Below are 56,344 nucleotides of genomic sequence, written 5' to 3'. Positions count from 1 at the left end.
GCCGCTGTATCTCGGCTTCTTCCAGTTCGTGCACAACGTCCGTCGCCGCGGCAAAGCTCTGCTCGGCGCCCTGATCGGTGGCTTGGTCGGGTGAGGCAGATCACCACCCTGGAGCCCAATAAGAGCCAGACGGGTCAGTTCCAGCGCGACAGGAGTTGGGCATAGACCTGGACAACCTGGCCGTCCTTGGTGGCAACGCCGTTCCAGCCGGCATGCACCGGGGTCAGATCGAGATGCCTGGTCCACGAGCGGTTGCTCTGGGGATAGGGGTTGACGGGCGTCGGATAGACCGAGCTCATGACGACATTCGTGTAGCCCTCAGCCCGCAGCCGATCGGCCAGCTGCGCCTGGCTTTCCACGCCGGGGACGAAGATGCGCACAATGGCGACGCGCGAGATCAGGCCGTCGGCCCGGGCCGCCGGGGTGCCCGGAAGTGGCAAGAAAAGGGTCGCCAGGCCGGCTGCGAGCAATGGCATGCGGTGAAACGACATCGTGAAACTCCTTGCTGTGTGGTGCCAAAAAGACGTGGGATCAGGAGGCCGACGCGACGGCTTGAGCGCCGCCCCGCCGCTGCGATTGACGGTCATGGCCGGCAGACCACCGGAAGGCCGGCATTCATCCTTTCTTGCAGCACCGGATTGATCTTGTAGCCGGTCTGGATTACATTTCCCATGATAGCGGCATCGACATCCGAACCTTTAAGGCTGGAGCGCCGCATGACCGCACGTACAGCTATGGTGCCGAGTGCGGGTACGGATACCGTCCTGAGACTGACATCGCACTTGCCAATCGCAGTTCGCAAGCCATTACAGAGGACGACCTCACGGTGGCTCATGCTCGTCGCTCCTCACATTCATCAAAGAATCCGAAAGCCGAGGCAAGCGAAGGTAATATTCCGCCTCCGTGACGGCACTGGCGAACAACGCCCAATGGCGCTGGGGCGGGCGATCCCGTATGGCGTGCATGATCTGGCGGCGAATACCGGCCGGGTCAGCGTCGGCGTTGACCACGGCACCTCTGCCTTCGCGGCGCAGTCGATCCGCCACCGGTGGCAGGACATCGGCCGTCAGCGCTATCCGAACGCGAAACGTGTGGTGATCAGCGCCGATGGCGGCAGCAACGACGTGCCCGTGCGGCCCTGGAAAGAGGGTCCGTAGCGATTTAATAACGGATCGGGCATCGCCATCGAGATCCGCCACCTGCCGCCTGGCACCAGCACATGGAACAAGATCGAGCATCGCCTGTTCACCTGCATCAGCATGAACTGGCGCGCCAACCCGCTGGTCAGTTACCGCGCCATCATCGACCTCATCAGCCCCGCCACCGGGACCGGGATGAGCGTCCGATGAAAACTCGATCCGGCTGAATACCCGGAGGGCATCGCGGTTTCCGATACTGGGATTCAGGGCCTCAATTTCGTCCGTGACAGCTTCCATGGCGAATGGAACTACACCATACGGCCGCAGACCGTGTCGGATCGTGCAGCTGTTCCCCGACAACTCTCTTGGAAGCCAAGTACCACCGGTTGGCCGCCGGTCGGTACGATAGCCGTCTGAAATCCGACTTCCTCGGGTTGCGCGCACAGCCGTTCTGCCGCGTGCCGCCTATTTTTCTTGTGTTCTTGCTGCAAGCCGATGCCTGGAATCCGCAACAGCTCAAACGACCGACGGCAGGCCAGGGTCAAATCCTCGTCGACGCGGGAAATGGGGCTGTCCTGAACACCTGGCATGACAGAGTCCTCCGATGCGACAGTGATCGACGCGCCGCGGGCTGTATGGCTCAGCGAACTATGAGGGTAATATATATAGTACGCCTGCTTCTTCTTGTGACTGTGAAAATTTTGGAATTGATTGCATGTAATTGGGACATTGCGCCTGCCCCGGCCTGAGTCACGCAATCATTTGTGCAGTGCACTAGAACGCACCGTGAGACTCGCTCGGTCCCGCCAGGACCTGGATGGTCGGTCCCACGGGGGTTTCCACACACCCTGCGACGGCAAATACGCCTATCAGCACGATAACCGCGATAGGGCGACAGGACATGGCAGGCAGCTCCGAACTGGAGGAATATCATGTTCTCGGACCTGCGGTGTGGAAGCGCGCTGTCCCGGCGCGGAACCCAGCGTCCCAGGTCCCGAACCGTATCCAATCGATGTAGCGATTGTTGTGGAAGCCTGGAGCGACAGTACAGTCCATTAAACATCGGCAACCATCGGCTCCATGAAAGGTCACCGCATATTTGCCAGGCCACTAATGAGGTTCGCTTTCGATCGAGATTGGGACACGCAGCACACGACCGGGACGCCGTGCACTTCCCCTCCCTTCCGGTATCGGTTGATAGAATGATTGCCTAGGATGCCCCTCACAGGCCGTGACGGATGTCATGTCAGCCGGTTGACCGAGGCGCAACAGCCAATGACAGGTTTTGTTCACGTATGCGGCCCTGCACGCAAAGGCGCCACGTGATTGTGTGCAATGGCAAGAGCGTGGTTCGTAATGAAATATCGTCACCTATCCTTTGCATCAATTTCGTTCATCCTACGGAATTTCGGGCTGCGTTACCGGGCTCCGCGTATACTGCACGCTCTATTGTCGGGCCTCCCCGCCGGACGCGGCCAAACCGTTCGGCTTTTTGGTATCATTGCAATTCTTGGGCTTTTCACGACAGCTTGCACGGCCGGTCACGGGTCCGGCAGTCCATCGGCAAGCAATGATGATTGGCCGTTTGAGCAATCATCGCGCACCCAGTCTCCTCCGGCGGGAGATGCACTTGCGGCCAATCCTGATGGCAATCGGCCGGCGCCGGCGCAAAGCGGCCAGGATGGCGTTTACAGCGGATCCGCTTTCCCGTCGAACACGGGCGGCGGCGCCTGCGTCAGAAAAGAAAGAATAAGCGACTTCCGGGTCGACGGCACTTCTGTACGCTGGCGCGCCTTCCGCGGCACGATCAGGAACAACAGACTTCGAATGGTGCATGGCAATACCTGGATCACCGGCCAGTTCACCGGCGACCGCTTCAACGGACAGATCGTCATGTTGGGGCAATTCGGCGAGCCGAGGTGCACTTTTGCGGTAACGCTCGACAGAACCGGACCCTGATCGCTTGGCCTGCCATAACAGGCCGCAGAAACCAGAGAACTCTCTTGGTGCCCGTCCGAGAACCAGGCGCCCGAAACCAAACGCCTTCTTGTGGCCGGCGCGGCGGTGAATTCCGCACAGTATCGAAAAACGCCAGGGAACGATCGAGAAGGCAGAGCCGCATCAATCCGGCGGCATCATCAACCAGGAATATGCCGAAGTGCCGCTGTTCCTGATCTTCCAGTCCCGGCACCCGGGGCAAAGCGGCAGCAAGCTATCGTCTGATGGCGTCCGTCAGCATGCCTCATCGGCTCCACGGGGGAACGTATCTACTTTGGAACGCTCGGGATAGGCTTGGGATGGTTGGCCGCACCGTGCCTGAATATCCCGCTTAAGCTGTCGTCCCAATGGAGAAATCGTAATACGTGTCTTGTATAGCCACATAAGCCGGCGCGGCGAACGTAGCGGGCGATAATGAGGGGAACGTGCGGCGTTCATACAAAGTCCTCAGTCTCTTGGCCTGCGCGTTTCTCACTGAGCCGGCACTCGCGCAGCAGCCGACGGTGGAAGAGCTTTTGCGCAAGATCGATGCGCTGGAGCGCCGAGTGGATCAACTCGAAAACAGAAAGACTGTGGCCAAACCACCAGCAACCCATCCGCGGACGGCAGCCAAGGTTCCGCCGGCCAGGCCACAGCCGACACCGCAACCCGCTCCACCTGCGTCACCGGCGGCCGTCACAGCCGCGCCTATCGGCACCGCACCATCTGCTGGCGCCGCGCCGGCCGCAGGCATGCCGGTCCAGGTAGCCCCGCCGATTGCCAATGCCATTGCCGCCGAACTCAATCCCAACATTCCCGGCCTGCTGCCGCCAGAGCCGATGGGCAACCAGTTCGAGAACGAGGACGCCCTGCGCTCCGACCTGCATGGCCTTGCCATCCGCATCCCGGGCACCGAAAGCGAGGTGCGTCTCTACGGCTTCGCCAAGGTGTCCTCCTACTACGACCTGAGCGGCCGGAACCAGACCGACGCGCCGCCGCCACAGTTCATCCCGCTGAACAACAGCGCCGCCGATCAGCAGGGCGGCGAACTCGCCGTCACCGCGCGCTTCAGCCGCATCGGCGTCGATACACGTTCATTGACCAACTGGGGCACGCTGGAAACACGTATCGAGGGCGACTTCGCCGGCGGTGCCCCAACGAGCACGAATGCCGTGTTCCGCCTGCGCCAGGCCTGGGCCGAACTGGGCACCGAAAGCTTCCGGGTATTGGCCGGCCAGGCGAACAGCGTGTGGAACGAAGGCATCTACGAAACGATCGTCGATGCGACCAACCTGAACCAGTCCTTTACCCGCCAGGCCCAGGTCAGGGCAACGGGGCGGCTGGCGCCGGGGCTGACGGGGATGGTTTCGCTTGAAGCGCCGGAGACACAGTTTACCTCGGTCGCCGGCGTCTTCAACCCCGGCACGAACTTCACCGGCGGCGCAAGCCCCGCCTTCAACACGGCACCCGACATGGTGGGCCGGCTGACCTATGGCAACGATGGGCTGGTCGCCGACGTGCGCGGCCTGGTCCGGCGGCTGAGCGTGCGCACCGCCGGCACGGCCGCGTCGCCGCCGAACGTCAGCATGAACGCCACGGGCTGGGGCGTCGCGGGCCATGTCCGCATGCCGATGCGATGGATCTGGGAAGGCTTCGGCGCCGATGAGGTGATCGGCATGGCCTATTATGGCGAGGGCATTGGTCGTTATTTCGCAGGCAACACGACAGGCCAGGACGCGTTGTCCAATATCGGGCTGCCGGGCGTCGTCGGCGGCAGCCTTGACCCGCTGCCGACCTATGGCGTGGCTGTCTCCTATCGCCGGTTCTGGGCGCCGCAGCTGCGCAGCAATGTCGCCTACGCCTATTCACGGCAGGATTATCCGTCTTACGCGCTGAACTTTGTCCCCGGCTCCCCCTCGGCGCTCGGCTTGAACCGCGACATGCAGCAGTTTTTCGCCAACCTGATCTGGAGCCCCTTCGGCCAGATACGCAACGGCGTGTTCGGCAGCGGCTTCATGGATGTTGGCCTGGAATACATCCTCACGCGGCGGGACCTGTTCGGCGGGTCGGCCGCCGCTGGGCCGGTGGGCGCCGGTCTTGGCATCACCAATCGCATCGTCGGCGTGGTGGTTGGACGCTTCTGACAACGCAAGGAAAATGGGGGAAACGCGCATGAGTGCGACGGTCGCCTCGCGGAAGACCTTCCTGCAAAAGCTGCTGGACGGGGTGGAAGTCGTCGGCAACAAGGTGCCGCACCCGGCCATCATCTTCCTGCTGATGTCGGCGATCGTCATCGTCCTGTCGCAGCTTTTTCACATGCTGGGCACCAGCGTCACCTATCAGGTCGTCGATCCCGTGACGCACAAGGTCCTGGAAGCAACGGCGACGGTGAACAGCCTGCTTACCGCGGAGGGACTGCGGTTCATCATCATATCGGTGGTGCGCAACTTCCTCGGTTTCGGCCCGGTTGGGGTCATCCTGGTCGCCATGGTTGGCGTGGGCCTCGCCGAGGAAGCGGGACTGATCGGCGCATTGATCCGCAAGATCGTGGCCGTCGCGCCGCGGCGTTTGATCACCTTCATCATCGTTGCGATGGGCGTGTTGTCGTCCGTCGCTTCCGATGCCGGCTACCTGGTGCTGATCCCGCTGGGGGCCGCGGCGTTCCTCAGCCTGGGCCGGCATCCCATCGCCGGCCTGGCCGCTGCGTTCTCGGGCGTTGCGGCGGTGTTCAACGTCAACCTGATCATCACGCCGATCGATGGCGTGCTGACGGAAATCACCAATGATGCTATCCACCTGCTCAACCCGCACTACTCGCTGTACCTGACGGCGAATATCTGGTTCTCCATCGTATCGAGCATCCTGCTCTGCGTCGTCTGCACGATCGTGACCGAGCGCGTGGTCGAACCGCGGCTTGGCCCGTACCACGGCGACGCCACGGTCGAGAGCGCCACGACGGACCCGGTCAGGGAAGCGCTTGGCCTGCGCTATGCGCTGTACGCACTGATCGGCTCGCTGGTGGTCATCGCCCTGCTGGCGCTGCCGCCCGGCGCGCCGCTGCGCAACCCGGAGACGGGCGCGTTGATCGGGGACTCGCCGCTGATGAACAGCCTGATCGTATTGATCGCGGCGGTGTTCTTCGCCACCGGCTACGCCTACGGCCGCGGCGCCGGAACCATCGGCACGCTGACGCAAGCGATCAGCGCGATCACCAAGACGTTTTCCGGTCTCGGCGGACTGCTGTTCCTGTTCCTGGTCATCAGCCAGTTCCTGGCGCACTTCAACTACAGCAACCTGGCAACAATCGCCGCGGTCAATCTGTCCGACCTCATCGAGCGGGCGAATATGGGGGCCTTGCCACTGCTGATCGTGTTCGTGATCGTAACAGCGGTGGTGAACCTGATCATTCCCGCGGCGATTGCGAAGTGGGCGATCCTGGCGCCGATCTTCGTTCCCTTGTTCATGAAGCTGAGCACGTCACCGGCTTTGGTGCTCGCGGCCTACCGTGTCGGCGACTCGCCAGGCAATGTCATCACGCCGCTGATGGCCTATTTCGGCATCATTGTGATCTTCGCGCAGAAGTACCAAAAGGACGCGGGCGTCGGGACCGTCGTGGCCATGATGCTGCCTTACACTGCCGTCCTGTATGCTGTATGGACAGTCTTGCTTGTTGTCTGGTACTTCCTCGATATTCCTCTCGGCATTTAGCGAAGGAAACGGCTGAGATGCGGCAGTTCACCGACTCGCCCTGTGGGCGTTTGGCATGAGCCACGTAACGATTACCTTCGCGATCGTCGTCGCGATCGTCGTGCTGTTTATCTGGGACCGCTTTCCGGTGGTCCTGGTGTCCCTCGGCACGGCACTTGCGCTGTATTTCACCGGGATCACCACGCTGCACGAGTCGCTCGCCGGACTCGGCGACCCGGCCGTGATCTTCATTGCCTCGCTGTTCGTCGTGAGCGCGGGACTGGACGCGACCGGGGTGACGGCCTGGGCCGGCCAGTACCTGATCGCCCAGGCCGGCGAATCCCGAACGCGCCTGCTGGTCCTGATGATGTCGCTGGTCGCAGGCCTCACCGCGCTGATCAGTGTCAACGGCGCCGTCGCTGCGCTGCTGCCGGTCGTTGTCGTCATGGCGGTGCGCCTGAAGCGCGCGCCGTCGCAACTGTTGATGCCCCTGGTTTTCGCCGCCCACGCGGGCTCGCTGCTGGCGCTGACCGGCACGCCGGTGAACCTGCTGGTGTCCGAGGCTGCAACGGATCACGGCATGCCGCCATTCAGCCTGTTCTCCTTTGCCATTGCCGGCGTGCCGCTGCTCGCCGGCACGATTGCCATCGTCGTGGCGTTCGGCCAGCGCCTTCTGCCAACCCGCAGCGGCAAGTCCTTGCCCGTCGATCTCAGCCGGCACGCGCACACGCTGGTCGAGCAGTACCGGCTCGACGACGGCGTATTCTACCTGCGCATCAGGGTGTCGTCGCCTTATGTCGGCGTGCCCACCGGCACCATCGACATGACACAGTATGAGGGCCTGACACTCGTGTCGGTCCTGTCAGGCGACGGCACCGGGCCGGTGCGCCGGCCAACGTTGGCTGAAGGCGACCTGCTCATGGTCCGCGGTGACGCAGACATCGCCGGCGCGTTGGCGACCGACATGCATCTCGCCTTTCGCGCGGCCGACGCACCGGTGAATGTGACCGGGACTTTGTTCAACCGCAACTCCGGCCTTGCCGAGGTGGTCGTGCCGCCGCGGTCCGACATGATTGGCCAGGCTGTGTTTCCCGGCATGGTGACGCCAGGCGGAGACCTGCTGGTTCTCGCCGTCCAGCGGAAAGGCCAGGATCTGGGGCCGGATGAAACGATTCTCGCGCCGGGCGACACGCTGCTGTTGCAGGGCACGTGGGAGGCACTGGACCAGAAGCTGAGCGATCCCGACGTGCTGGTGGTGGACTCGCCCGAACTGGTGCGCCGGCAGGCGGTGCCAATGGGACGCGGCGCCAAGACGGCTATCGCCATCCTGCTCGGCATGGTGGTGCTGCTGGCGGCAAACCTGCTGCCGTCGGTCATCGCCGGCCTGCTGGCCGCGCTGGCCATGGTGTTGTTCCGTGTCCTCTCCGTGGAACAGGCCTACCGCTCGATCAACTGGACCACCGTGATTCTCGTCGGCGCGATGATGCCGCTGTCCACCGCCATGACGAACAGCGGCGCGGCCAACATGCTGGCCGAGGGGCTGGTGAACATCGTCGGCGACCGCAGCCCGTATGCGCTGCTGGCCGGGCTGTTCATTCTGACCGCAGTCCTTGGCCAGTTGATCAGCAATACCGCAACGGCGCTGATCATCATTCCGATCGGACTGGCTGCCGCCAAAACGATGGGGGTTTCTGCGCAGCCGGTGCTGATGAGCATCGCGGTGGCCTCGGCCGGTGCATTCCTGACGCCTGTGGCGACGCCGGTCAACCTGATGGTGATGAGCCCGGGCGGCTACGTGTTCAGCGACTACTGGAAGCTGGGCCTGCCGCTGCTGATCCTGTTCTTCTTCGTTGCCACCTTCTGGGTGCCGCTGTTCTGGAGGTTCTGACCGGAGAAGCGTCGCGCCCGGGCTTGTTGCTTCCGTGCCGGACGGTCCTTAACCAGGGGACCGCCGCCCGGACGGAGGCAACGATACGGTCGTCAGGAAAAACCGCATCCAACCGACATGCTTATGTCAACCCGCCAGCTTGCCAAGCAGCAGCGCGTGGGAGCGCGTGCCCTTGTGGAAGCACTTGAGCTCGAATTTCTCATTCGGGCTGTGGATCTGGTCGTCGTCGAGGCCGAAGCCCATCATCAGTGAGTCAATCCCCAGCACGCGCTTGATCTGCTCCACGACCGGAATCGTGCCGCCGCTGCCAATCATCACCGCCGGGCGCCCATATTCCTGCTGCAAGGCTTCCTTCGCCGCGCGGGCCCATACCGTATCGGTATCGATCAGTATTCCCGCCGCCATGCCGAAGGCCTGGAACGAGACCTGCATGCCGGTCGGCAACCGGTCGCGCACGAACCTCTGGAAACCTTCGAAAATCGCCTGCGGTTCCTGGTCCGGCACAAGGCGGAATGAAACCTTTGCCCCGGCTTCGGATGGAATGATCGTCTTGCTGCCGGGCCCGGCGTAGCCGCCCCAAATGCCGTTGATGTCCGCCGTTGGCCGCGCCCATATGCGTTGCAGGGCCTGCACGCCTTTCTCGCCGCCCGGCGTGGTCAGCCCAATGCCTTTCAGGAACGCCGCCTCGTCAAAGCCGAGCGATTGCCACTCCGCGGCCTGCCCCGAGGAAACCGGGCGTACTTTGTCGTAGAAACCCGGCACCTGGATCCGGCCGTCCTTGTCATGCAGGTCGCCGAGTATCCGCGCCAGCACGTTCACCGGGTTCAGCGCCGATCCGCCAAACAGCCCGGAGTGCAGGTCCATGCCTGGTCCCTTCAGCGTCACCTCGCAGTTGCACATCCCGCGCAGCCGCGTCGTCAGGGCGGGCGTGTCGATGTCCCACATGTTGGTGTCGCTGATCAGGGCAAAGTCCGCGCGGAGATCCGCCTGGTTTGCCTTCAGGAATGGCTCGAGGTTGGGACTGCCGATTTCCTCTTCGCCTTCCATCAGCACGATAACCGGCAGTGGGATGCCGCCGCCGGCCGTCTTCCAGGCCCGCAAGGCCTCGATGAACATCATCGACTGGCCCTTCGCATCGACGGCGCCGCGGGCGACGATGCGTGGCCCCCGAGGCCCCTCCACCAGTTGCGGCTCGAACGGCGGGCTGTGCCACAGGTCCAGAGGATCGGCCGGCTGCACGTCATAATGGCCATAAAACAGCACGCGCGGCGCCTTGCTGCCCGGCGGCCCCGGATGGAAGCCGACCACCTTCGGATGGCCGGCGGTCGGCATGATCGCAGTCTGCAGCCCAAGTTCTTCCAACTGCCCACGCAGCCATTCCGCCGCGCGCTGCATGTCCTGCCTGTGATCGGGCTGCGTGCTGATGCTTGGAATCCGCAGCAGCTCAAACAACCGGCTGCGCGCATGGTCCAGATCCTCATCGACGCAGGCAAGCACACGGCCGACGGCGCTGTCCTGAACAGCTGGCATGACAGAATCCTCCAGTGCGGCAGTCATTTATGCGCCACGCGTTGCATGGCTCAACGCACGATCAGTACAATACAGAAGATGCGCCTGTTCTTCCCACGCCTGTGAAAAGTTTGGAACTGTCGGTATCGAGTTGAGACACCGAACCTGCCTGGACCCTAACTGCGCAGGCATTTGTGCAGTGCACGGGCGCGGGCGCACCGGCTATAAGCGCAGCAGGATTTTCAGGTGACAACAATGCCTGCACCCCAGATGCGGAATGAGACCGAATCCAATCGCATGCGCAAGCCAGTCCTGATCGATCTTGCCTTGCAAGGGGGCGGCTCGCACGGCGCCTTCACCTGGGGCGTACTGGATCGGCTGCTGGAGGAGCCGTGGCTGCGGATTGACGGTATCTCGGGCACGTCCGCCGGCGCGATGAATGCCGCCGTTCTCGTGGACGGCCATGCCGAAGGCGGGGCCGAAGGTGCCCGCAGGGCCTTGCACCGCTTCTGGAACCAGGTCGGGATGGCCGCCACCTTCAGTCCGTTCCGGCGCTCGATGCTCGACATGCTGCTTGGCCGCTGGTCGCTCGATCACTCGCCGGCCTACCTCACCATTGATCTGATGGGACGGATCTTTTCGCCCTACGATCTCAACCCGATGGGCCAAAATCCGTTGAGCGGGATCCTGACGGAGATCGTCGATTTCAGGCGCCTGAAAAGCGCGCCAATCAAGCTGTTCGTTACGGCAACGAATGTGCACACCGGCCGCGGGCGGGTGTTCCGCAACGCCGAGGTCACGCCCGACGTGCTTTTGGCCTCGGCCTGCCTGCCGACCATGTTCCAGGCCGTGCAGATCGACGGCGAGAGCTACTGGGATGGCGGTTTTGCCGGCAATCCGACCATGACGCCGCTCGTGCGTGAATGCGAATCGCAGGACACGATCCTCGTGCAGATCAATCCGATCGAGCGTCCCGAAACACCACGTTCCGCACGCGGCATTCTCAACCGCATCAACGAGGTTGCGTTCAACGCCGTCCTGTTGAAGGAATTGCGCCTGATGGCATTGATGCGGCGGGTGCCGCCATCGGACTCTCCGGAACTGGCAATGCTGGCGGCCATGCGCATCCACCGTATCGCCAGCGGCGCGCTCGCCGAGCTTGGGTCCTCGTCAAAACTCAACGCCGAGTGGGACTTCCTGACGATGCTGCGCGACGAGGGGCGGAACGCAGCCGATACATTCCTCAAGGTCCATGGCGCCGATCTGGGCGTACGGGCCACGTTCGACCTGGAGCCGCTGCTGCAAGGATTGTAGGCGACTGCAAGTCTCCGCTACGGCGCGCGCAGCAGGTCGTTCAAGGTCGTTGGCCGCACGCCGTTGTGGCCATTGAGCCTGGCCAATGGCCTGCATCCGCTGCGTGCCGCGGCGCGAAGGTCGGTCGGGCTGATGTCGAATTCCTGGCGGAACGCGCGGCTGAACCCGGAGCCATCGGCGAAGCAAAGTTCCTCGGCAATTTGGGCGATCGGCTGGTCAACTGCCGGATCGGCCAGCATGGCGTAGGCCACGAGCAGGCGTTGCCGCCGAATGTAGCGCGCCACGCCCCCTTCGGGTTCAAGCAACCGATAAAGTTGCGATCGGGACGTCCCGACATACCGGCAAAGGAGCCGGGGCCCGAGGAGGTGAGACCGCAAATGCTTCCGTACCGCGCGGCGTACACGATCGAGGCGGCCGAGGTCGATCTGCTCTGTCGCCTCCGCCACGCGATCCGGCGTTGGCGCCACGCAGGCGGCGATCATCGCCGAAATGGCCAGTCTCAGGCGCGGCAGGTCATCCTCGGACATCCCTGCCATGCTGCGTTCCAGCAACAGTATGTAATCCGCGAGCATAGTACCCATCGCACCGTTCACGATGGCGCCGCATGAGGCATCGAGGACTGGTGCAATACTCGAGAACGTGTCACGCGACAGGTAGAGCTGCCGCTGCAGGTCCTCGTCCCGCTCGATGGCCATTTCGCTGCCGAGCGAAACGATGAACGGTACGTGTGGGGATGTCTGGAACACATGCCGGCCGGCACTGACCGTGGTGATCGTGTCACTCCCGATAGCGACAGCCCAGTGATCGATCGGGTTGCGGCTGATCAGGGTCTTGTTGCGTATAACCCGAGCGCCCGGCGCGAAGACACGGCTGAGGACACAACCGCCAAGTGACCATACCTCGCTCGTTGCGCGGAAGCCAGCTTCGGGCGACTGTGCCGGATCGATATGAAAAATACCATCGAACCAGCTCAGCCAAGCCTCATACTGCTCCGCGCCTGCGAAACTACTCGTGTCGAAACGCTGCGGTTCCATGGCGATTTTGGCGAGTTCAACGAAAAACGAATGAGAACACCTCCTTGAATACTAATGGATAAGGCAGACCGCTTATGATAGATCAATTACGGGGCAAAGATCAAAAAAAATTGAATGAATATCATTACGATCTCTCCCCGGCGGCGCTTGCTCCCACCCGCCTTCGCCAAAGGAACCGGATCAGGCAGGCGCAGATGCCTGTGATGTCGCCTGCTGCAATCCCTGAAACGCCGCTTGCAGGGAATTTTCTTTTGTTTCGTCGAACGAACTGCGCATGATTCTGCCGCCGCTTCCGGCCAGTGCGGCCGCTACCTTGTCAGTGGTCATCTTGCGGATCAGCAGGAAAAGCGCGGCATTGCCGGATTGCAGGGCGGTCCCTGCCTCCTTCATGAAATTGTTGTTGATCCCAACATCCGTCATCCTGCCACTGATGGCACCTGAAGCGGCGCCAACGGCGGCACCAGCCAGCGGCATCATGAACAGCAAGCCGACCAGGGTGCCCCAGAACATGCCTGAAGCCGCGCCTGCCTTCACCGGATTGTAAAGCTGGTTCAGCCTGACATGGCCCTCGGGGCACTTCGTTACTATAACTGCGTCACCAAGCTCGATGAGGTATTCATTCTGCATGTTTAGTAGCTTCTGGCGGATCTCTTCGGCCTTCTCCTCGGTCGGATACTCGATTACCAGCAAATCCGACATGGCATCCTCCCATAACGTCTTGAATATCTTTGCACCGCGAGGCGCGCCGGCAGCCCGTCCCGCGGTACAACGGCCTTGATCAGCTCTTGATGACCAGCGTATGGGGATCGAAGTTCACGGCGGTCATTTTGCCATCGGCAAGCTGCACCACGGCGATGCCACGTCCGAAGTCCATCGCAACGATCCGGCTGGCCGGGTGCTTGAGCTTGATGCCGTTCAGCAGCATCGTCGTCAGTACCTCGGTTACGGTGTTGCCCTTGACCGCGCGTGCCTGAACCTCGGCACGCTTCTCAGCGGACAGTCCGGCAAGCTCCGCCTGTTCGATTGTACTCGCCACCTGCGCATAGGCGGCCGGAGTAGCGATCGCCATGAGAGCGACGGCAAAAACAGTCTTGCTGCGGAATTGTTTGATCATTTTCGTCTCCATTGAGCACGACACATGTTTGTCAAAGCCGCCGAATGACCGGTCGGTGGAGACTAAAAAGATAGCAATGTTCGGTTGTGCCCGGATGTGCGCGGAATCTCAGCGTAATGCCTTGCGTTCCAATTTGGCCACCTACCGCAATGTTTAACTGTCGTGAATTATGAACTGGACACGCGCTTTTACGGCAATTCTGTCAGTCGCATGGCGTCAGATCGGCGCCAGCATCAGCACAGCCAAAGCCACGGCCATGGCAATCAGCGACAGCATGGCCACCGGCCATTCCCGCAGCACAATGTCGAAGCGCTCGACCGCAATGCCCAGGCCGATCATGATGCGATCGACGCGCGCCGAAACCGGCACGATGACGTTACTGTCGCGTACCAGAATGACGCTCCCACCCCAGCGCTGCATCGCAAATCCGAGGCCACCCCCCACCAGCACCGGCCAGAGCGAACGCCACAGCGAGGAAGCCGACAGCGCATAGGTCACCGATCCACCCAGGACCGCCGGATAGAGTCCCCAGGGCACCAGCACCGACGCAACGGCGACCGCCAGCCATGGCCAGCGCAGGTCACGGCCTGGCGGCGGCGCCGGCGCGGCCTTGGGCAGTGCCGCGACACGAAACAGGAAGTGCGTCATCAGCAAGGCCGTGGCCGCCGAGGACACTGTGCCCAGCAGCCCCGCCAGTCCGTCGCCCAGGACCGGCTTGATCGCCAGCTTCGCCAGGAAGCCGCCGGTCAGCGGCAGGCCGGCCATCCCAAGCGCCATGATCGCCGCCGGGACCAGCACCAGCCGGTTTCGCCACGCGCCAGCCAGCGGCGCCAGGCCGACACCCAGGAACAGGCCACCCTTCACCAGCGTGTGATGCACGCCGTAGAACGCCGCGGCCAGGGCGACGCCGGTGTCGCCGGCAATCAGTCCCATGCCGAACACGGCGATGACGACGCCCATCTGGCTGACGCTGGAGAAGGCCAGCACCGTCCGCGGGTCGCTCTGCCTGACACCGGCCAGCACGCCATAGAAGGCAGAGATGAACCCAAGCACGACAAGAACCTGTCCCCACCCCGGCAGCGCAACCCCAGACGGCAGGAACCGTATCAGCCCGATCACGCCGGCTTTGACCGCGGCGCCACTCAGCACCGCCGCCGCCGGGACCGGCGCGGTGCGGTACGTGATCGGCATCCAGACATGGAACGGCACCATCCCGAGCTTCACGCCAAATCCCAGGATGATCAGCGTCAGGATGGCATTGCTCCGCGGCGAAGCCGGCAGCGCCGCGACCACGTCCCGGATCAGGGAGGCGCCATCCGGCGCGGACACCGCCAGCATGACAAAGCCCATCAGCAGAAGCGCCTCGCCGAATATCGCCAACGCCACGTAGATCAGCCCGACCCGCAGCGCATCCGGCGTCGCGCCCTCGATCACCAGCCCATAGGCGGCAAGGCTGACCATGGAGAACAGCAGGTAGAAGCTCACCAGGTCCGCCGCAATAAACACCCCCAGGCTGCCGGCCAGGGTCAGCAGCCACCACACGGCGATCCGGCCACGCCGCGCATCACCGCGCAGCCAGGCAGCGGCATAGACGCCGCCGGCGATCCACAGCAGCGCGGCCGCCCCGAGCAGAAGCGCGCCCGGCCCATCCAGGCTGAGCCGCAGGCGCAGCAGCAGCGGCGGAAGATCCAGCGAGGCACCGGATGCGAACAGGGCGGCGCCTAGGCCCGGCACGGCGGCAAGCGCCAGCCAGTTCGTCATCCGATACCTGACACCGGGCAAGACGCAGGCCAGCAGCATCGCCAGCGGCACCCCGACGGTCGCGCCGAGCCAGATCATCGGCTCACCGCCATGGCGACCGGCCGGCCGACCTCCAGCAACTGCGACGGGCGCAGCGGCACCAGGCCCAGCAGCAGCGCGCAGACGGCAAGCCCCAGCACGATCGCCTGCCGCGACCGCGGAATGGGGGCGACCAGCGGGACCGGCCCGCCCGCCAGCGCCGGCGCCAGCACGCGGAACGTGTATCCGGCGGCAAGCAGGCCGCCGATGAGGATGACCACCGCCCACCACCACTGCCCCTCGCCCACCGACGCGGTCAGCAGCATGGCCTTCGCCACGAAGCCGCCGCTCGGCGGCAACCCCATCAGCGACATGCCCGCCAGCCCGAAGGCCAGCATCACCACGGGCAACGCCCGGCCCAGCCCGGCAAAGCCGGCAATCCGGTCGTGGCCGAGCGCCTCGCCAATCAGGCCCGCGGCCAGGAACATCGCGGCCTTGGCGACGGCGTGCGCGACCAGTTGCATCATCCCGCCAGTCCAGGCGATGCGGCTCCAGTGCCCGGCCGCGCCGGCCAGGGGGAACAGGAAGAACAGGTAGCCGATCTGCGCGACCGTCGAATAGGCGATCATCAGCTTCAGCCGGGCCTGCCGCAGCGCGACGATGCTGCCGCAGATGATCGCCGCGGCGCCCATCGCGGCCAGCAAGGTCGCCGCGCCGGCGCCGGCGACGCCGGGCAAGGCGTCGAACCACAGCCGCACGATCAGGATGAACGATCCCTTGACCACCAGCGCCGACAGCAGCGCGCTCGCCGCGGCCGGCGCGCCGGCATGGGCGGGCGGCAGCCACAGGTGCAGCGGGAACAGCGCCGTCTTGGCCGCGAGTCCCGCCGTCATCAGCGCCGCCGCAAGGACGGTGACCGGCTCCGCCCGCACCGCATGCGCCAGCAGTTCCAGATCCAACGTGCCATAGCCGCCGTAGAGCAGCGCGCAGCCCAGCAGGTACAGCACCGAGCCGACGAGCGCGAACAGCATGTAGCGCAGGGCCGCCACCAGCGTCTCGGGCTTGCCCTCCAGCGAAACCAGCGGCACCGCGCTGAACGTCAGCAGTTCCAGGGCGACGTAGAGGGTGAACAGGTCGCCGGCGAGCCAGACGGCGTTCAGGCCGGCCCAGACGCCCATCAGCATCGTCCAGAATATCAGCGGCGTCCGCGTCTCGGGCGCGCCGGGACGCTGCGCGAAGGTCTCGCGGGCGAACAGGACGACCGCGCCCATCACCACGGCGCTGGTCAGCAGCATGATCGCCGACAGCCCGTCGGCCCGGAGCGCGATGCCCAGCGGCGGCGCCCAGTCGCCGATGACATAGCGCAGCGGCAGGCCGGTGCTCCACAGGGTAGCGGCAATGCCCGCGGCAATGGCGGCCCCGGCCACGGTCGTGGCAATGGCGATCCACTCCGCCGCCCTGCCGCCGAACGCGAACGCCAGCACAACGCCCGTCGCCGGAGCCATGATCGCCAGCACCAGCAGGGCCGGTGCGGCGATCATCCGCCGTCCTTCGGCGCCGGCTGGTCCAGCGTCGGGCGGCCGGTCTCCTGGAACACGCGCAGCAGCAGCGCGACGGCGAGCGCGGTGGCCGAGAAGGCGACGACGATGCCGGTGATCACCATCGCCTGCGGGACCGGATCCCCCCCCAGGCCGGCGGCCGCGCCGCGCCGGGCGATCACGCCGAACAGCAGGAACGTGCCGCTGCCCAGCAGGTTCAGCGACAGGATCTTCCGCAGCGGCTGTGGGTTGACCAGCATGCCGTACAGCCCGGCGCCGACGAGCACGGCACTGCACAGGCCGTAGAGCGTCGCCGGGGTCATCTCAGCCGCTCCGCGGGGTCGGGCGGCCGCTCCGCGGGGCCGGCAACCAGCAGGCCGAGGATCAGCGCGATCGACAGCGTCAATACCGCCTCGACGGCGATGATGAGTGGTTTCGCGATGCTCTCGGGGTAGGACAGGAAGCCGGTTGGCAGGACAAAGCCCGCAAGCCCCACGGCCAGGAACGCAGCCGGCCCGGCGGCAACGGCCAGCCTGAGCCGGCGACTGCCGATCGGCGGGGCGTCACGCAGGCCGGCGAGCATGACCAGGATCCACATGGCCGTCAGGATCGCGCCACCCTGGAACGCGCCGCCCGGATCGGTGGCGCCAACCCAAAGGACATAGACCGCGACGACAATGCCGATCGGCGGCAACAGCCGGGCCAGCAGGATCAGCGCGCCGTTGCCGGCTGGAATTGCGCGCGGGAACGGGCGGCCGCCCCAGACCCTGTCGCGAGTCAGCGACCAGACGCCGCCCAAAGCCAGCAGCAGCACCACTTTCTCCAGCAGCGTATCCAGCGCCCGGTAAGCGATCAGCACACCGGTCACGGCGTTGCCCATGCCCAGCCCGGGCAGATGCCGCGTGGCTGCCTCGGCCAGGCTGGGCGCGGGGCCGGCGGTCCAGAGCACCAACCCCGCCAGGCCGGCTGTCACCAGGCCCGACAGGACCAGGGCGGCCAGGCGCAGGGACAGGCCGGGCTTGCCCCCTTCGTCATGGCCGGGCACGTCCCGGTGGCTATCAGAATAAGGGGCGGGCGGAGCAAGGTCGTCTCCCCCGCCGTCATGGCCGGGCGTGTCCCGGCCATCCGCGCTTCGACGGTTGGGGGTGGATGGCCGGGACACGCCCGGCCATGACGGTGGGGGATCGGCCGCCGCGCGCAGCCGCATGGCCGCCGCGACGAGCACCGCGCCGGTGGCGCCACTGCCGACGGCGGCCTCGGTCAACGCCACGTCGCCGGCGGCAAGGCGCATCCAGGCCAGCGCCAGCAGCAAACCGAACGCGACGTAGCCGACGACCGCGGCAAACCCGCTAGCCGCCGCGTTGACCCAGAACGCCAGGCCGAGGACCAGCAGGACCAGGGCGCCGTCCGCGAGCAGCGCCAGGCTCATGACCGTCCGCCCCCGCGCCAGATCGCCCGCGCCACAAGCTGCGTCACCGTCGCCCCCGCAAGCTGCGTCAGCAGCCAGACCGCAACCAGCTTCAGCGCCTCCAGCACGCTGGCCGCCTGCGGCAACAGGCCCAGCACGACCAGCCCGAGGCCCAGGCTGTCGGCCTTCGTCAGCGCGTGCAGGCGCGTCATCGAATCCGGAAACCGCAGCAGCCCGACAGTCCCGGCCAGGAAGAACACGACGCCCGCCGACACCAGCAGACCGGTGGCGATGTCCCCGAGCAGCATCATGGCGAATCCAGGCTGGTCACGAAGATCACGGCCGCGAACGCCGCCAGCAGCGCCAGGACCAGCGCGACATCCACCGCGCCCGGCAATGACGTCGCAATGCCCAGCAGCAGCAGGGCGGCGATGCCGCCGGTGCCCAGCAGTTGCACCGCCATCAACCGGTCCACGTCCGCCGGTCCGCGCAGGATGCGGACCAGGCCGACGGCCACCATCAGCAGGATGACGGTGGCGGCGAGCAGCAGGAACTCAGGCATCGGCGCCGCCCAGCATGCGGATGAAGCGGGCTTCGTCGTTCGCCATCTGCTGCACGACCGCCTGTCGCGTATCGAGGCAGTGGATCATGATCGTTACGCCGCCATTCACGCTGACCGGAACCGTGCCCGGCATCAGGCTGGCATAAGCCAGGAAGGCGTCGCGCGCCGGCCCCGCTGGCAGGCGCGGCGTGTAGCCAACGGTGCCGACGTTCAACGGCAAGTCCGGCGCGAAGGCGCGGCGCGCCACATCGATCCCCGCCTCCAGCGACTGGCGCGGAAAGCGCACGGCGAGGGCCCCGAGGCCCGGCAGTGAGATGATGCGGTCGCCCGGCGGCAACAGGCGCAGGCTGACCCAGGTCGCGGCGACAACGGCGACGATCGCGGCGGGAAGGTCGCCCGGGTTCAGCCCCGCCAGCACCAGCCACAGCGCCAGGAAGCCCGCCCCCCGCCGCAGGATCGCCGGCACGGTCATCGCTCGGCGCCCAGTGCGGGTGCCGCGGCGACGACGTCCGCCGGCGGCTCCTTGATCCGGAACCACGCGGCATAGAGCGCTGGCAGAAAGATCAGCGTCACCGCCGTGCCGACCAGGAAACCACCCATGATGGCGAACGCCATCGGTCCCCAGAAGATCGTCGCCGCGATCGGGATCAGGCCCAGCACGGTGGAGATCGCGGTGAGCATGATCGGGCGGAAACGGGACACCGAGGCGTCGATCACCGCATCCCAGGGCGCCTTGCCCTCGGCGCGTTCGGTTTCGATCTGGTCAACCAGGATGACCCCGTTGCGGGCGATCATCCCGATCAGCGCCAGGATGCCCAGGATCGCGACGAACCCAAGCGGCTGCTGGAACAGCAGCAGCGCCGCGACCACGCCGGTCATGGCCATCGGCACGATGATCAGCACCAGCGCCAGCAGACTGAAGCGCTGCAACTGCATCATCAGGAAGGTGATCATCACCAGCAGCATCAGCGGTACGACAGCCTTCACCGAGGCCTGGGAATTCGCGCTCTCCTCCACCGTGCCGCCGACCTCGATGCGATAGGGCACCGGCAGGCCGGCGCTCAGTGCCTGCACGGCGGGCGCGAGGTTGCCGACGACCGTCTCGGGCAGCGTGCCGGGCGCAACGTCGGCCTGTACCGTCAGCGTCGGCACCCGGTCGCGGCGCCAGATGAGGGGGTATTCCTGGTCGAAGTCGAAGCTGGCCAACTGGCTCAGCGGCACGGTGCGGCCGTTCGGCAGCGGCAATTGTACGTTGCGCAGCGTCTCCAGCGAGACCCGCTGCTCATCCGTTGCGCGCGCCACGACGTCCACGAGATAGATGCCGTCGCGCAACTGCGTCACCGTCGTGCCGGTCACGACCGACTGCAGCACCGCCGCCAGCGCCTGCGAACTGAGGCCGAGCAGCCGCGCCTGGTCCTGGTCGATCTTGATGCGCACCCGCCGCGCCGGCTCCATCCAGTCGAAGTTGACATGCGTGGCGTCGGGATCGCCGGAGACGACGCCGGCCAGCCGCAACGCGATGTCTCGCACCTGGGTAATATCCGGCCCGCTGACGCGGTACTGGATCGGCCAGCCGACCGGCGGCCCGAGGCCAAGCGGCGAGACCCGCGAAATGGCGGACGGGAACTGATTGGCCAGCACCTCCTCCAGCCTGGCCTGCAGGCGCTTGCGGGCGGCGACGTCCTTGGCGATCACGACAGTTTGCGTGAAGAAGTCGTTCGGCAGTTCGACCGCCAGCGGGAGGTAGAACCGGATCGCGCCGCGGCCGACATAGGTGCTCCAACTCGCGACGTCGGGGTCCTTTGCCAGCACCTTCGACAGCCGCGTGGCCGCGTCGTCGGTGGCGAAGATCGAGGCGTTCTGCGGCAGCCGCAGGTCAACCAGCAGCTCCGGCCGGTCGGACGGCGGGAAGAACTGCCGCGGGATCAAGGGCGACAGCGCCAGCGCGACGGCCAGGCAGCCGGCGGTGACGCCGATGGTCAGCCAGCGCCGGCGCAGCGCGCCGACGACCGTGCCGCGGAAGCCGGTCAGGATCCGGCTGGGCTTGTCGGTCGGCTTCGGCCGCTTCAGCAGCCAGACGCCCAGCAGCGGCGCGAACAGCACCGCGACGATCCAGGAGACGATCAGCGACACGCCGACGACGACGAAGATCGAGAACGTGTATTCGCCCGCCGAACTCCTGGCGAAGCCGATGGGGATGAACCCCGCCGCGGTGACGAACGACCCGGTCAGCATCGGGATCGCCACCGTGGTGTAGGCATAGGCCGCCGACTGCTCCTTGCTGTCGCCGGCGGCCAGGCGCGTGGTCATGACGTCGATCGTCGTCATCGCGTCATCCACCAGCAGGCCCAGCGCGATGATCAGCGCGCCCAGGGAAATGCGCTGCAGGTCGATGCCGGCGAGCTGCATGATCGGGAAGACGATCGCCAGCGTCAGCGGGATCGAGATCGCCACCACCAGGCCCGCCCGCGCGCCGAGGCTGACGAAGCTGACCGCCATGATGATGGCGATGGCCTGCCAGAGCGAGGTGGTGAAGTCGCTGATCGCGTGCTCCACGACATGCGGCTGATCCGCCACCAGGATCGGGTTGATGCCCAGCGGCAGGTCGGCGGTGATGTCGTGGATCGCCTTCTCGACGTTGCGGCCGAGGGCGAGGACGTCGCCGCCCTCCCGCATCGAAATGGCGAGGCCGATCGCCGGCTTGCCGTTGACGCGGAACAGCGGCTTCGGCGGGTCGGCAAAGCCGCGGCGCACGTCGGCGATGTCGCGCAGGCGGATCATGCGGCCGTTGGCGACGAAGTTGATGTTGCGGAGGTCTTCCTCGGATTCGAACGCGCCGGTGACGCGCAGCAGAAGCTGTTCGTTGCCGGTCTGGATGACGCCGGCGGGGCTGACGATGTTCTGCGCCTGCAGCGCGGCGATCAGCGCGGAACGGTCGATGCCGAGGCCGGCGAGGCGCTGCATCGAGAACTCGACGAAGACCCGCTCGTCCTGCGCGCCGAGCATTTCGACCTTGGACACGTCGGGGACCAGCAGGAGCTTGGAGCGGACGCTGTCCACGTAGTCACGCAGTTCGCGGTGGGTGAAACCATCGGCGGTGAAGCCGTAGATGATGCCGAAGGTGTCGCCGAACTCGTCATTGAAGCCGGGACCGACGACGCCGGCCGGCAAGGTGTGGCGCATGTCGGCGATGTTCTTGCGGACATGGTACCAGGCGTCCGGCACCTCGCTGGCCGGCGTCGCGCCCTTCAGGTTGACGAAGATCGTCGTGCGTCCGGGCTGCGTGTAGCTGCGCAGGAAATCCAGGTGCGGCGTTTCCTGCAGCGCGCGCTCGAGCCGTTCCGTCACCTGTTGCAGCGTGTCGTTGATGGTCGCGCCCGGCCAGGCGGCCTGCACCACCATCGTCTTGATGACGAAGGCCGGGTCCTCATCCCGGCCCAGGCTCCTGAAGGAGACCAGCCCGGCCAGCATCGAGGCGATCATCAGGTAAACGACGAACGAGCGGTGCTCGAGCGCCCATTTGGAGATGTTGAAGCCCACTAGAGCACAGCCCCCAGCAGGCGGACCGTCTGGCCCGGATGCAGCGCCTGGACGCCGGCGGTGACCACGATATCGCCCGCCTCCAGCCCATGCGCCACCGAGACGGACGCCTGGCTGAAGTTCAGCGTCTCGATATTCCGCAGGGATACGGTCAGTTTCTTCGGATCGACGACCCAGACCGCGGGCTGGCGGTTGTACTCGGTCAGCGCCGATGCGGGGATGGCGATGACCTGATCCGCCTCTAGCCTCAGGGTGCCGTTCACCGTGGCGCCAAGGCGCATCGCGGCCGGCGGATCGGTCAGGGCGATCCGCACCGCGAAGGTTCGCGTCACAGGGTCGGCCTGCGGCGCGATCTCGCGCACGCGGCCCTGCGCCACGACCGAGGGATCGTCGGTCAGTCTTATCTCGACCCGCGGGTCGCTCGGCGCGGAACGAAGCACCTGGGCCGGGACGTCAAACACCGCGTCGCGGCCGTTCTGGCGGGCGATGGTGACGATCATCTGGCCGGCCTGGACCACCTCGCCCGGTTCGGCGCCGCGGGCCGTGACGGTGCCCGCCGCGTCGGCCTGCAGCACGGTGTAGCTGACGCGATCGGCGGCGACGCGGACCTGCACTTCGGCCGCGTCCGCGTTCGCCTGCGCGGTGTGCAGCGCCTTCTCGGCGATCTCGAACTGTGCCCGCGGCGTGTGGCCCTGATTCAGCAGAGTGCGCTGCCGCTCGAACGCGGCACGCGCCTGGGTCAGTTGCGCCTGCGCCGCGTTCAGCTGTGACTGCGCCGCGCGCAGGGCGTTGAGTTCGTTCTGCGGGTCAAGGCGGGCGAGTTCCTGGCCGGGCTTGACGATGTCGCCGACATTGACGAACCGGTCGGTCATGCGTCCGCTGATGCGGAACGCCATCGCCGAGGAGTCCTGCGCATCGATGTGACCCGTCAGAGTGACAGTCTCGCCGGCCTTGGACGGTTCGACCGTGACGGTGCGCACCGGACGCGGCACCGGTGCCTCGGCCTGTTCCTGCTTCTTGCAGGCGGCCATCAGTAGGGGGACAGCAAGGGCTGTCGCGCATACGCAACGGGATATCGTTCCGGACAGGCGTCTTCCCACCGCACCAATCATGCGCCGCCCTCGCGTTCCGGACCGCAGAAATGCACGACATCGGTCATTCGTTGCTGCGCCTCCGCTGACTGGCCGGCGTAACATCCGTCATGACCCATGACGGCTTTCGGTTTGGAGGGGTATCCTATCAGCCGATCCGGAGGGACGGACCTGCACGGTGTTCCTGCAGTATGCTGTGCGTCCCAATTTCGATTCGGGGCTGTCTGGATCAGAAATTTGTCGGGTGGGCGTGGTTGTCCGTTGCGCGGCAGGCGCGTATTGTGAATCGAATCGAAATCGTTAGCTATCGGCACCACCGGCGTTGAGCCGACCGTTGCTTCTCCGTCATGGCCGGGCGTGTCCCGGCCATCCGCCCCCTACCGTTGAAGCGCAGATGGCCGGGACACGCCCGGCCATGACGGTGAGAACGGTCGCGGCGCCAAATCCCTCCTTAACTGCCCCTTAATCCCGATATGCAATGAGGCAGAACAGGGGCGGCGCTGCCGCGGCCCGCCGGAACGGGACGGACAGCACGGCCTTGGTATCGGCTGCAATGGCAAGCCCTGCCAGGCCGGCCTAATCTTGCTCCGGTAACGGATGGAAAAGCGATCCGGTACCCGCCCGTGACGCCTGCACCGATTGCGGGCCGGGATGTCGACAAGCCGCTTTACTGGCCGTTCTCCAACCGCTTTGGGGCATGCGCCGCCCTGGCGGGCATTGTTGGGCGCGTAACGCAGCAGGAGGAACACTGGCATGCGACTCGTTCTGGGTATGGCCGTCGGTGTGGCGGCAGTCGCAACGGGTTGGCCCATTGTTCAGGCGTCAGCCAGCGGATTGACGACAGCGTCGCTCGCCGAGGCCTGCGCAAGCGAGGGACGCGACGCGGCGGGCGCCACGGAAGTTGGCTACTGCCGTGGCTTCATGACGGGCGCCGGCCAGTACAACCGGGAGATCTCCCAGAACCGTCCGGAGTTTCTCTGCCTGCCCGACCCGTCCCCGACGTTTGAGGCGGCGCAGGCTTCCTTCGTCGCCTGGGCGCGCGCCAACCCGCAATACGCCAACGAGCTGGCGGTGGACGGCCTGATGCGCTGGGCCGCCGCGACCTATCCCTGCCCGGGGCAGTCCGCCCATCGCGCCACCAACCGCTGAGCCAGGAGACACCGTCGTGACGCAGCGCCTTCTTTCCGCCGGCCTCCTGGCCATGGTGCTGGCTGTTTCGGCCTGTGCCGATCTCGATCCCACCGCCCAGCGCACGATGACCGGCGCGGCCGGCGGCGCGGCCGGCGGCGCCCTGATCGGCGCCATGGCCGGCAATGCGGGGCTCGGCGCCGCCATCGGCGCCGCGGCGGGCGGCACCGGTGGTTTCATCTGGGACCGCCACGTACAGAGCCGGGACCGTGCTTTCCAGCAGGGTGTGGCAACCGGGCGAGCCTCCGCCGGGCAATGACCGGCCCGGCCGCAGCGCACGGCGGTCTTGCCGCCCGCTTCTGAGGACGCGCGCGCCGGGACCGGCCGCCAAGGAGGGATGCCGTTGGGCAGGCCGGAGCTGCTGTCGTCCCCGCGGGCCGTACCACGCCGGCGGCTGCTGGCACTGACCCTGCTGCCGGCCGTCACAGGTTGCGCAACAATCCTGCGGCTTGACGCGCCGCCCCCCGGCGTGGCGATCGACCTGCCGGTCCTTGGCATTCCCAACGCGCGGTTCTGGCCGGACGGCCCGCCGGAGGCCCTGCGGCGGGAGGCGGCGTTGATGCTCGCCCGCCAGCGCGCGCGCAGCGCCGGTCCGCTGCCGCCAGCGAATTTCCTCGCCCTGTCGGGCGGCGGCGACAACGGCGCCTATGGTGCCGGGCTGATCACCGGCTGGACCGCCACCGGCACCCGGCCGGAATTCGATATCGTCACCGGCATCTCGGCCGGCGCGCTGATTGCCCCTTTTGCGTTCCTCGGGCCGGAGTACGACCCGGCGCTACGAACGGTCTTCACCGAAGTGGCGCGTCCCGACATCCTGCTGCTGCGGCACATCCCGCTGGCGCTGCTCTTCAACGTTGCGCTCGCCGACACCTCGCCACTCTACCGGCTGATCGCGCAGCAGGCGGACGAGCGGATGCTGGCCGCCATTGCGCGGGAATACGCCCGTGGCCGGCTGCTGCTGATCGGCACCACCAACCTCGACCTGCAGCGCCCGGTGGTCTGGAACATCGGCGCGATCGCGGCGAGCGGCCACCCGCAGGCGCTCGGGCTGTTCCGCCGTATCCTGCTGGCCTCCGCCTCCATCCCCGGCGCTTTCCCGCCGGTGCTGATCGACGTGCAGTATCACGGACACCCGTACCAGGAGATGCACGTGGACGGTGGCGCGGCGACCCAGGTCTTCCTCTATCCCCCGGCACTCTATGCCCGCAACCTGGCGGACCCGCACGCCGAGCCACGGCAGCGCACCGTGTGGGTCGTCCGCAACGGCCGGCTGGACGTGGAGGGAATGAGCGTCAACCGTGGCCTGTTCACCATCGCCAGCCGCTCGATCGCCACGCTGCTGCACTTCAGCGGCGTCGGCGACATCAGCCGCATTTTCCTGATCGCGCAACGGGACGGGCTGGCGTTCCGCCTGAGCTACATCGGCTCCAACTTCACGGCGGAACGCCGGGAGCCGTTCGACCAGGCCTACATGCGTGCGCTGTTCGAGTACGGCGCGCACAAAATGCTGTCGGGCGAAGCCTGGGTAGAGGCGCCACCCGCGACCGGCACGTTGCGCGCGACCGCGGACCGCGCAGTGATCCGCTGATATCGTGACCCTGACGCAAGCGCCGATGCGGCTTGTCCTGGCCACTGCCATCAGCACGGGCCGCGGCAGATGGCACGGAAGACCTCCCGCACAAGTCGGGGAGGGCCTTGCCGCGACCAGCACTGCAAGGCGTGAATGGTCCACCTTCGCGGACCATGACGGGGAGAGGACGATTCCCCACGCCCAATGACGCGGCAACTCCCTTACGGACCCAAAAAAGAGGACCGGACCGGCCGCGACGCCGGCCCGAATGGGACGGACAGCACAGCCCTGGTACCGGCTGCAATGGCAACCCCCGCCAAGTCGATCTAGCCTTCGTGCCAGTAAAGGACACGAAAGACGATCCGACACTCGCGCCGACGCCTGCGGGTCAGGCTGCCGCCAACTCGCTTTATTGGCCGTTCCGCAATCGTTTGGATCAAGCGCTGTCTTTTCGGGAACTGACACGTAACGCGAGCTGGATGCCACGGCAGTGCCCGGCGCTGCTTCCCTCCCGCAATGAACAAGGGCCGCCCACTGACGATGCTGCTTGTTCTGAAATGGATGTGTGATGAGTAACTCGGCAATCACGCACGACGAAGTCGCCCCACTCCCGACTCGCTCCGGCGCAACCGGCATGCTGCGGCGAAAATTGCCATACCTTGTACTGCTGGTGCTGGCGATCGTTGGCATAGCCTACACGAACTTTTCCCATCAGCCACTGAACGGCTTCTGGGAGTTCCTGACCATCGCGACCGGGCTTGTCTGCATTGCCACCGCATGGCCGCGCGCGCCGGACAGAAGCGCCCGTTTCCGGCTGGTATGGACGCAAGCGCTCCATTGGATCACGCTGCTGGTCGCGATGAACCTCGTGCTGTTGCCGGGCTTTCAGACGTTGCTGCCGACGCAAGCGAGCAGCCTGGTGGTTCTGATGCTTCTGGCGCTCGGCACGGTGCTCGCTGGGATCAATCTTTCGTCCTGGGAGATCAGCTTCCTCGGCGTCGCCCTGGCGGCCTCGGTGCCGGCTATCGTCTGGGTCAAGCAGTCCGCGCTGTTCCTGCTGATCGCGGTCATGCTGATTATCGGGCTTGGCGTCGCCTTCTGGCCACGTGGCCGAGCAACAACTTAGGGCCGACGGGACAAGCCGGCTTTGCCCTTGCCAGAACGTTGTCGCGTCAAACAGCGAAGTCGGCCCGGCAGCCTCGCCGCGGAAAGTCACGGCGCGGCGGCATCCGGGCCGTTGCGGAGCGATGACATGACGCAACGGCCCCGTTTTCGGCCTGACCGCCATCACCGTTGCATTGCCCGGCGGGACGGACCTGCATGGCGTCCCTGCACTGTGCCGTGCGTCCCATTCTCGGTCGGCGACTCTCCTGATGCCGGACTTATCGGGTAAGCAGCGTTGCCCGCCCGCCGCGTGATTGTCGGGACGCAGGCGGTTCGATACGAAGAACGCGAGGATTCAGGACATGCAGAGCCCGGTCCATGCCCTGCGCCGATCGGCCGATCGGCGCCTTGCCGCGATGGTGGGTATCGGCACCACGATCCTGACGGTCGCCGCGCTGGGCATCGGAAAGCCGGTTTTCGCGCCACTGGCGTTCGCGCTGTTCATCATCGCCATCGTCTGGCCGTTGCAGGCGGCCTTGCAGGTCCGGCTGCCGCGGCTGGTGGCGCTGCTGATCAGCATGATCGCCGCGAGCATCCTGATTGGCGCCTTCGCCCATCTGACGACCTGGGCATTCAGCCATGTCGTGAGCCACGCGGTGGCCGAAGCCGGGCAGTTCCAGGTCCTCTACGCGCAGATCGCCGAGTGGCTGGAGGGCCACGGCGTTGATGTGTCGAGCCTGTGGAGCGATCATTTCAATGTCGGCTGGCTGCTGGCCGCGGTGCAGCGGGTCACCACCACCGTGAACGGCATGCTGAGCTTTTCGCTGGTGGTGCTGGTGTACGTCATCCTCGGGCTGCTCGAGGTCGAGCCGGCGATCGAACGGCTGGAACGCATGACCAACCAGACGGTCGCGCAAGTCCTGCTGGTCGGCGGCGCGCGGGTGGCGATGAAGTACCGGCGTTACCTGGCGGTCCGCACCCTGATGAGCGCAGTGACCGGCTTGCTGGTGTGGGGATTCATTTCGCTGTGCGGCGTTCCGCTGGCACGGGAATGGGGCATCATCACCTTCGCGTTCAACTACATCCCGGTGATCGGGCCGCTGCTGGCCACGGTGTTGCCGACGCTGTTCGCCGTGGCGCAGTTCGACACCTGGCAGAGCGCGGTGCTGGTGTTCGGGGTCCTGAACCTGTTTCAGTTCCTGGTCGGAAGCTACCTGGAGCCTCGGGTCGCAGGCAACGTGCTGGCGATCTCGCCGTTCTTCGTACTGTTCGCCGTGTTCTTCTGGACCTGGCTGTGGGGCCTGAGCGGCGCCTTCATCGGCGTGCCGATCGTTATTGCGATCCTGACGTTGTGCGAGGAGCACCCGTCCAGCCGCTGGGTGACTGAACTGTTCGGCGCAGCCCCGGTCGCGCGGACAGAGCAATGAAACCGATCCTCGACCCGCGCGACGGCGACCTCGAAGACGATGCGTCGAGCACGCATCAGCGATCCCTGTTGTCGCTGGCCGGCAGCCTGTTCAGCGAAATCAGTTTGCCAAAGCTGATCGTCGTCTGGTTCGTGCTGCTGGTGGTGCCGGCGCTGCTGCTGGGGGCGGTGCCGTTGCTGGTGACTGCCTGGGCCATCCTGGTATGGTCCAAGACCGCGAACGTGCTGACCGAAATCTGGCCGGCGCTGTTGCTGCCGCCCCTTTTGGCGATCGGCTGGTTCGGCGGCCGCAGGCTTCTGCGCCTGGCTGAAACCAATTTCTGGTCGCTGAACGCGCTGGCGGTCCAGCCAATCTACATCCTGTGCCGCGAGGGGCTCCGGCACCTGGTCGAGGGTCCTTTGCCGTCCGGTCTGCATCCTTCGTGGCGTGCCGCCATCCGGGCAGCCTGCGCGGCCGTCGCAGGCATTGGGGTCTTTCTGCTGGGAGCCGGTGTCGTCGCGTTGCTATGGCCGGCAACGCGCTGGGTGAGCCGTTTTCCCGACCTGGGGTCGGTGCATGGCATGCTACCAGTCCTGCTGGCGAACAGCGTAACCCTGATCACCGCCTATTGCGCAGGCGCGGCCCTGGTCTGGGGTGTCGGGGATGCGCTGATGGCACAACCGCGAGACCTGCAAGATTTCGCGGCGGCTGAAAACGATGAGCGGACATGGCGGGTGGCGCACCTGTCGGATATCCACACGGTCGGCGAGCGCTACGGCGGCCGCATTGAAAGCGGCCGCGCCGGCCCGCGCGGCAACGACCGTCTGCGGCAGACGCTCGCGCGGCTCGACGAAATCCATCGGCAGCAGCCGCTGGATTTTATTCTGATCACCGGCGACCTGACCGATGCCGGACGCTCCGCCGAGTGGGCCGAATTTCTCATTGCTGTTTCGGCATATCCGCATCTGGCGGAGCGGATTATTGCCGTGCCCGGCAACCACGACGTGAACGTCGTCGACCGATCCAGCCCGGCCCGGATGGACACGCCCATGAGCCCCACCAAGCGGTTGCGGCAGCTGCGTACGCTTTCTGTCCTGGACTATCTTCAGGGACGGCGGCTGCGTGTGATCAGGGGGGCAACGCCGGGGAGCCTGCTGACCGATATGTTGCGCCCGCACGCCTCTGACATGACATGCTTTGCCGACAGAGGCGCTCCGCGACGGCTGTCGCGCACGCTGGAGGCGGTCTGGGATACAGTATTCCCGATGATACTGCCACCGGACGGTCCGGATGGTCTTGGGATCGTCGCACTCAATTCGAATGCGGACACGCATTTTTCGTTCACCAATGCGCTGGGGCTCATCCCGGCGGAACAGGTACAGCGGCTGCGCGTTGCGACCAGCCTCTACCCCCAGGCATGCTGGATCGTCGCGCTGCATCACCATGTCATCGAGTATCCGCAAAAGGCGCAGAATCTTTCGCTGCGGATCGGCACGGCGCTGATCAACGGCAGTTGGGTGATCCGGCAGTTGCGGTGCCTGGCGGGGCGGGCGGTGATCATGCATGGGCACCGGCACATTGACTGGATCGGACAATGCGGCGGGCTGGCTGTCGTTTCTGCGCCGTCGCCTGTGATGGCGTCGGGTGCGCAGTATTTCTATGTTCACACACTGGCCGCAGGTGCCAATGGGAAACTGAAGCTGCGGCAGCCCCAGCGGATCAGGACTGACGAGCCGTAACGAGACGGTATCCGCAGGGCACCGAGGTTCATCAGCTCGCTGCCCCTGCCGGTGCGGTTGATGACCAGGCAGGACAGGCCGATGCCCGTCATCCCCCCGAGGCGCAGACGTGGGGCCACGCCTCTGTCTTTGCTTGTTTCGGCTGTTCAATTGGTTGCACAGTAAACTGCCTGGGTCCTCCTCGATCAAGTCCCGTTACCGCTCCTCGGCCGCTCGGACCAAATGCGGCCCGAGGCGCCCGGTCAGCCACAGCAGGAGCATTCGGTAGTCGCTGACAAGCGACCAGACCGGATGCCCGAACGTTGCGGGCCGGTTACCTTCCACCGCGAAATGTCCGATCCAGGCCAGCCCGTAGCCGACCACCACCGCGGCCGGCAACAGCCACCAGTCGCCGGAGATTGCTGCGGCCGCCACCAATGCCAGGGCCAGAACGCTGCCAGTGTAATGCAGCGCCCGCGTGCCGGTCCGCTGATGGGCGCGGAGATAGTGGACCCAGAATTCCCCATACGTCATGCGTCATGGCCTTCGGTGTGGAAGAAGGGCGCATCGAAGCGGCCGGACTTCTCCGCCATTTGCCCGGGATTGACTTGTCCCGCCGTCTCACGTCGCGTGTTCCGGCAAATCTGCCGGAGCTAACTGGATCACCACGCCTGTTTCGTCAACCGCCCCAGGCCCGATTGCGCGTCGTGTCTTACCGGCTACCGGGCCATCGGCTCCGCCGAAAGACGATGGCCGAGATATGGCCAGCCGTTCGCGATGATGGATGCCGACTGCAGGAGGGCGGTCGCCGCGGCGGCACTGACCGGACGGTTGAACAGATAGCCCTGGACTTCGGTGCAACCGGCATTTTCAAGCATGTCGAGTTGTTGGCGTGTCTCCACGCCCTCGGCCGTGATCGCCATGCCCAGGTCGCGCCCGAGGGCGATCACGGCCCGCACGATCGAAATGCAGTCGTCCTGCTTGCCCAGGTCCCTGATGAAGGATTGGTCGATCTTGATCCTGTCGAACGGGAAGCGCCTGAGGTAGCTCAGCGAGGAGTATCCCGTTCCGAAATCATCCATCGAGACCTGGACGCCAAGTTCACGCAGTTGATGCAGCGTCGCCAGGGCCATGGCGGCATCCTGCAGCATGACCGTCTCGGTGATCTCCAGTTCGAGCCGGCCGGCCTCCAGGCCGGAATCGCGCAGCGCGCCGCTGACGACATCGATGATATCATGGCACCGGAACTGGACCGCGGAGAGATTGACCGCAACCCGTACGTTTTCCGGCCAATCCGCCGCCGCGGTGGCGCATGCCTGCCGCAGCACCCATTCGCCGATCGGCACGATCATGCCCATGTCTTCCGCAAGCGGAATAAACTGATCGGGCGGCACCAATCCCTTCTCCGGATGCCGCCAGCGCAGCAACGCTTCGCACCCGGCGATCCATCTCGCTCGCACCTCGACCTGCGGCTGATAGAACAATTCGAACTGCCCGGCGCTCAACGCTTGGCGGAGGTCCATCTCCAGCGCATTGCGGGCCTGCATCGCCGCGTCCATTTCGGCATTGTACAGGTGAGCGACGCCGGACTCATCGGATTTCGCGCGATACAGAGCCAGATCGGCGCATTTCGTCAATTGATCGATCGACAGGCCGTCATTCGGGGCAAAGGCTATGCCGATGCAGGTGCCAACGACGACCTGATGGCCTCGCACTTCGAATGGAGCCTTGATCACTTCAATCAGCCTGTTTGCCAACAGCGTGGCATCGGCCGGCGAGCTGATCGAGTTCTGAATGATGGCGAACTCATCGCCCCCGAGGCGGGCCACCGTATCGTAATCCCGCACGCTTTCGCACAAGCGCTGCGCTACGGCCTGCAGCAGAGCATCGCCAATGCTGTGCCCCAACGTGTCGTTCACGATCTTGAACTTGTCGAGATCGAGACAGTGCAACGCCATCAGGTGACCGCGGCGCGCGAATGTCAGGGCGCTCTCGAGCGATTCGTGGAACAGCACCCGGTTGGGCAGGTCGGCCAACCCATCATGGCGGGCGAGATGCGCAATCCTGGCTTCAGCCATGCGCTGCTCGGTGATATCTTCATAGGTGGTCAGCCAGCCTTCCTCCGTAGGTTGATGATTCACCCTGAAAGCGCAGCCATTGACCAGTTCCCAGACAAAGGTCGAGGTCGAATTCCTGTCGTCCACTTCCTCTCGCTGGCGGCGGATCTCGGCTATGTCGATGGATTCAATATGGCGCCCTGATAGGGCAAGCGACTCCAGTTCGGCGCAGCTCATGCCTGGGGTGACGACATCCGCCGGAAGACCCCATACGTCACAGAAACGGCGGTTTACGGCGAGAATATTTTCGCGGCAGTCGGTCACGACCAAGCCCTGGATCATGTTTTTCATGGCCAGGTTGAAGCGGCGCTCCTGCAGATGCAACGCGCTTTCATTGCGTTCCCGGTCCTGGCCGACGGCGAGATGAATCTCGGCCTTATAGAGCGCGGTTTCCGCTGCCTGAAGCCTTTCCCTGGTACGCCGGCCGCGACGATCCTGCAGCGCCATCAGGCAGAGTGGAGGCGCTGGCCACCACGACGAGCGGAAAATGGGTCAGCGGCCTGGAAACGATCAATCGACCCTTTTGATTGACGTCGCCGCCCGGCGAACCCGGGAGACGGTTGGAGCCGGGCATGGCCGCCGGTGTTTCGTTACCGTTTCGATCAACCGGCGGATAGCGCGTGATCAATGTCCCGTCCCGCCGGTACAGGGCGAACGAGGCATCGCCGGCAGGCAGAAGCCGGGCAAACGATTTTCCGAAATTATCGATCCGGATCGGGCTGACTACGAAGCCCATCAGGCGCCCGTCGGGTGCTTCGAATCTGCGGCTGAGACAGATGGGCCATACCGCGGCCAGGCCGATGCCGCGGCCCAAGATTTCATCGGCACTCTCGCGCGACGTCAGCCCCGGGCGAAACAGAACTTCTTCCAGCGGCAGGCGCTCAACCTGCGTCCGCGCCTCTCCGGAGGCAACCAGCTTGGCTTCCAGTACCGACCGGTCCACGCCACGACCGTCGTCTTCGATCACCATTTCAACCCAGCCGCCGCGATCATGAACATCGCACCGGATCAATCCTGCAGCCGCCTTCCCTGCCAGCACCCGCTCGTCCGGCGGTTCGATGCCGTGCGCAACCGCATTGCGGAACACGTGTACCAGCGAGCGGAAAAATGCACTGAAGAGATCCGGAGGCAAGCTCACGTCGTCGCCCTGGACGATGATCGGCTGCAGTTCCTTCTCCAGCCGATCGGCCAGCGCAGCGACCCCACGGCCGTGCTGGGACAGCGCCCTCTTCACATCAAGCTTGGACAGGCTGATCAGATCCTGCAGCAGCTCGCGCAGCGTGGGGGAAGCGCTGAGCCCTTCGTCGCCCGCCAGAATTTCCCCTGCGACTTTCTCCATCATCCGCAGTTGAGGCTGCGACAGCACGACGCGGTGGCCGGAGGTTGCAAAATCAGATCCCAGAACATCCGTCAGCCTGGCCAGATCATGCCGGAGTTCTTCCCTCAGCGCTTCCACGCCAACGGACCCGTTGGCTTCGTTGCTGGTCCAGGCCGGCTGCGAGCACAGCTTCGTCTCGATCTCATGCAAATGGCGTGGGCTGTCATGAAAGCTGTATTGAGCCAGCAAGCCCTTGTAGGTGTGCAGGCGCCGATACAGGGCATCGAGATTTCCGGGACTTTAAATCTGCTCGATCAGGTGCGGCAGCCCATCAGCGGGGAATTGCTGGTAGTCGTTGACGAGAGCGGCGAACGAATCGCCTTCGGTGAAGGCAAGCACGATCATTTCAAGATAGTGACGCTCGCGCTCGACCGCCTCCGTGAGCCGCACGGCCTGCGTGATATCGGTCAGCACAAGCATCAGGCGGCCGCGGTCAGCGAGGAACTTATAGCCTACCTTGATCGACTTGTCGCCAAGCCTGAATTCGGTGGGCAGCAGCTCCAGCTTGAGCTCCCGGACGAAATCGTTGGAGCTGCGGAAGACGCTCTCGAAGGTTTCGGGTAGCGTCGGATCGCCCGGGTGGAGAAGATCAATGATCGGTTTTCCCGCCGGACACGTTTCAAGTATGGCCTCACAGGCCGCGCTTGATTGATCGCCGACCAGAAGGTCAGGCCCGACGGTCAGGAATCCCTGATCGGCATTGTCCAGAAGATCGCGGATAGCGCGCTGCGATTCGCCCAGTGCCCGGGCCTGTTCCTCCTTCGTGCGCCGCGCCAGCTCGACGGCGAGTGCCTTCTGCAGTTCGGACGCCAACTCCAGATCGACCTCATGCCAGGGCGCCGAGTATCCACGGACGATCTGCTTCCACGCGGCGAACGATTTGCGGGGAGACAGCCGGTCCGTGACCGGATCCAGCGTCAGTTGCTTGTTGGGGTCGCCGCCCCAGACAATCTGCTGTGGCAACTCCGGCCGGAATCACAGGATCGCGTCGTCACCTGCTTCCGACAGCGGCAGCAACAATGCGCCGCTTCCCGCTGCTGTGCAGTCGTCTAAATCCGGATGGCGCAGGGCGAGATCATCCACTGCCAGCGGCTTGCCCGCGGCCAACGCATGCAAGGTCAACAGCGCGCTCTGCGCAGCGCCAGGCGGTGGCACGCGGCCGAGGCGAAGATCTGTTCCCGCGATGCGGACAAGCGCACCGTCTGCCTCAACCAACTTCAGCAATTCGGTTTCGGCCGCTACGAAAGCATCCTGGAGGGGAACGGGCGCCGCCAACGCATCGATCAACGCGCGCAGTGTATGGCTCCTGTCGAGCCTTTCGGAATACAGCGCCGTCTCGCCCAGGCTGGTCAACAGAAGCGACACGATCTGTCCAACCATGTCGGCCGCGGCGCGCAGTTCGGAGCCGGCGATCCGTGGCGTGACGTGGTGACAGACCAACATGCCCCAGAGTTGCCTGTGGCTCGTCAGTGCAATGGTCATGCTGGCGGCAGTGCCCATGTTACGCATATATTCGTAATGGCTCGGCGAAATACTTCGTAACGAACAATGCGTCATGTCGAGCGGTGCGACATCGTGCGCTGTCGCGTGCACCAACATCGGGACCGGCTGGTAGTTCGAATCGGCAACCGCGCCAACGCGCTGCAGAAGGTATTGCCGCCGGGCCTGGGAGGGAACATCCGAGGCGGGATAACGCAGCCCGAGATATGGCTGCAAGCCCGCCTCGAGCGATTCGGCGATCACCTCGCCATGCCCATCCTTGCCAAAACAGTAGGCCATCACTCGGTCGTAGCCGGTCAGGGTCTTGAGGCCCCGCACCGCCATTTCACACAATGCCAGTTCCGTCGTCGCCTGTTTGAACGTCTCCAGGACAGACTGGACCATGACCACCGGCAGATCCTGCCGCTCTTGAGGTGTCCGCTCGATATCAACACAAAGCAGGCCGCACGTACGATGAGCATGCAGATGGAAGACCGAACCATTGACCTACGCGAGGGAATCGACATGCCCGGGGTGGCTTTGCGTGGATTTGTCGCGAAGCACGCCACACGCCGCCTCTCCGGGCGTCGCGCTCAGCGGGTGGCCAAGCGCGGCGTCAGGCGGAACCCCAAGAATGTCTGCAAGATTCGCACTGACGTGAGTTACGAGCAGGTCCTCGAGCCTGGCCGCGAGCACCGCGCCGTGCGGCTGGATCGCGCCGGGGATATGGATAGGTTCCTGATCGCAACCTGCGAGGCTGGTGGCGGATGCCACTGTGGGACGACCTTCCGGGACACTCATGGCCGTTGCGCAGCAGCATATGAAATCAAAAAGAACAAGGTCTGACCGGCGTAAGCCGCGCGTCTTGCCCTGCTCGGCGCATCGGCCCGAAGCCGCATCGGCGCCGGCTTGAAATCATCCGGCGTTGTTCGGGATGCCGACCACACAAAACCCGTTTGCCTGCCACGCGTAATCAGGAAGCGCGAGCTTCCCGTGATGTCGTGTTCGGCCTGAGTTTTCCGGACGCTCTGGGCGATCCGGCCTGCTCTGGAGCTTGCTACCAAATGCAACATCCCTGCCTTGTGCCGAAGCTTCGTCAGTTTCGGCGCTTCCGTTCGGGACGCCCGCGGAACTCGGGAAGAATCGGTTGCCAGGGCCAGCGGACGGTCGGACAAGGTTGAAGGACGCCCATGGCAAGATGATCGTGATAACGGCCTTCCCGTCCCTGGGGCACAAGCGAATCCTGTTCCGGCGGCGGATGTAGGCCTGGAAAAAAATCAGACAAACGGCGGTTTTGGTGGTCTGAAATAATTGTCGATGGTCCGGTAATCCGGATACGAGGGCGCGGAGGAGCTGTATTCGGGCCAAGAGTGCCTGGCATTGGAACGAATAGAGTGCAATTCACCATCTCTGTCATGAACAATCGATCATCCTGCGACACAAATGGTAACAGCCGGTATATCTTTGCCATGCCGATCCAACGGAATCTACATGAGCCTTTCTTAGGAAACAACAACAAACCTGTTGCATCTTGTTCTCGCAGGACCCAATCGCGGACCGTAGGCGGGCTCTGGTATCCGATTCGGATGACGGAGCGGGTCGCCGGCTGCAGAACAGGCTGCTGGAACCGTTGAGAAACCGGGAGCATCAGGCGGGACCTGCTGCTTGCAGGAGAGGATCGTTGGCCGGCGGCAGTCTCTGTTCGTAGGTGGAACAGAAGACCCGGAGCGGGATCTCGGCTCTTCATCACGACCAGCGTATTTGCCGCGATCCTCCATTCGCCCGCCGGTCCACAAGTCAGTTAGTGCTGGCTTCCCGGCCGCGGTCGGCGGTCGGCGACGTTGACGATTCATGCGCCCGGCTTCGCCCCTTGCCAACGCAGCGAGCACCATCGGAAAATCTTCTCGCCCGCCGCGCTGATGAACTCACGAGAACGCTAAGGTTTCCGCGGCAACCAACCATAGGCCTTGGCGCAAGCGCCGCCCATCAGCATGGCCCGCTCGGTATCGCTCAGGCGGTCCATGTTGAGGAACGGCTCGACGGCCTGCTCGTAGTTGACGACAGCGAACGCGCGGGTCCAGTCCGTGCCCCACAGGCAGCGATCGAAACCCCAGGCATCGAACACGCGGGCCAGTGGGTCCCAGATGTCCGCGAAGGGATACGGCTCCTGTGACAGCGTGCAGGCACCGCTGACCTTGATGACCGTGTTCGGGCGCCTGGCAAGCTCCAGCACCTTCGGGAGATCGGCCCAGGGCTGCGGCGGCGCGGGCGGGACGCGCGGCTGCACGATGCCCAGATGGTCAATGACGAAACGCGTGCCGGGATGGCCGTCGATGAGCGCCGTGCCCACGTCGAGGTTGCCCCAGCAGAGGATGTTGACCGGAAAGTCGTGGCGAGCGGCCGCGCGCAGGATCCGGTTGATCCCCGGATCATTGGGGTCGCGCTGGGCTTCTTTCGGCAGCATGATGCGGATGCCGACTGCGCCCGGCGTCGTCTTCCAGTCGGCAATGACATCGGCCACAGCTGGATCGTCCGGATCGACTGGCTTGACGATGGCGAACCGGTCCGGATGCGCCTGCTGCACTTCCACAGCATAGCTGGCATCGTAGCGGTACATCGAAAAGGCGGAGATGAAGATCGCGCCGTCAACGCCCACTTTGTCCATCGCTGCCACCATCTCGTCACCAGTGACGTGCGAGGGCCAGTTCGGCACGCTGTGCCAGGGTCGCTTCGCCGTGTTCGCCTCATAGGCATGGACTTGCGAATCAATGATCGTCATCAGGGACGCTCCTCTATGCTACAACATTTTTGAGTTCGCGGCAGGTTCGTGTCCAGAGGAGCAGGCTTCATGCGCCGTCGATGTCGGCGGCTACTGACGGTAACACGAAGACGGCGACAGCGGGCTTGGCGCGAGGCGGGAGATGGATCCAGTTCATTTGGCTCCTGTCCAAGCGCAGGCCTTCTTCTCCTGTGACGGGCGGCCTTGCTGTACCACGTAACCTCATCCGGCTCTGGCGTGGGAGGCGCCTGGAAGCACCGTCAAACCGAGGTCGAGCGACCTCTCGTCATCAGACTCTAGAATTGCACGCCTCTGGTAAGGGCACCATCCACCACAAGGTTTGTTCCGGTAATAAAACTGGCTGCTGGGCTGGCCAGGAAGACAACGGCGCGCGCCATCTCCTCCGGCCGCCCCATCCGGCCTGTCGGGTTCAGCGCCATTGCTTGCCTGAACAACTCCGGATTGCCCTGCTCGATCTTCTCCCACACCCCACCTGCGAAGTAGGTGTTGCCCGGCGACAGCGCATTCACGCGAATCCCTTTAGCTGCCAGCTGGAAGGACAGCCCTTTCGCGTAATGAATGAGCGCCGCCTTGAACACGCCATAGGGACCGGCTGCAAAATCAACCTCGCGCCCGGAAACCGAGGAGATGACAACCACCGCGGCGGCATTTGATTTCTCCAGGAATGGCATGGCCGCATTGACGGCACGCACGGTGCCCATCAGGTCGGTATCGAATTCCGCCTTCCAGGATGCTTCATCCTGCCCGATCGCGAGGGCGGAGACGTTCGCAACGACAATATCCAGTCCGCCAAGCTCGGCCGCGGCATCTGCCACCCACGCCGCCAAGGCTGGCCCATCGGCGACGTCGAGCGCTCTGCCGGTTGCCTTGATGCCCTTGGCACGCAGGGCTTCGACCGCTTCGGAGATTTCACCCGCGTTGCGGGCGCAGATCGCCACATCGGCCCCCTCGGCCGCGAAATGCTCGGCCACGGCGCGGCCGATGCCCTTCGTTCCACCTGTGACAAGAGCCTTTTTTCCAGCCAATCCGAGATCCATTGTCTGTTGCCTTTCCTGGGTGCGGGTCAGGAAGCCGGTGCGAGGTACTTCTTAGGGATAGCCGCGCCGACAGTATATTTGGGATCAACAAAATTTCCCAACCGGACCTTTCCGCACTGGCTTAGCATCATATAGGCGTCCCAGCGGTTGAAGCCGTATTCGGCTTCCATCCACAGCACCAGTTCGCGATAGGCGATGCGTGTCGCGTCTTCCAACGGACGTGCACTGCCGATGGCCATGATGAAGTCTTCCCGCTCGAGCCGCGGCCAGTCGAGCGTCCAGCCCTTGATCAGGTCAACGCGGATCGTTGTGGTGGAAGGATATTCAACGGCAGTGCCACATAGTTCGCCATCACCCTGGCAGGCATGGGCGTCGCCGATGAACAGCCGCGCCCCGGGTACCCGTACGGGAAGATAGGTTATGCTGCCCGGCCCCATGTCCGGCAGGTCCATATTGCCGCCATGATTATCGGGTGTCAGTGAGTTGATGGAATCGATTTCGGGGGACGTACTCAGCGTGCCAATATGCGGGCTGTAGGGCAGCGTGACGCGCTCACTCCAGCGCACCTTGTGCTCGTCCACATGAATCTTGCGCGTCAGTTCCGGTAGCGGATCATGCAGCGTGGCGGTCAGGCTGGTTCCGGTAAGCGCCCCGAAATAAGGAATCATGCAGCAGGTTCCGCAAGGATTCTGGCCCCGCGGCACCATGCTTTCGATATGAACCGCGATCGCATCGCCCGGTTCGGCGCCTTCGATCATGATCGGCCCATTCTGCGGATTGACGAACGGCATCCTCAGTCGCTCGGTCGGCTTGTCGCTCTCGTTGCGGATCGCGCCTTCGAAGGCATCCCGTGTCTCCACCCGGATTCGATCACCCGGCGTCACGCTGAGGACCGGGTCCGAATAGGGACCGATGGTGTAAAGGTACTTGCCCTGCGTAGCCTCGGTCAGTTCGTGCAGACGCGCCTTGTCGCCCCAGCCGGTGCCGCGTTTGGCGGCAATGGACTTGTCCAGCCATGCCGTGTCAGCTGTTCTTGCCATTACTTTCCACCCCGTTACGCCGTTGCGTCCAGATTAGCATATCTCTTCGTTTTGCGAAGCTGCCAGGATATTTTTCGTTGGCCTTAGGGAGCGAGGTAGCGTAGCAGGCGCGGGTCATCGCCAACCTGACTCGCCGGTCCCTCCAATGCTACCGACCCGCGATCCATGACATAGGCGTAGCGCGCGACACGCAGTGCCAGGTCCACATGCTGCTCCACCAGAACGACACTCATCCGTTGCGCCAGAACAGCCAGCCGTTCGGCAATCTCTTCGATGACGCCGATCCAGACGCCCTCGGTCGGTTCGTCCAGCATCAGCATCCTTGGACGGGCCACCAGGGCCCTGCTGATGGCCAGCATCTTGCGCTCTCCCCCCGACAACGTTGCCGCAGTCTGGCCCAGTCGCTGTGCCAGCTTGGGAAAGAAGTCGAGTACCTCGTCGATTCCGTAACGGTCACGCTGGTAGGTCGCGCCCAGCAACAGGTTCTCTCGCACGGTCAATTTCCCAAATATCGCGTCTTCCTGCGGCACGAAGCCAATTCCGCGCCGCGCGCGCTGTTCGGTTGACTCGCCACCGGCCTCACTGCCATCGAAAATGATCGAGCCAGCCATCGGCCGCAGTTCCCCCGCCAGGGTTTTCAGCAGGGTTGACTTTCCGGCACCGTTACGACCCAGCACGGCCACCGCCCCCTGCCGGGGCACAGTGATCCGCATATCGAACAGAACCTGGCTTTTGCCATAGCCGGCATCGAGTCCGGCCACGATGAGAATGGGCGATGCATCAGACACGGCTGGTATAGACCCTTTGGATCTCCGGCGACTCCTCGATTTCACGCACGGTGCCGTCACACAGCACGCGCCCCTGATCCAGGACCGTCAGGTGATCGCATATGTTCTTTATGAAATCGAGGTCGTGCTCAACGATGACCAGGGAACACTCCGCCTTGACCGGCAGCAGAAGTTCACCCGTCATGCGCCGTTCCTCGGGACTCATGCCGCCGGTCGGCTCATCGAGCAACAACAGCTTCGGGCCAGGCGCCAGCGCCATTGCAATTTCCAGCCATTGCTGCTCGCCATGGCTGAGCTTCCCGGCCAGTTCGTCCGCACGGTCTGCGAGACGGAAGCGGTCGAGCGCCTGCATGATCTGCGAATCCAACCGACGGCGGGTCCGGGACAATACCAACGACCACGGGGATTCATGTGATTGCAGTGCCAAAAGAACATTGTCGTAAACCGACAATTCCCGCAGCACCGCGGTGATCTGGAACTTGAGGCTGAGCCCGGCACGAGCCCGTTGATATGGCGCCCAATTGGTGATGTCCTTCCGGTGGAAGCGTATCGTGCCGGTGGTCGGGAAGTGCGCGCCGGCAATCGCTTTCAGCAGCGTACTCTTGCCGGAGCCATTGGGCCCGATCAGGCCATGGAACGTTCCTCGATTGACTGCAATGCTGACGTCGTCCAGCGCGCGCAATGCGCCGAACATCTTTCCCAGGGCCGAGACTTCGAGTAGTGGAACGGAATCAACCATGCGTTGAACGGCGCCCGGATGCGCCGAAAGAGCCGATTCGCTCTCGGTCCGAAACCACGAGCCCGAGCAGTCCCGAAGGCTGGAACATGACGATCACGAGCAGCACAAGGCCGAGAACGACGGGCCAGAAATGGCGGATGGCGTCGATATCAGACAGGCCGTAGCTCAGCAATTCTATGACAGCTGTCCCGATGACCGGTCCGATCAACGTGCCGGCGCCCCCGAGCAGACAATAGATGACCGCGGCGGTTGAAAGGCCGGGCCCCATGTTGCCGGGCCCAATAAAGCCTTGATGATAACTGTAAAGCGCCCCGGCCAAACCGGCGGCCATGCCGGCAAAAGAAAAGATCAGCGCCTTGAAAACCTGAACACGATACCCAAGGAAGGCCAGACGCTCTTCGTTTTGCCGCATCCCCGCGAGTACCAGCCCGAACTGGGACCGGACGATGAAGCGGCATACCAGATAGATAACCAGCAAGTTCAAAAGGGCCAGCGTATAGAATTCGAAGCCTTCTACAAACTCAAAAGAGCCAAGCTGCAACAGCTTGATCGACGAGAGCCCGTTGCCGGCCCCGACATACTGCCATCCGGAGACCAGGCGCTCGGCCGCATATGAGCCGGTCAGTGTGCCGAGCGCGACAAAAATCGCGCTCGGTATCCTGCGCCCGAGCAGGAGGAACATGGCAAGCACAAAGGCCAACGCCAGACCTGTCAGCATCGCAATGGGCAGCACGCCCCAGATCGCGCTGAAATCGAGGTCGCGGCCGATCAACGCGATCACATAGCCCGCGACGCCGAAGAACAACGCCTGTCCAAACGACATGATGCCCGAGAAGCCCCAGCACATATCGAAACTGATTGCGAAAATGGACAGGATCATCACATTGGTCATCAGCGTGACCAGGTCGAGGCGATCCCTGAGCAGGAACGGAGTTACGATCAGTCCCATGAATACGCACAGCTCAACCGCCAGCAGCGCTGGAAATGACCGCCTGCCTGTAGCCGCGGCTCTCGCTCTTCCTAGCACTCCCGTGGATCCACCATGTTGGCCTTGTCGACTATCTGGTAATATGGCCTGTCGCCATTTATCTTGCTCATGGCCGTGTACATATTCATTTTGCAGTGCCTATGACCCGGCACCATTGCGGCTCCGCCTCCGGGACCATGCTCTATGACAGCATGGTCCATCGCAGCCGCCACGGCATCGCGATGCAGATCGCCTTTGGTTTCCTTGACCGCCGCTTCGTAGAATTTAATTCCGCGATACATTCCTGTCGCGGCAGAGCCCGCCGTGAACAGGTACTTCGTATTCGGGAACCGTTTTGAATAGGCTTCCTGCAGTTGCTTGCTGAACGGATCGTCTACCGTGTGGAAATATTCCAGGCAGCTGTACAGCCCATCCATCTCGGCCGCAGGTAGGTAGTTCAGGGTGTTCTCGTCAAAATACACGCAGGTCACCACGCCGCCGTCCTTTTGGAAGCCCGATTCGTACAGCTGCTTCATGAAGGGTTGCAGCCCTGGCGGAATCACCGTGTTGAATACGCAATCAACCTTGCCGTCCTTGATCTTGCTGATGGTGGCGGAATATTCCGGCTGGTCGAGTGGATAATACTCCTCGAACACAACTTCGCCCCCGTTGGCTTCGATCATCTTGCGCGCATACTTGTTGAGAAGCTGCGGCCAGACATAGTTGGCAGAGGGCATGGCAAAACGCTTCTTGCCAACCGTCTTGATCAGATAGGGAATCAGCTTGTCGCATTGCTGCGCCGGCGTCGGGCCGGTGCAGAACAGGCCCTTGGTACACTCCTGGCCTTCATAGAGCTGCGGGTAAATGTACAGCGTGCGGCCCCGGTTGACAATCGGATCCTTGATTGCCTGCCGCATGGCGCTGGTGATGCCGCCCAGCACGACGTCGACCCTGCGTTCTTGTATCAGGCGTCGTACGTTGCCCACGGCGACCTTCGGGTCCGATGCGGTGTCTTCAAGGAACAGTTCGACTGGCCGGCCCTGGATGCCTCCATCCTTATTGATCCGCTCTACCGTGAACTGCGCCACCTGCCAGTCTGAATTGCCAGCTGCCGCGATCGCGCCTGTGATGTCCGTCGCGATCCCCATTTTGATCGGGCCCGCGGCATGAGCCCAGGCTGGCCGCAGGAGCCATCCGCTTGTTACGCTCCCGATCCACCCGGCCGCTGTCAAGGCCCCGGCGCCGCTCAGGATGCCTCGCCGTGATATTCCGGAAGCCAGTTTTGTTGCACTCATGTTGTCCCCCGTATCCTTGCCCTTCACGAACGGCCGGCCGCAATGAAACCTTGGGGCCGCAATTTGACGATGACCAGCGCAATCAGGAACACCAGCGGATCGGCCAGGACCGGTGGCACCAACCAAGGCAGGCCTGATGCCATCACGCCGACCGTTCCCGCACCAAGCACGGGTCCTTGAAAAGTCCCTACACCACCAAGCATGACCGACAGAAAAGCCTGCACCAGAAACCGGATGCCGATATCCGCCGATAGCTGATAAAGCGGAACGATAAGAGCGCCCGCAAGTCCGGCCAGCGCGGACCCGAACGCAAAGGTCAGGCTGTACAGACGGGTTGTGGAAATGCCGCAGGTCCGCGCTAGCATCGGATTCTCCAGCGCACCCCGTATGCGCAGGCCAATCGGCGTGCGCGCCAGCATCCACCAGCTTGCCAGCAGAACCGACAGCGTTGCCAGGATGATGATGGTCCGCCAGATCGAGAAGTTAATCCCGCCGATTGTAAATGCACCGCTTATCGGTTCCGGAATCGACACGTAATTGCCGCCGAGCAAGCCGCGGACAATTTCCCGTATCACCAGTCCGATTGCGTAAGTTCCGAGCATGGCGATGATTGGCGAGGCATAGAATCGCCTGATGATGAGACGCTCCATCACCACGCCCAGCAAGCCCACCGCGACTGGCGCTGCCAGGATTCCAAACCACAGCCCCAGACCTGCCGAGGCTGACAGGTAGACGGTATAGGCACCGAGAAGAACAAGTTCGCCATGCGCGAAATTGAAGATACCCATCATGCTGGCAATCACGCCGAGACCCAGCACGATCAGCACCATCACGGAGGTGAACGAGGCAATATCGAAAATGACTGTGATTGCGTCGGCCATTAAACGCTCCCGATATTAGATCAGGAGATGCCGGCGCACGCTGTCCTGCGTGACAAGCCCGGCGGATATTTCCGCAATGATCTGCCCCTTCTCCATGACCAGACACCGTTCCGCCAGCGCCAGGATTGTGTCGAGATTCTGCTCGACCAGCACGATCGTGGTCCCATGTCTGTCCCGGATCGAGCGCAACACCCGGCAGATCATCTGGACGATCGACGGCTGAACGCCTTCCGATGGTTCATCCAGAAGCAACAGGTCCGGACTGCCGATCAAGGCCCGGCCGATTGCAAGCTGCTGCTGCTGCCCCCCGGACATTGTCCCAGCTAACTGGTCCCGGCGCTCTTTCAGGATCGGGAAGTATTCGTACACGAGATCGGTGGCCGGAGGACGCCGTGACTGCCCGATCAGTTCTCCTACCTGCAGATTTTCCTCGACCGTCATCCGGGGGAACACATCCCTTCCTTGCGGAATATAGCCGATCCCCAGGCGTGCCCGGCGATCCGCCGGCAAACTTGTAATTTCGCGCCCTGCGTATCTGATGGTGCCGCTGGCGGCCGGAAGCAGGCCGATCATGCAACGCATCATCGTGGTCTTGCCGACGCCGTTGCGCCCGATGATCGCTACGATTTCCCCGCCGCCAACTTCAAGGTTGATCCCACGCAGGATCGGCGTCGCATCGTAGCTGGCGTGCAGACCGGCTACCTTCAGGATGGTTTCACTGGCCATGCGGCGTTCCCAGATAAATTTCAGCGACGCGACTGTCCGAAACGATCTCATCGATGCTGCCGCGCGCGAAGATCCTTCCCAGGTGCAACACCGTGACGCCCGTTGCGATCTGGCGCACGAATGCCATGTCGTGCTCGACGATCAGCATGGTCGTTCCTTCCGCGTTCAGGCGCTTCACGAGTTCGCCGGTTCGATAGGTTTCGTCCGACGACAGGCCGGCTGTCGGTTCATCAAGAAGCAGCAGTACAGGCCGAAGGGCGAGAGCCATGCCGATTTCCAGCCATTGCTGCTGTCCGTGCGACAGCAGTCCTGCCGGGCGATGCGCATCGGACGTCAGCCCAAGCGTTTCCAGCAAACGATCTTCTTCCGTCCCGATCGCATGGCGGGCAACGTGATCCTGCAAAGCAATGTGAAGGTTTTGCCTTACCGTCAGAGCCTTGAAGACGCTCGGTGCCTGCAGCTTGATACTCATGCCCTGTGCAACCCGGGCGAACGACTTTGCCTGGGTAATGTCGGTGCCCTTGAACACGATCCGCCCCGCAGTCGGAGGATAGGTGCCGACGACAAGCTTGAACAAAGTGCTCTTACCCGCGCCATTCGGACCAATGAGACAATGAATGTCCCCGGCCTCCACCGCCAGATCCACGTCTGCCACAGCAAACACGCCACCAAAGCTCTTGCTGGCACCGGCGATTTCCAGAAGCGCCGCCATCTCAGCCCGGCTCCGCCGATGGCACGCGCAGGGTCCGGTTCCGCTTGGGTAGCCGGTTGGCGATGCGGCTCAGCCCGACAAAGCAGCCTTGCGGGGCCACCATGACGGTCACCACCAGGATGAGTCCCATCAGGATCAGCGCCGCCTGCTCGCTGTAGATGGTCAGGGTCTGGAACACGGCCAGCAGGACAAAGGTACCAACCAGAACCGCCGTCAGGTCAGATCGGCCGGAAAACGCAACCCAGACGATCGGCATTGCCGCGGCGGGCAGGCCGATGCTTGAAGGTGTGATGAACTGGCCCCACGACGTATAGAGTACGCCGCTGACGGCAGCGAGCATGCTGCCAAGCACGAAGGCGCCGAACTGGAACCGCCGCACGTCGTAGCCGAGCAGTTCCGTTCGCTGCGGATCCTCTCTTACCGCAACGAGAACGTTGCCAACCCGTGAGTTGACCAGCACGCGCAGGGCCAGATACGTGCAGACAAGAAGTATCAATACGAAATAGTACAGTGCCGTCTCCTCAAGATCGATGCCGCCGCCAAACCAGGGAATCGAAAGCGGCGACATGCCCTGCATGCCGTTAAAGCCGTTCAGCCGCGCCTCGCCGATCGCCCATTCCGGCCCCGCCGTCTGACCGAGAAAGAATGCCAGGGCCAGGGTCACAGATAGCGTAACGATTCCGAAGAACACGCCTCCAATCCGGCCGTAAATCATCAGGTATCCAAGGATCGCAGCTGCCAGCCCCGCCAGCAGCACGGCCATGGCAAAATCGCCAAGCGCCATGCCGTATGCGTTGCCAAGGTCCACCGAAAACACACCGTAGGCGTAGCCACCGATCCCGAAGAAGAACGTCTGGCCGAAGGACAGCATGCCGCCGTAGCCCCACATCAGGCAAAGGCCAAGCGCCATGAAGACCCAGATCAGAAAGTAAGCGAAATTGCCGACGTCATATGGATCCGCAAAGGCTGGATAAATCAGCGCTGCGGCGAGGACGAAACCGGCGCTTATCCAGAACCCGCGTCCGTTTCCCAAGGTCTGTGGGCCATTCAGCAAATGCAGCATCACGTTCCCTCAGCTCGCGCGTTTGGCAAGCCATCCGGAAAAGCCTTCCGGCAGCACACGGATGATCAGCACGACGGCAAGCAACAGGCCAATCTGGCCAAACACCTGTCCATAGAGCCCATTCAAAGTTGTTCGGGTAACCGCCAGGGCCACGGCCGCGGGTGCGGTGCCGAGGAGCACATTGGCACCGCCCACCACCACCGTAACGAAAGCCTCGACGATGAACGTCGCTCCCATGGTCGGGATCAGAGTCATCGTCGGCGCATAAAGCGCGCCGCACAGGCCGGCCAGTGCGGCTCCGATGCCGAATGTGAGTGCATAGATACGGTTGCGTCGCACACCCAGCGCTTGCGCCATGTTGGCGTTCTGCATTGTCGCTCTCGCGTAGATGCCGAACCGCGTTCGCTTGAACAGCAGATAAATGAAGGCAAGCACGCACAATGCCGCCGCAAACAGAATCATGCGATATATGGAAAATCCATATCCGCCAAGCCGGAATCCACCGCCCGGGGTGCCGATGCCGGCCATCGACGAGCCCAGAACGATCAGCGTGCCTTGCGTCGCGATCAGGCCAAGGCCCCAGGTGACGAGCAGTGAATCCAGGGGACGACTGTACAATGGCCGAATAAGCGTCGCTTCCAGAACGATTCCGATCAGGCCGGCCGCAACCACGCCACAAGCCTGCGCAAGCGGCAGCGGCAATCCGGCATGATAGGCGAAGGTCGTCGCATAGGCGCCGCACATGATGAATTCGCCATGGGCCATGTTGATGATGCCCATCATGCCGAAGATCACAGCAAGGCCAGCCGCCGACAGTACAAGGAACGCGAAGACGTCCGCGAACTGGTAGAAATACGCAAACAGGTCCGCGAACATCAGATCGCTTCTCCTATCGGAACAGGAACCTCAGTCACCTGGCTACATTGCTTTGGGCAGATGATCAGGACTGTATTGCTCCTTGTCGTTCCGCTTGGTCAGGTCACAGCCAACCTGGCCGAGCCAGTAGGGTTGGATGACACCAAAGTCCTTGTCGATATGAACGTGGTGCTGGGCATCAACTGAAATCAACCGCATATGGTGGGACGTGTGCTGGCTCTTGGGATCGATGCAGATCCGCCCCTCTGGCGCATCGATGCAGGCACCGCCCTCATCGATGACCTTTCGCATCTCGTCCCGCTTGATCGACTTGGCGCCCTCGGCCAGCATCCTGAACATGTAGAGCGCAACATAGGCATTGTAGCCCATATCGTTGATATAGGGCTCGTTCGGGAACTTCGCATGCCAGCGCTTCTTGAAGTCCACGGCTGCTGGCGTATCGAGTTCCTCGAACCAGTTTGCGGCCGCGTGCATATTGTTCAGTGCTGGCGGCGGAAAGCGCTTGTGTTCAAAGCCGAGCATGATCTTGATCGGGCTGCCCATCGGCAGGTTGAGACCGGCCGCCGCGGCCTGTTCGAAAAATGAGTCCTGCGCCGCTCCCACATTGAGCATGTAGAGCCAGTCCGGTTTCGCATTCTGGATATTCTGGATCGTCTGCGCGAACTGTGAAACCCCAAGCGGGATGAATTCTTCCCCCACGATCTCACCGTTCAGCGGTTTCAGAATCGTGCGGCCCCATTCCGCCGACAGGTGCCCGAAGTTATAGTCGGCAGCAACCGTATAGACTCGCTTGCCAAAACGCTCAACCATCCAGGGAATCAACGTCGAAAGCTGCTGCTCCGGAACCGCGCCGACACTGACCATGCTGGCGTCGCAGACACCGCCCTCGTACTGGTTCGTGTAGAAATAAAGCACGCTGGAACGATCGACAATCGGGCGGATGGCTTCACGTGATGCAGACGTAATGCCGCCAATCAGCAGGTCCACTTTGTCGCGTTGCAGAAGCCGCCGGGCGAATTCCTGATACCGGGCATTGTCGCCCTGCGGGTCAAGATGCATGAGCACGATCTCTCGCCCGAGAACCCCGCCCTTGCCGTTGATCTCCTCCACTGCCAACTGCGAGCCGTGCAGCTTCGGTAGCCCCATCATGGCAAGGTCACCGGATATATCTTCCAGCAGACCGATCTTGATGGGATCGGAGCCGAGCGCGCTGTGACGGCCCACGATGCTGAAAAGCGGCAGCGCCGCAGCGCCTGTGAGAATGGATCGTCTTTTCATTGTTGCTCTCCGCTGCTTGATTGCGATCCTATTTCTCCGCAAGGGCGGGATGGCGGTGGTGCCAGTCCGTTGCGTTTTGATAAGCCTTTCCAGCCCTGAACAGAATCTCTTCCCGGAAGTGAGGTGCCACGAACTGGCAAGCAATCGGCGTGCCAGCCGGTGTGAAACCGCATGGCAACGTAATGGTCGGGCTGCCGCTGACATCGAACGGGCAGGTGTACCTCAGCAGCGCTGCCAGCTTTTCGGGGTCCTCGCCCAGCGTAGCCATGTCAGCCATTGTCGGTGACGCGAATGCCTGGGCCGGAATCAGCAGAAGATCAATCGTCTCGAAGAGCGCCCGAAGACGTCCACTGAAATCATGCCGGTGCAGCAGGATTTTCTGGTAGTCCATCGCTGACGCTGCTCGTCCCGCATCGATCAGGCCGGCCAGGGCAGGACCGTATTCGGATTTCCGCGCCGGATAGGTCGCCTCATGCGCGACCGCAGTTTCGATCCCGCAATGCAGAACCCAATCCGCGATGACCGCTGATGGGTCAGGGACCTTAACTTCCCGGATTTCGCCGCCAAGCTGGCGTGCGATTTCCGTTGCATCGTTCACGGCCCGCACCATTGTCGCGTCGGTCCCACGGCGATTCCATTCCACATCTACACCGATGCGCAGGCCACGGATGCCGCCGTCGATACGGGCCAGGTAATCCGGCACCGGTTCCAGGCTGGCCGTCGGGTCCTTTTCATCACGACCGGCGATCACGCCCAGCATCGCGGCCGTGTCGGCAGCGCTGCGCGCCATCGGACCGATATGGTCCAACGTCGCGGCAAGCTCGAAGACACCATATCGGCTGACCCGTCCCCAAGTCGGTTTCAGGCCCGTCACGCCATTCGCGGCCGATGGAAACCGTATCGAACCACCGGTGTCGGATCCAAGCGAGGCGTAGCAAAGCCCAGCTGCCGTCGCGACACCCGACCCGCTGGATGACGCCCCAGGCCAATGCGCCGCATTCCATGGATTGACCGGCGGAGGAATCTTCGGGTGATGATCGGCAAACGCGCCTTCCGTCAGCTGCAGCTTGCCCAGGATAATCGCCCCTGCCGCCCGCAGCTTTCTCACGACCGTTGCGTCCTCGTCCGGGCGGAAATCGCGATGGATCGTCATGCCCGCGGCCGTCGCTACGCCCGCTGTCCAGCAAAGATCCTTGACGGCGATTGGCGCCCCATGCAGCGGCCCCTTGATTTCGTTACGACTAATTTCGGCCTCGGCCTGCCGCGCCTGTTCCAGCGCCGCCTCGGGCGTCACCAGGGCATAGCTACGCAACGACTTGTCCAGCATCGCGATCCGGTCAAGCTCGGCCCTGGTTGCCTCGACAGGAGATATCTCCTTCGCATGCATCCGGCGCGTCAGTTCGACCAGTTCCATGTAGTGCAGAGCCTCGGGTGCCATGTTCCCCTCCTGCGGTGCTAGTTCTTTTGCCAGTCCATGCTTTTCTCAAACATATGCGCCAGGCGAATCAATGTCGCTTCGTCGAAATGACGGCCGACAAGCATCATTCCGACAGGCAGCCCGTTGACATTCCCGCATGGAATTGTAAACGCGGGATTGCCAGACACGTCGAATGGACAGGTATTGGCCTGCATATTCAGGGCCCGTTCTATCGAAACGGCTCGCGGCGCATCCCGGGACGGAATTTCGGTCGCCGTGAACGGAATGGTCGGCATCAGCAGCACGTCAACCTGACGCAACGCTTCATCATAGGCCTGGCGCAACAGGACCCTGAGATTTTGCGCCTTGGAGTGGTAGCGGTTGTGGTAGTTGCGATTGAGATATTCACCCAGCAGCAGAACCAGCTTCACGGTATCCGATGCGTCATTGAGGCGCGTATCGAATCCGCGCGCGAAAGCCTCCTGCATCTTGAGTGGATAATAGCCCGGCACGTTAGTCCCGACGCCATGCCCCTTCATCATCATCTCGGCCGCGCCTTCCAGGATGATCCCGCTCCATATCGGCGGCCCGTCATAATGCATCGGCACCGAGATTTCGCGCACCTCAGCGCCAAAGGATGCGATGCGCTGCGCGGCATCCCGTACCTTCGCGTCAACGGCCTCATCGCTTTCTGGATGACCGAAACCCTCCCGCATCACGCCGACGCGGAGCCCTCGGACCTGCTGTCCCAGGGCGGCCATGTAATCGCCGGTTTGCGCCGCGATTGTCCGGGAGTCCCAGCCATCATGGCCCGCGATCACGGCAAGCATGCGGGCCACGTCCTCGACGCCAGCACAGATGGGACCGCAATGATCGACGGAATAGGCGATTGGCATGGAACCTGTGGTTGGCACAAGGCCCCAGGTTGGCTTCAGTCCATAGACGCCGCACCAGCTCGACGGCGTCCGAATGGAGCCGCCTTGATCGCCGCCAAGCGCCATCGGCACCTCACCGGCGGCGACAAGGGCGGCGCTGCCGCCAGATGAGCCGCCGGCACTGTGTCCTGGATTATGGGGGTTGCGAATGGGACCGGTCGCACAGGTGTGGCTCGCACCGGAAAAGCACAGGTCTTCGCAAGCGGCCTTGCCGGCGATCGTGCCGCCGGCATCCAGGATCCGCGTCACGATCGTCGCGTCTATGTCGGGAACGAACCCTTCCAGCAACTGCGACCCGTTCATCATCGGCACGCCGGCGACACAGATGTTGTCCTTGACCGCAATGCGCTTCCCGCTCAGCAAGCCTTGCTTGCCGCTGGTAATGTCGGTCTTCCAGTACCAGGCGTTGTAGGGATTTTCTTCAGTATTGGGACGATATCCAGGCGTCCGTGGCACATGAACAGGCAGCGTCGGCTCCGGCAATTCGTCCAAGCGTCGGTACGGGACCAGGGTTTGCTCGATGACATGCCGGAAATCCGCCACGTCCTGCTCCGTCAGGTCGAGCCGGTACTTGGATGCAATCTCCAATATCTGGCGTACTGTCGGCGTCGCAACCGGCATATGTCCTCGCAAATATATTCCGAACAAAGAACGCAAATTAACCCCGCCAGATCCGCGTTTCGGATCCGGTGAGGCACCGTTGCCTAGAGACGTCAAAGGATGAATGCGTCAGCCATGTCAATCCAAGTGCGGACGTCATTGTCCCGGATTGATTTTATCAGCACTCAGTGGGAGTGTTCTGTATCGGCGCTTGGCTGTCAAGGATCTTTGTGTTCACGCAGTTGGGATTGACACGGCCAATCTGCGGCAGGAAGTTCGGCAGCCGAGCAGCTGGTCCGGACCCACACGAACATGGATCGGAACAAACAACCGCAGCGCATTAAGGTTGGTCTTCTCTACTCGCAGTCCGGGTTTTACGGCGTAGTCGGGCGGGAAATGCTGAAGGGCGCTCTGCTGGGAATTCAGCAGATCAATGCCACGGCGACTGATTTCCTTCTTGAGCCGCTGGTTGTCGATCCGGGCGGTGATCCGGCGCGGTACTATCAATGCTGCGAATCGATGTTGCAGAAGGACAAGGTTTGCCATTTCATCGGCTGCTACACCTCCGCAGCAAGGCGGCAGGTGCTTCCATTGATCGAAGCGGCGAACGCCCTGCTTTGGCACGCCGCTCGCTATGAGGGCTTCGAGAGCAGTGACAACGTCATCTATGTAGGAGCCGCACCGAACCAGCATATCGTGCCGCTGGCACACCACATGATAAGGCATATCAGCGCCGAGGCATATTGTGTCGGATCGAACTATATCTGGACCTGGGAAACCACCAGGGTCCTGCAGGAGATGGTTTCCGCTGCGGGAGGCAGGCTGCTGGCCGAGCGTTTGGTTCCGCTCGGCGACCTCGGCATGGACTTCATTATCGCCGAGATCGTCCGGTTGCGCCCACCTGTGATCTTCAACACATTGGTTGGTGATTCGGCCTACAGCTTCTTCCGCGCCTATCATCGGGCGAGGCTGCGCGTGAACCTGCCGCCTGTACTGAGCTGCAGTCTGTGCGAACCTGAGCTTCATCTGATCGGTCCACAGGCCGCCGCCGGGCATATCACCTGTTCACCCTATTTCGCCACCCTCCATAACGATTGGAATCGGATGTTCGTCGAGCGCTACAGAGCGGCTTTTGGTCCTGCGGCGGTCCCCTTCGCCGACGCCGAGTCGAGTTACGTCTGCGCAATGCTTCTCGGGCGGGCAATCCAGACCGCCGGTACGCCAGATGCCGCAGCAGTACGCAAGGCGGTTTCCGCAGATCGTTTCGATGCGCCGCAGGGGCCGATCCGCATCGATGCCGAAAGTAATCACTGTTTCGTTACGCCGCGCCTGGCCCGCTCAACCACGGCAGGAACATTCGACGTGTTCTGGCAGGCGCCGCAACCGGTAAAGCCGGATCCGTTCCTCGTATGGCTGGACACGGATCAAGCGCCTCTGTCCTACAAGCGACCTCGACAGCAGGAGACACCGCGCGGTACGGTGCCGCACCTGCGGGTTGTCAAATAGCAGAGTGGACAATGGTATCATTTCGCAACAGACGCGCGGTGATCATTTGTCCGGGCGATAAGGACTGCCATATGCTCGAGGCGCGGCTGACCAAGCTGGGACTCCTGGTCCAGGCCGACACGGACTGGACGCCTTTGCTCGCGGCCTGGCGACCGGATGTCGTATTCTTCGACGTGGATACCGGATGCGGCAATCTCTCAGACCGGACCGAGCTTGCCAGATCAATCCCCTTGATCGCCATCATCGGCGCCGAGACGCCCGGTCGGCTCGAATGGATGCTGCAGCAGCAGCCGGCTGCCTTCCTGTTGCGACCGATACGTTCAAGTGGCGTCTATACCGCCCTCGTCATGGGCTTTCATAATGCCGCTGAGCGTCAGGAGCTTCTGGCACTGATCGCTCGGCTAGAACGACGCGACCAGGCCCGCCGGAGCATTCTCGCGGCATCAACCCACCTGATGACAACATATGGGCTGACAGAGCCGGCTGCGTATCGGCTGCTGCGGGAAGCGGCGATGCGGCAGCGAACGACCATCGAGGAAATCAGCGCTCGCATCGAAGCCGATGGCGCAGGTGAAGCCGCCGCATTGGCGAAACCTCGCTGATGGTGCCACAGGGTAAGTTCCCGGCGACCTGGCCAGCCCCTGCTTGGCCTACACGGCAACCGGCGCTATGCCCTCCTGAATGGCCAGGTCGTAGGCTTGGATCGTCGCTTTCGCGCGCCCTGCGACTTCCTTCACCGTCATACCTGGTTTGTAAAGACAGGAACCAAGGCCAAAAGCATGAATGCCAGCCTTCACATATTCAGCGAAGTTCCGTTCGGAAACGCCTCCGACGGCGGCGATCGGCTGGTCTGGCGGCAGAACCGCGCGGATTGCGGTGATCCCCGATGGTCCCAGAACGTTCGCCGGAAAGAACTTTAGGCTGGAGGCGCCCAGCCTGGCAGCCAGCAGGGCCTCCGACGGCGTAAAGACGCCAGGCATCGTGACCATGCCTTTTTCCCGCGCCCGAACGATGATCTCCGGATCGATGTTCGGCGCCACGAGCAGGCGAGCGCCAAGGTCATGCAGCTGGTCAACGGCATCCTGCGTCAGCACCGTTCCGGCGCCGATCAGCACATCGGCCGGAACCGCTTTGACGGCGATTTCAATCGAACGGAACGGATCCGGCGAATTGAGCGGGATTTCGATCGCGGTGAAGCCGCATTCGATCAATGTGCCAACGATGCGTTCCGTCTCTTCCGGCCGCGGGCCGCGCAGGATCGCGATCAGCCGGCGCTTCATCGCAGGAAACGGGATGCAGGTCATACCTCGGTCCTTTCCGTATTATCCAAATGATCCTGGCGGCAATGGACAGGCCGTGAAACACCGCCTTGCCGGCATGCCAGGTGGCACTGCACCGAGGCGGCCGAGTGCGGCCCGCCACCAGGATACGGGTTGCTCAAGCAAAGTGTGCAATTTTGTCTTATATTGTCGTATCGAATTGACGCCATCGCCGCCTCGGCGCAATTGAAGCCACGACCGGGTTTTGTTGCGGACGGGAGCTGACAAGTGCGAACTCGTACGTCGATCATGGCCTCGGCCACCGGCTGCGCGCACCGGTGGCAGTGATGGCCGACTGGAACTTCGCTCCAGAGCCATCGTTGACCGCCGGAACGAATGGCATATAGAGAGCCGTCAGATGGCGACCGCCTTCCGAATTACGTCTGCCTTGTTCACGCGGCTGCTCGGGATGATCCATCTCCAGATTGCCGCGCGCATGGCCGCCTGCCTTGCCATTGTCGTCGTCGCGACCGTCGTGGTCTGGCACCAACAGGGGATCGTCATCGGCCGCGAGCGGAGCGGCGTGCAGGCCATAGCGATGGCGCTTGCCGATCAGACCGAGCACATCGTTGAATCTCTTGGGCTCATCGAAACCCGTCTGGCCGATCGGCAGACGAGCAAGCCCATGTTGTACATGGCGCGCCGCTTGACGGATCAGGATGGCGCCTTCCTTGGCGTGATCCTGGCCTGTCTCGCCCCTCAGGTATCCCCTCATTTTAGCCATAGCATGGCATCGACACAAAAGAATCGGCAGCGCGGCCGGGGATTCTGAAAAGAATCACGGTCCCGGCGCTGATGTAAGGTTCTTGCGTTTTGCGCCGAGCC

49 protein-coding genes and 2 pseudogenes are annotated in these 56,344 nt (G+C 63.4%); 15 read left to right on the top strand and 36 right to left on the bottom strand.

Annotated features, from left to right (window positions below; all coding sequences use genetic code 11):
• Window positions 1–134: 134 nt before the first annotated feature.
• Both CCS01_RS13480 and CCS01_RS13475 read right to left on the bottom strand, forming a co-directional pair.
• Window positions 135–440 (bottom strand): hypothetical protein, encoded by a 306-nt coding sequence (locus CCS01_RS13480; RefSeq protein ID WP_146101735.1) that lies wholly within the window; start codon window positions 438–440, stop codon window positions 135–137.
• A 143-nt stretch (window positions 441–583) separates the two neighbouring features.
• Window positions 584–835: a thiolase family protein gene (locus tag CCS01_RS13475; protein ID WP_104519338.1), complete on the bottom strand. Its 252-nt coding sequence runs from the start codon at window positions 833–835 to the stop codon at window positions 584–586.
• 97 nt (window positions 836–932) lie between these two features.
• Between CCS01_RS13475 and CCS01_RS36090 the strand changes: the two are divergent.
• From CCS01_RS36090 to CCS01_RS13450, 5 genes and pseudogenes are all read left to right on the top strand, one after another.
• Window positions 933–1,493 (top strand): annotated as a pseudogene (locus CCS01_RS36090) (ISAzo13 family transposase); the annotation flags it as partial.
• Window positions 1,494–2,495: 1,002 nt separating this feature from the next.
• Window positions 2,496–3,098, top strand: a complete 603-nt coding sequence (locus tag CCS01_RS32795) for a hypothetical protein (protein ID WP_146101734.1) — start codon at window positions 2,496–2,498, stop codon at window positions 3,096–3,098.
• A 770-nt stretch (window positions 3,099–3,868) separates the two neighbouring features.
• Window positions 3,869–5,260 carry a DcaP family trimeric outer membrane transporter gene (locus CCS01_RS13460; RefSeq protein WP_104519329.1) on the top strand — a complete coding sequence of 464 codons (1,392 nt, stop codon included), beginning with the start codon at window positions 3,869–3,871 and terminating at the stop codon, window positions 5,258–5,260.
• Window positions 5,261–5,288: 28 nt separating this feature from the next.
• The gene (locus CCS01_RS13455; RefSeq protein WP_104519328.1) at window positions 5,289–6,824 is read left to right on the top strand and encodes an AbgT family transporter; all 1,536 of its coding nucleotides are present in this window, start codon (window positions 5,289–5,291) and stop codon (window positions 6,822–6,824) included.
• Between the two features lie 55 nt (window positions 6,825–6,879).
• Window positions 6,880–8,691 carry an SLC13 family permease gene (locus CCS01_RS13450; protein WP_104519327.1) on the top strand — a complete coding sequence of 604 codons (1,812 nt, stop codon included), beginning with the start codon at window positions 6,880–6,882 and terminating at the stop codon, window positions 8,689–8,691.
• A gap of 126 nt (window positions 8,692–8,817) precedes the next feature.
• Here CCS01_RS13450 and CCS01_RS13445 read toward each other — a convergent pair whose 3' ends face one another.
• Window positions 8,818–10,221 (bottom strand): dipeptidase, encoded by a 1,404-nt coding sequence (locus CCS01_RS13445; RefSeq protein WP_104519326.1) that lies wholly within the window; start codon window positions 10,219–10,221, stop codon window positions 8,818–8,820.
• Between the two features lie 276 nt (window positions 10,222–10,497).
• Here CCS01_RS13445 and CCS01_RS13440 point away from each other — a divergent pair, with 276 nt between their 5' ends.
• A complete protein-coding gene (locus tag CCS01_RS13440; RefSeq protein WP_239992149.1) occupies window positions 10,498–11,514 on the top strand; it encodes a patatin-like phospholipase family protein in 1,017 nt (338 codons plus the stop codon).
• Between the two features lie 17 nt (window positions 11,515–11,531).
• Here CCS01_RS13440 and CCS01_RS13435 read toward each other — a convergent pair whose 3' ends face one another.
• From CCS01_RS13435 to CCS01_RS13380, 12 genes are all read right to left on the bottom strand, one after another.
• Window positions 11,532–12,548 (bottom strand): helix-turn-helix domain-containing protein, encoded by a 1,017-nt coding sequence (locus tag CCS01_RS13435; RefSeq protein WP_104519324.1) that lies wholly within the window; start codon window positions 12,546–12,548, stop codon window positions 11,532–11,534.
• A 180-nt stretch (window positions 12,549–12,728) separates the two neighbouring features.
• Window positions 12,729–13,247 (bottom strand): DUF1269 domain-containing protein, encoded by a 519-nt coding sequence (locus CCS01_RS13430; protein WP_104519323.1) that lies wholly within the window; start codon window positions 13,245–13,247, stop codon window positions 12,729–12,731.
• 79 nt (window positions 13,248–13,326) lie between these two features.
• Complete coding sequence (locus tag CCS01_RS13425; RefSeq protein WP_104519322.1) at window positions 13,327–13,662, bottom strand: hypothetical protein; 336 nt, start codon at window positions 13,660–13,662, stop codon at window positions 13,327–13,329.
• A 216-nt stretch (window positions 13,663–13,878) separates the two neighbouring features.
• Entirely contained in the window at window positions 13,879–15,501 is a 1,623-nt protein-coding gene (locus CCS01_RS13420) for a complex I subunit 5 family protein (protein ID WP_104519321.1), read from the bottom strand.
• A complete protein-coding gene (locus tag CCS01_RS13415) occupies window positions 15,498–16,982 on the bottom strand; it encodes a complex I subunit 5 family protein (RefSeq protein ID WP_104519320.1) in 1,485 nt (494 codons plus the stop codon). Before CCS01_RS13415 ends, CCS01_RS13420 begins: the two co-directional genes overlap by 4 nt.
• Window positions 16,979–17,302, bottom strand: coding sequence for an NADH-quinone oxidoreductase subunit K (locus CCS01_RS13410; RefSeq protein WP_104519319.1), 324 nt, complete (start codon window positions 17,300–17,302; stop codon window positions 16,979–16,981). Before CCS01_RS13410 ends, CCS01_RS13415 begins: the two co-directional genes overlap by 4 nt.
• Window positions 17,299–18,408 carry an MnhB domain-containing protein gene (locus CCS01_RS33675; protein ID WP_158258372.1) on the bottom strand — a complete coding sequence of 370 codons (1,110 nt, stop codon included), beginning with the start codon at window positions 18,406–18,408 and terminating at the stop codon, window positions 17,299–17,301. Before CCS01_RS33675 ends, CCS01_RS13410 begins: the two co-directional genes overlap by 4 nt.
• Window positions 18,405–18,698, bottom strand: a complete 294-nt coding sequence (locus tag CCS01_RS13400) for a cation:proton antiporter (RefSeq protein ID WP_104519318.1) — start codon at window positions 18,696–18,698, stop codon at window positions 18,405–18,407. The genes CCS01_RS33675 and CCS01_RS13400 overlap by 4 nt, the downstream gene beginning before the upstream one ends.
• Window positions 18,695–18,949 (bottom strand): monovalent cation/H+ antiporter complex subunit F, encoded by a 255-nt coding sequence (locus CCS01_RS13395; RefSeq protein ID WP_104519317.1) that lies wholly within the window; start codon window positions 18,947–18,949, stop codon window positions 18,695–18,697. The genes CCS01_RS13400 and CCS01_RS13395 overlap by 4 nt, the downstream gene beginning before the upstream one ends.
• Window positions 18,942–19,421: a Na+/H+ antiporter subunit E gene (locus tag CCS01_RS13390; protein ID WP_104519316.1), complete on the bottom strand. Its 480-nt coding sequence runs from the start codon at window positions 19,419–19,421 to the stop codon at window positions 18,942–18,944. The genes CCS01_RS13395 and CCS01_RS13390 overlap by 8 nt, the downstream gene beginning before the upstream one ends.
• Complete coding sequence (locus CCS01_RS13385; protein WP_104519315.1) at window positions 19,418–22,489, bottom strand: efflux RND transporter permease subunit; 3,072 nt, start codon at window positions 22,487–22,489, stop codon at window positions 19,418–19,420. The genes CCS01_RS13390 and CCS01_RS13385 overlap by 4 nt, the downstream gene beginning before the upstream one ends.
• Entirely contained in the window at window positions 22,489–23,520 is a 1,032-nt protein-coding gene (locus tag CCS01_RS13380; RefSeq protein ID WP_239992148.1) for an efflux RND transporter periplasmic adaptor subunit, read from the bottom strand. The genes CCS01_RS13385 and CCS01_RS13380 overlap by 1 nt, the downstream gene beginning before the upstream one ends.
• Window positions 23,521–24,333: 813 nt before the next feature.
• Here CCS01_RS13380 and CCS01_RS13375 point away from each other — a divergent pair.
• The 6 genes from CCS01_RS13375 (at window position 24,334) to CCS01_RS13350 (ending at window position 30,587) form a co-directional block, all read left to right on the top strand.
• On the top strand, window positions 24,334–24,729 hold the full coding sequence (locus CCS01_RS13375; RefSeq protein ID WP_146101733.1) for a Rap1a/Tai family immunity protein: 396 nt from the start codon (window positions 24,334–24,336) through the stop codon (window positions 24,727–24,729).
• 16 nt (window positions 24,730–24,745) lie between these two features.
• Window positions 24,746–25,027 (top strand): YMGG-like glycine zipper-containing protein, encoded by a 282-nt coding sequence (locus CCS01_RS13370; RefSeq protein WP_239992147.1) that lies wholly within the window; start codon window positions 24,746–24,748, stop codon window positions 25,025–25,027.
• Window positions 25,028–25,111: 84 nt separating this feature from the next.
• Window positions 25,112–26,356, top strand: coding sequence for a patatin-like phospholipase family protein (locus tag CCS01_RS13365; RefSeq protein WP_158258371.1), 1,245 nt, complete (start codon window positions 25,112–25,114; stop codon window positions 26,354–26,356).
• Window positions 26,357–26,972: 616 nt separating this feature from the next.
• Window positions 26,973–27,464: a hypothetical protein gene (locus tag CCS01_RS13360; protein ID WP_204848256.1), complete on the top strand. Its 492-nt coding sequence runs from the start codon at window positions 26,973–26,975 to the stop codon at window positions 27,462–27,464.
• Window positions 27,465–27,804: 340 nt separating this feature from the next.
• A complete protein-coding gene (locus tag CCS01_RS13355; RefSeq protein ID WP_204848255.1) occupies window positions 27,805–28,869 on the top strand; it encodes an AI-2E family transporter in 1,065 nt (354 codons plus the stop codon).
• Window positions 28,866–30,587 (top strand): metallophosphoesterase family protein, encoded by a 1,722-nt coding sequence (locus CCS01_RS13350; protein ID WP_104519310.1) that lies wholly within the window; start codon window positions 28,866–28,868, stop codon window positions 30,585–30,587. The genes CCS01_RS13355 and CCS01_RS13350 overlap by 4 nt, the downstream gene beginning before the upstream one ends.
• A 195-nt stretch (window positions 30,588–30,782) precedes the next feature.
• On the opposite strand, the gene CCS01_RS13345 is transcribed toward CCS01_RS13350, so the two are convergent.
• From CCS01_RS13345 to CCS01_RS13245, 20 genes and pseudogenes are all read right to left on the bottom strand, one after another.
• Window positions 30,783–31,100, bottom strand: coding sequence for a DUF962 domain-containing protein (locus tag CCS01_RS13345; RefSeq protein WP_104519309.1), 318 nt, complete (start codon window positions 31,098–31,100; stop codon window positions 30,783–30,785).
• 185 nt (window positions 31,101–31,285) lie between these two features.
• Window positions 31,286–33,130, bottom strand: a complete 1,845-nt coding sequence (locus tag CCS01_RS13340; RefSeq protein WP_104519308.1) for a putative bifunctional diguanylate cyclase/phosphodiesterase — start codon at window positions 33,128–33,130, stop codon at window positions 31,286–31,288.
• On the bottom strand, window positions 33,060–34,211 hold the full coding sequence (locus CCS01_RS13335; RefSeq protein ID WP_104519307.1) for an ATP-binding protein: 1,152 nt from the start codon (window positions 34,209–34,211) through the stop codon (window positions 33,060–33,062). Before CCS01_RS13335 ends, CCS01_RS13340 begins: the two co-directional genes overlap by 71 nt.
• Before the next feature lie 90 nt (window positions 34,212–34,301).
• Window positions 34,302–35,885 (bottom strand): annotated as a pseudogene (locus CCS01_RS35195) (GAF domain-containing protein).
• A gap of 162 nt (window positions 35,886–36,047) precedes the next feature.
• Complete coding sequence (locus CCS01_RS36085) at window positions 36,048–36,341, bottom strand: phytochrome family protein (RefSeq protein WP_104519304.1); 294 nt, start codon at window positions 36,339–36,341, stop codon at window positions 36,048–36,050.
• Window positions 36,342–37,476: 1,135 nt separating this feature from the next.
• Window positions 37,477–38,319, bottom strand: a complete 843-nt coding sequence (locus tag CCS01_RS13315) for an amidohydrolase family protein (protein WP_104519303.1) — start codon at window positions 38,317–38,319, stop codon at window positions 37,477–37,479.
• Window positions 38,320–38,615: 296 nt separating this feature from the next.
• On the bottom strand, window positions 38,616–39,377 hold the full coding sequence (locus CCS01_RS13310; RefSeq protein ID WP_104519302.1) for an SDR family NAD(P)-dependent oxidoreductase: 762 nt from the start codon (window positions 39,375–39,377) through the stop codon (window positions 38,616–38,618).
• Between the two features lie 26 nt (window positions 39,378–39,403).
• The gene (locus CCS01_RS13305; RefSeq protein WP_104519301.1) at window positions 39,404–40,417 is read right to left on the bottom strand and encodes an acetamidase/formamidase family protein; all 1,014 of its coding nucleotides are present in this window, start codon (window positions 40,415–40,417) and stop codon (window positions 39,404–39,406) included.
• A gap of 83 nt (window positions 40,418–40,500) precedes the next feature.
• Complete coding sequence (locus tag CCS01_RS13300; RefSeq protein WP_204848254.1) at window positions 40,501–41,205, bottom strand: ABC transporter ATP-binding protein; 705 nt, start codon at window positions 41,203–41,205, stop codon at window positions 40,501–40,503.
• Window positions 41,198–41,944, bottom strand: a complete 747-nt coding sequence (locus CCS01_RS13295; protein WP_104519300.1) for an ABC transporter ATP-binding protein — start codon at window positions 41,942–41,944, stop codon at window positions 41,198–41,200. The genes CCS01_RS13300 and CCS01_RS13295 overlap by 8 nt, the downstream gene beginning before the upstream one ends.
• A complete protein-coding gene (locus CCS01_RS13290) occupies window positions 41,937–42,893 on the bottom strand; it encodes a branched-chain amino acid ABC transporter permease (protein WP_170114636.1) in 957 nt (318 codons plus the stop codon). Before CCS01_RS13290 ends, CCS01_RS13295 begins: the two co-directional genes overlap by 8 nt.
• A 71-nt stretch (window positions 42,894–42,964) precedes the next feature.
• Window positions 42,965–44,206: a substrate-binding protein gene (locus CCS01_RS13285; RefSeq protein ID WP_104519299.1), complete on the bottom strand. Its 1,242-nt coding sequence runs from the start codon at window positions 44,204–44,206 to the stop codon at window positions 42,965–42,967.
• A gap of 23 nt (window positions 44,207–44,229) precedes the next feature.
• Window positions 44,230–45,087, bottom strand: a complete 858-nt coding sequence (locus CCS01_RS13280) for a branched-chain amino acid ABC transporter permease (protein WP_104519298.1) — start codon at window positions 45,085–45,087, stop codon at window positions 44,230–44,232.
• A gap of 15 nt (window positions 45,088–45,102) precedes the next feature.
• A complete protein-coding gene (locus tag CCS01_RS13275) occupies window positions 45,103–45,813 on the bottom strand; it encodes an ABC transporter ATP-binding protein (RefSeq protein WP_193540135.1) in 711 nt (236 codons plus the stop codon).
• On the bottom strand, window positions 45,803–46,525 hold the full coding sequence (locus CCS01_RS13270; protein WP_104519297.1) for an ABC transporter ATP-binding protein: 723 nt from the start codon (window positions 46,523–46,525) through the stop codon (window positions 45,803–45,805). Before CCS01_RS13270 ends, CCS01_RS13275 begins: the two co-directional genes overlap by 11 nt.
• Window position 46,526: 1 nt before the next feature.
• On the bottom strand, window positions 46,527–47,588 hold the full coding sequence (locus CCS01_RS13265; RefSeq protein WP_104519296.1) for a branched-chain amino acid ABC transporter permease: 1,062 nt from the start codon (window positions 47,586–47,588) through the stop codon (window positions 46,527–46,529).
• 9 nt (window positions 47,589–47,597) lie between these two features.
• Window positions 47,598–48,464 (bottom strand): ABC transporter permease subunit, encoded by an 867-nt coding sequence (locus CCS01_RS13260; protein ID WP_104519295.1) that lies wholly within the window; start codon window positions 48,462–48,464, stop codon window positions 47,598–47,600.
• Window positions 48,465–48,506: 42 nt separating this feature from the next.
• Complete coding sequence (locus CCS01_RS13255) at window positions 48,507–49,742, bottom strand: urea ABC transporter substrate-binding protein (protein ID WP_104519294.1); 1,236 nt, start codon at window positions 49,740–49,742, stop codon at window positions 48,507–48,509.
• 28 nt (window positions 49,743–49,770) lie between these two features.
• Window positions 49,771–51,180 (bottom strand): amidase, encoded by a 1,410-nt coding sequence (locus tag CCS01_RS13250; protein WP_104519293.1) that lies wholly within the window; start codon window positions 51,178–51,180, stop codon window positions 49,771–49,773.
• Window positions 51,181–51,197: 17 nt separating this feature from the next.
• Window positions 51,198–52,715, bottom strand: coding sequence for an amidase (locus CCS01_RS13245; RefSeq protein WP_104519292.1), 1,518 nt, complete (start codon window positions 52,713–52,715; stop codon window positions 51,198–51,200).
• 291 nt (window positions 52,716–53,006) lie between these two features.
• Between CCS01_RS13245 and CCS01_RS13240 the strand changes: the two genes are divergently transcribed.
• Window positions 53,007–54,200, top strand: a complete 1,194-nt coding sequence (locus CCS01_RS13240) for a transporter substrate-binding domain-containing protein (RefSeq protein ID WP_104519291.1) — start codon at window positions 53,007–53,009, stop codon at window positions 54,198–54,200.
• Window positions 54,104–54,802, top strand: a complete 699-nt coding sequence (locus tag CCS01_RS13235; RefSeq protein WP_104519290.1) for an ANTAR domain-containing response regulator — start codon at window positions 54,104–54,106, stop codon at window positions 54,800–54,802. Before CCS01_RS13240 ends, CCS01_RS13235 begins: the two co-directional genes overlap by 97 nt.
• 48 nt (window positions 54,803–54,850) lie before the next feature.
• Here CCS01_RS13235 and CCS01_RS13230 read toward each other — a convergent pair whose 3' ends face one another.
• Complete coding sequence (locus tag CCS01_RS13230) at window positions 54,851–55,504, bottom strand: 2-dehydro-3-deoxy-6-phosphogalactonate aldolase (RefSeq protein WP_104519289.1); 654 nt, start codon at window positions 55,502–55,504, stop codon at window positions 54,851–54,853.
• Between the two features lie 373 nt (window positions 55,505–55,877).
• Here CCS01_RS13230 and CCS01_RS13225 point away from each other — a divergent pair, with 373 nt between their 5' ends.
• Window positions 55,878–56,291, top strand: a complete 414-nt coding sequence (locus CCS01_RS13225; RefSeq protein ID WP_104519288.1) for a PDC sensor domain-containing protein — start codon at window positions 55,878–55,880, stop codon at window positions 56,289–56,291.
• Window positions 56,292–56,344 lie beyond the last annotated feature (53 nt).

Source organism: Rhodopila globiformis, from assembly GCF_002937115.1.
Lineage (GTDB): Bacteria > Pseudomonadota > Alphaproteobacteria > Acetobacterales > Acetobacteraceae > Rhodopila > Rhodopila globiformis.
Note: the sequence above shows the minus strand (reverse complement) of the source record. Positions and strands in the feature narration are given on the sequence as shown.

Excerpts from the sequence above, each read along its gene's own strand:
- CCS01_RS13275 (WP_193540135.1), bottom strand. The coding sequence starts at position 45,813 with ATGGCCAGTGAAACCATCCTGAAGGTAGCCGGTCTGCACGCCAGCTAC.
- CCS01_RS13265 (WP_104519296.1), bottom strand. The coding sequence starts at position 47,588 with ATGCTGCATTTGCTGAATGGCCCACAGACCTTGGGAAACGGACGCGGG.
- CCS01_RS13240 (WP_104519291.1), top strand. The coding sequence starts at position 53,007 with ATGGATCGGAACAAACAACCGCAGCGCATTAAGGTTGGTCTTCTCTAC.
- CCS01_RS13340 (WP_104519308.1), bottom strand. The coding sequence starts at position 33,130 with ATGGCGCTGCAGGATCGTCGCGGCCGGCGTACCAGGGAAAGGCTTCAG.
- CCS01_RS13245 (WP_104519292.1), bottom strand. The coding sequence starts at position 52,715 with ATGCCGGTTGCGACGCCGACAGTACGCCAGATATTGGAGATTGCATCC.
- CCS01_RS32795 (WP_146101734.1), top strand. The coding sequence starts at position 2,496 with ATGAAATATCGTCACCTATCCTTTGCATCAATTTCGTTCATCCTACGG.
- CCS01_RS13475 (WP_104519338.1), bottom strand. The coding sequence starts at position 835 with ATGAGCCACCGTGAGGTCGTCCTCTGTAATGGCTTGCGAACTGCGATT.
- CCS01_RS13440 (WP_239992149.1), top strand. The coding sequence starts at position 10,498 with ATGCGCAAGCCAGTCCTGATCGATCTTGCCTTGCAAGGGGGCGGCTCG.
- CCS01_RS13395 (WP_104519317.1), bottom strand. The coding sequence starts at position 18,949 with ATGCCTGAGTTCCTGCTGCTCGCCGCCACCGTCATCCTGCTGATGGTG.
- CCS01_RS13445 (WP_104519326.1), bottom strand. The coding sequence starts at position 10,221 with ATGCCAGCTGTTCAGGACAGCGCCGTCGGCCGTGTGCTTGCCTGCGTC.
- CCS01_RS13305 (WP_104519301.1), bottom strand. The coding sequence starts at position 40,417 with ATGGCAAGAACAGCTGACACGGCATGGCTGGACAAGTCCATTGCCGCC.
- CCS01_RS13430 (WP_104519323.1), bottom strand. The coding sequence starts at position 13,247 with ATGTCGGATTTGCTGGTAATCGAGTATCCGACCGAGGAGAAGGCCGAA.
- CCS01_RS13400 (WP_104519318.1), bottom strand. The coding sequence starts at position 18,698 with ATGATGCTGCTCGGGGACATCGCCACCGGTCTGCTGGTGTCGGCGGGC.
- CCS01_RS13455 (WP_104519328.1), top strand. The coding sequence starts at position 5,289 with ATGAGTGCGACGGTCGCCTCGCGGAAGACCTTCCTGCAAAAGCTGCTG.
- CCS01_RS13250 (WP_104519293.1), bottom strand. The coding sequence starts at position 51,180 with ATGGCACCCGAGGCTCTGCACTACATGGAACTGGTCGAACTGACGCGC.
- CCS01_RS33675 (WP_158258372.1), bottom strand. The coding sequence starts at position 18,408 with ATGAGCCTGGCGCTGCTCGCGGACGGCGCCCTGGTCCTGCTGGTCCTC.
- CCS01_RS13235 (WP_104519290.1), top strand. The coding sequence starts at position 54,104 with ATGGCTGGACACGGATCAAGCGCCTCTGTCCTACAAGCGACCTCGACA.
- CCS01_RS13260 (WP_104519295.1), bottom strand. The coding sequence starts at position 48,464 with ATGTTCGCGGACCTGTTTGCGTATTTCTACCAGTTCGCGGACGTCTTC.
- CCS01_RS13375 (WP_146101733.1), top strand. The coding sequence starts at position 24,334 with ATGCGACTCGTTCTGGGTATGGCCGTCGGTGTGGCGGCAGTCGCAACG.
- CCS01_RS13450 (WP_104519327.1), top strand. The coding sequence starts at position 6,880 with ATGAGCCACGTAACGATTACCTTCGCGATCGTCGTCGCGATCGTCGTG.
- CCS01_RS36085 (WP_104519304.1), bottom strand. The coding sequence starts at position 36,341 with ATGAGTGTCCCGGAAGGTCGTCCCACAGTGGCATCCGCCACCAGCCTC.
- CCS01_RS13290 (WP_170114636.1), bottom strand. The coding sequence starts at position 42,893 with ATGGGACTGATCGTAACTCCGTTCCTGCTCAGGGATCGCCTCGACCTG.
- CCS01_RS13315 (WP_104519303.1), bottom strand. The coding sequence starts at position 38,319 with ATGACGATCATTGATTCGCAAGTCCATGCCTATGAGGCGAACACGGCG.
- CCS01_RS13280 (WP_104519298.1), bottom strand. The coding sequence starts at position 45,087 with ATGGCCGACGCAATCACAGTCATTTTCGATATTGCCTCGTTCACCTCC.
- CCS01_RS13435 (WP_104519324.1), bottom strand. The coding sequence starts at position 12,548 with ATGGAACCGCAGCGTTTCGACACGAGTAGTTTCGCAGGCGCGGAGCAG.
- CCS01_RS13285 (WP_104519299.1), bottom strand. The coding sequence starts at position 44,206 with ATGAGTGCAACAAAACTGGCTTCCGGAATATCACGGCGAGGCATCCTG.
- CCS01_RS13390 (WP_104519316.1), bottom strand. The coding sequence starts at position 19,421 with ATGACCGTGCCGGCGATCCTGCGGCGGGGGGCGGGCTTCCTGGCGCTG.
- CCS01_RS13310 (WP_104519302.1), bottom strand. The coding sequence starts at position 39,377 with ATGGATCTCGGATTGGCTGGAAAAAAGGCTCTTGTCACAGGTGGAACG.
- CCS01_RS13425 (WP_104519322.1), bottom strand. The coding sequence starts at position 13,662 with ATGATCAAACAATTCCGCAGCAAGACTGTTTTTGCCGTCGCTCTCATG.
- CCS01_RS13420 (WP_104519321.1), bottom strand. The coding sequence starts at position 15,501 with ATGATCTGGCTCGGCGCGACCGTCGGGGTGCCGCTGGCGATGCTGCTG.
- CCS01_RS13380 (WP_239992148.1), bottom strand. The coding sequence starts at position 23,520 with ATGGCCGCCTGCAAGAAGCAGGAACAGGCCGAGGCACCGGTGCCGCGT.
- CCS01_RS13230 (WP_104519289.1), bottom strand. The coding sequence starts at position 55,504 with ATGACCTGCATCCCGTTTCCTGCGATGAAGCGCCGGCTGATCGCGATC.
- CCS01_RS13460 (WP_104519329.1), top strand. The coding sequence starts at position 3,869 with ATGCCGGTCCAGGTAGCCCCGCCGATTGCCAATGCCATTGCCGCCGAA.
- CCS01_RS13350 (WP_104519310.1), top strand. The coding sequence starts at position 28,866 with ATGAAACCGATCCTCGACCCGCGCGACGGCGACCTCGAAGACGATGCG.
- CCS01_RS13410 (WP_104519319.1), bottom strand. The coding sequence starts at position 17,302 with ATGACCCCGGCGACGCTCTACGGCCTGTGCAGTGCCGTGCTCGTCGGC.
- CCS01_RS13355 (WP_204848255.1), top strand. The coding sequence starts at position 27,805 with ATGCAGAGCCCGGTCCATGCCCTGCGCCGATCGGCCGATCGGCGCCTT.
- CCS01_RS13295 (WP_104519300.1), bottom strand. The coding sequence starts at position 41,944 with ATGGTTGATTCCGTTCCACTACTCGAAGTCTCGGCCCTGGGAAAGATG.
- CCS01_RS13225 (WP_104519288.1), top strand. The coding sequence starts at position 55,878 with ATGGCGACCGCCTTCCGAATTACGTCTGCCTTGTTCACGCGGCTGCTC.
- CCS01_RS13345 (WP_104519309.1), bottom strand. The coding sequence starts at position 31,100 with ATGACGTATGGGGAATTCTGGGTCCACTATCTCCGCGCCCATCAGCGG.
- CCS01_RS13255 (WP_104519294.1), bottom strand. The coding sequence starts at position 49,742 with ATGAAAAGACGATCCATTCTCACAGGCGCTGCGGCGCTGCCGCTTTTC.
- CCS01_RS13270 (WP_104519297.1), bottom strand. The coding sequence starts at position 46,525 with ATGGCGGCGCTTCTGGAAATCGCCGGTGCCAGCAAGAGCTTTGGTGGC.
- CCS01_RS13360 (WP_204848256.1), top strand. The coding sequence starts at position 26,973 with ATGCTGCGGCGAAAATTGCCATACCTTGTACTGCTGGTGCTGGCGATC.
- CCS01_RS13415 (WP_104519320.1), bottom strand. The coding sequence starts at position 16,982 with ATGATCGCCGCACCGGCCCTGCTGGTGCTGGCGATCATGGCTCCGGCG.